The organism is Collimonas sp. GW821-FHT07E08 (assembly GCF_059418905.1).
Window position 1 is genome coordinate 188870 of record NZ_JBWKQR010000004.1, and the last position, 56769, is coordinate 245638.

Annotated in this window: 57 protein-coding genes (1 of these 57 running past the window's edge); 30 read left to right on the forward strand and 27 right to left on the reverse strand. The window is 57.9% G+C overall.

What is annotated here, in order from left to right; translation table 11 throughout:
- The 6 genes from AC07RZ_RS06985 to AC07RZ_RS07010 form a co-directional block, all read left to right on the forward strand.
- Positions 1 to 492: the 3' portion of a DUF3304 domain-containing protein gene (locus tag AC07RZ_RS06985; RefSeq protein WP_494667395.1), read on the forward strand. Its footprint begins 57 nt before the window's first position; 492 of the gene's 549 nt are visible here — the last part of the coding sequence; its start codon lies off the left edge, out of view; it ends in the stop codon at positions 490 to 492.
- A gap of 2 nt (positions 493 to 494) precedes the next feature.
- Positions 495 to 1157: a DUF3304 domain-containing protein gene (locus tag AC07RZ_RS06990; RefSeq protein WP_494667396.1), complete on the forward strand. Its 663-nt coding sequence runs from the start codon at positions 495 to 497 to the stop codon at positions 1155 to 1157.
- Between the two features lie 123 nt (positions 1158 to 1280).
- The gene (locus AC07RZ_RS06995; RefSeq protein WP_494667397.1) at positions 1281 to 1835 is read left to right on the forward strand and encodes a DUF3304 domain-containing protein; all 555 of its coding nucleotides are present in this window, start codon (positions 1281 to 1283) and stop codon (positions 1833 to 1835) included.
- A gap of 118 nt (positions 1836 to 1953) precedes the next feature.
- Positions 1954 to 2496, forward strand: coding sequence for a DUF3304 domain-containing protein (locus AC07RZ_RS07000; protein WP_494667398.1), 543 nt, complete (start codon positions 1954 to 1956; stop codon positions 2494 to 2496).
- A gap of 2 nt (positions 2497 to 2498) precedes the next feature.
- Entirely contained in the window at positions 2499 to 4268 is a 1770-nt protein-coding gene (locus tag AC07RZ_RS07005) for a T6SS phospholipase effector Tle1-like catalytic domain-containing protein (protein ID WP_494667399.1), read from the forward strand.
- A 12-nt stretch (positions 4269 to 4280) separates the two neighbouring features.
- On the forward strand, positions 4281 to 4538 hold the full coding sequence (locus tag AC07RZ_RS07010) for a PAAR domain-containing protein (protein WP_494667400.1): 258 nt from the start codon (positions 4281 to 4283) through the stop codon (positions 4536 to 4538).
- 327 nt (positions 4539 to 4865) lie between these two features.
- Here the strand turns inward: AC07RZ_RS07010 and AC07RZ_RS07015 are convergent, their stop codons facing one another.
- Complete coding sequence (locus tag AC07RZ_RS07015; protein WP_342830243.1) at positions 4866 to 5816, reverse strand: LysR family transcriptional regulator; 951 nt, start codon at positions 5814 to 5816, stop codon at positions 4866 to 4868.
- A 69-nt stretch (positions 5817 to 5885) separates the two neighbouring features.
- Positions 5886 to 6875 (reverse strand): flavin reductase, encoded by a 990-nt coding sequence (locus tag AC07RZ_RS07020; RefSeq protein WP_494667401.1) that lies wholly within the window; start codon positions 6873 to 6875, stop codon positions 5886 to 5888.
- A 150-nt stretch (positions 6876 to 7025) separates the two neighbouring features.
- Here AC07RZ_RS07020 and AC07RZ_RS07025 point away from each other — a divergent pair, with 150 nt between their 5' ends.
- From AC07RZ_RS07025 to AC07RZ_RS07045, 5 genes are all read left to right on the forward strand, one after another.
- Positions 7026 to 7823 carry a TatD family hydrolase gene (locus AC07RZ_RS07025; protein ID WP_494667402.1) on the forward strand — a complete coding sequence of 266 codons (798 nt, stop codon included), beginning with the start codon at positions 7026 to 7028 and terminating at the stop codon, positions 7821 to 7823.
- Between the two features lie 22 nt (positions 7824 to 7845).
- Complete coding sequence (locus AC07RZ_RS07030; RefSeq protein ID WP_494667403.1) at positions 7846 to 10257, forward strand: DNA internalization-related competence protein ComEC/Rec2; 2412 nt, start codon at positions 7846 to 7848, stop codon at positions 10255 to 10257.
- A 320-nt stretch (positions 10258 to 10577) separates the two neighbouring features.
- Positions 10578 to 11936 (forward strand): amidase, encoded by a 1359-nt coding sequence (locus AC07RZ_RS07035; RefSeq protein WP_494667404.1) that lies wholly within the window; start codon positions 10578 to 10580, stop codon positions 11934 to 11936.
- Between the two features lie 92 nt (positions 11937 to 12028).
- Complete coding sequence (locus tag AC07RZ_RS07040; protein ID WP_494667405.1) at positions 12029 to 12868, forward strand: alpha/beta fold hydrolase; 840 nt, start codon at positions 12029 to 12031, stop codon at positions 12866 to 12868.
- A 62-nt stretch (positions 12869 to 12930) separates the two neighbouring features.
- Positions 12931 to 15366 (forward strand): penicillin-binding protein 1A, encoded by a 2436-nt coding sequence (locus AC07RZ_RS07045; protein ID WP_494667406.1) that lies wholly within the window; start codon positions 12931 to 12933, stop codon positions 15364 to 15366.
- 75 nt (positions 15367 to 15441) lie between these two features.
- Here the strand turns inward: AC07RZ_RS07045 and AC07RZ_RS07050 are convergent, their stop codons facing one another.
- The gene (locus AC07RZ_RS07050; RefSeq protein ID WP_494667407.1) at positions 15442 to 17088 is read right to left on the reverse strand and encodes an isovaleryl-CoA dehydrogenase; all 1647 of its coding nucleotides are present in this window, start codon (positions 17086 to 17088) and stop codon (positions 15442 to 15444) included.
- Between the two features lie 210 nt (positions 17089 to 17298).
- Between AC07RZ_RS07050 and AC07RZ_RS07055 the strand changes: the two genes are divergently transcribed.
- The 13 genes from AC07RZ_RS07055 (at position 17299) to AC07RZ_RS07115 (ending at position 31182) form a co-directional block, all read left to right on the forward strand.
- A complete protein-coding gene (locus tag AC07RZ_RS07055; protein WP_494667408.1) occupies positions 17299 to 19386 on the forward strand; it encodes a DNA polymerase III subunit gamma/tau in 2088 nt (695 codons plus the stop codon).
- Positions 19387 to 19472: 86 nt separating this feature from the next.
- On the forward strand, positions 19473 to 19793 hold the full coding sequence (locus tag AC07RZ_RS07060) for a YbaB/EbfC family nucleoid-associated protein (protein WP_014006791.1): 321 nt from the start codon (positions 19473 to 19475) through the stop codon (positions 19791 to 19793).
- Between the two features lie 92 nt (positions 19794 to 19885).
- Positions 19886 to 20482 carry a recombination mediator RecR gene (gene recR / locus AC07RZ_RS07065; RefSeq protein WP_186450506.1) on the forward strand — a complete coding sequence of 199 codons (597 nt, stop codon included), beginning with the start codon at positions 19886 to 19888 and terminating at the stop codon, positions 20480 to 20482.
- A 189-nt stretch (positions 20483 to 20671) separates the two neighbouring features.
- Positions 20672 to 21709 carry an ABC transporter substrate-binding protein gene (locus tag AC07RZ_RS07070; protein WP_494667409.1) on the forward strand — a complete coding sequence of 346 codons (1038 nt, stop codon included), beginning with the start codon at positions 20672 to 20674 and terminating at the stop codon, positions 21707 to 21709.
- A gap of 98 nt (positions 21710 to 21807) precedes the next feature.
- Positions 21808 to 22617: an ABC transporter ATP-binding protein gene (locus AC07RZ_RS07075; RefSeq protein ID WP_494667410.1), complete on the forward strand. Its 810-nt coding sequence runs from the start codon at positions 21808 to 21810 to the stop codon at positions 22615 to 22617.
- Between the two features lie 54 nt (positions 22618 to 22671).
- Complete coding sequence (locus AC07RZ_RS07080) at positions 22672 to 23523, forward strand: ABC transporter permease (RefSeq protein ID WP_092393168.1); 852 nt, start codon at positions 22672 to 22674, stop codon at positions 23521 to 23523.
- Between the two features lie 326 nt (positions 23524 to 23849).
- Positions 23850 to 26678 carry a xanthine dehydrogenase family protein molybdopterin-binding subunit gene (locus tag AC07RZ_RS07085; protein WP_494667411.1) on the forward strand — a complete coding sequence of 943 codons (2829 nt, stop codon included), beginning with the start codon at positions 23850 to 23852 and terminating at the stop codon, positions 26676 to 26678.
- Positions 26675 to 27226, forward strand: coding sequence for a (2Fe-2S)-binding protein (locus AC07RZ_RS07090; protein WP_494667412.1), 552 nt, complete (start codon positions 26675 to 26677; stop codon positions 27224 to 27226). The genes AC07RZ_RS07085 and AC07RZ_RS07090 overlap by 4 nt, the downstream gene beginning before the upstream one ends.
- Positions 27226 to 28494: a c-type cytochrome gene (locus AC07RZ_RS07095; RefSeq protein ID WP_494667413.1), complete on the forward strand. Its 1269-nt coding sequence runs from the start codon at positions 27226 to 27228 to the stop codon at positions 28492 to 28494. Before AC07RZ_RS07090 ends, AC07RZ_RS07095 begins: the two co-directional genes overlap by 1 nt.
- Positions 28495 to 28584: 90 nt before the next feature.
- Complete coding sequence (locus AC07RZ_RS07100; protein ID WP_494667414.1) at positions 28585 to 29586, forward strand: XdhC family protein; 1002 nt, start codon at positions 28585 to 28587, stop codon at positions 29584 to 29586.
- A gap of 19 nt (positions 29587 to 29605) precedes the next feature.
- Positions 29606 to 29935, forward strand: a complete 330-nt coding sequence (locus AC07RZ_RS07105) for a DHCW motif cupin fold protein (protein ID WP_144738489.1) — start codon at positions 29606 to 29608, stop codon at positions 29933 to 29935.
- A 130-nt stretch (positions 29936 to 30065) separates the two neighbouring features.
- Positions 30066 to 30731 (forward strand): energy transducer TonB, encoded by a 666-nt coding sequence (locus AC07RZ_RS07110; protein ID WP_494667415.1) that lies wholly within the window; start codon positions 30066 to 30068, stop codon positions 30729 to 30731.
- A 73-nt stretch (positions 30732 to 30804) separates the two neighbouring features.
- The gene (locus AC07RZ_RS07115; protein WP_494667416.1) at positions 30805 to 31182 is read left to right on the forward strand and encodes a VOC family protein; all 378 of its coding nucleotides are present in this window, start codon (positions 30805 to 30807) and stop codon (positions 31180 to 31182) included.
- Between the two features lie 50 nt (positions 31183 to 31232).
- Here the strand turns inward: AC07RZ_RS07115 and AC07RZ_RS07120 are convergent, their stop codons facing one another.
- Positions 31233 to 32153: a LysR substrate-binding domain-containing protein gene (locus AC07RZ_RS07120; protein WP_494667417.1), complete on the reverse strand. Its 921-nt coding sequence runs from the start codon at positions 32151 to 32153 to the stop codon at positions 31233 to 31235.
- A gap of 156 nt (positions 32154 to 32309) precedes the next feature.
- Between AC07RZ_RS07120 and AC07RZ_RS07125 the strand changes: the two genes are divergently transcribed.
- Together AC07RZ_RS07125 and AC07RZ_RS07130 are read left to right on the forward strand one after the other, a co-directional pair.
- Complete coding sequence (locus AC07RZ_RS07125; RefSeq protein WP_494667418.1) at positions 32310 to 33044, forward strand: isochorismatase family protein; 735 nt, start codon at positions 32310 to 32312, stop codon at positions 33042 to 33044.
- Between the two features lie 35 nt (positions 33045 to 33079).
- Complete coding sequence (locus AC07RZ_RS07130) at positions 33080 to 33976, forward strand: pirin family protein (protein ID WP_494667419.1); 897 nt, start codon at positions 33080 to 33082, stop codon at positions 33974 to 33976.
- A gap of 175 nt (positions 33977 to 34151) precedes the next feature.
- Here the strand turns inward: AC07RZ_RS07130 and AC07RZ_RS07135 are convergent, their stop codons facing one another.
- The 4 genes from AC07RZ_RS07135 to AC07RZ_RS07150 all read right to left on the reverse strand — a co-directional run bounded on the left by AC07RZ_RS07135 (position 34152) and on the right by AC07RZ_RS07150 (position 36515).
- Complete coding sequence (locus AC07RZ_RS07135; RefSeq protein WP_144738484.1) at positions 34152 to 34424, reverse strand: DUF4242 domain-containing protein; 273 nt, start codon at positions 34422 to 34424, stop codon at positions 34152 to 34154.
- A 208-nt stretch (positions 34425 to 34632) separates the two neighbouring features.
- On the reverse strand, positions 34633 to 35226 hold the full coding sequence (locus tag AC07RZ_RS07140; RefSeq protein ID WP_494667420.1) for a GNAT family N-acetyltransferase: 594 nt from the start codon (positions 35224 to 35226) through the stop codon (positions 34633 to 34635).
- A gap of 175 nt (positions 35227 to 35401) precedes the next feature.
- Positions 35402 to 35743 carry an EF-Tu C-terminal domain-related protein gene (locus AC07RZ_RS07145; protein WP_494667421.1) on the reverse strand — a complete coding sequence of 114 codons (342 nt, stop codon included), beginning with the start codon at positions 35741 to 35743 and terminating at the stop codon, positions 35402 to 35404.
- A 151-nt stretch (positions 35744 to 35894) separates the two neighbouring features.
- The gene (locus AC07RZ_RS07150) at positions 35895 to 36515 is read right to left on the reverse strand and encodes a hypothetical protein (RefSeq protein WP_494667422.1); all 621 of its coding nucleotides are present in this window, start codon (positions 36513 to 36515) and stop codon (positions 35895 to 35897) included.
- Positions 36516 to 37053: 538 nt separating this feature from the next.
- On the opposite strand from AC07RZ_RS07150, the gene AC07RZ_RS07155 reads away from it, so the two are divergent.
- A complete protein-coding gene (locus AC07RZ_RS07155) occupies positions 37054 to 37410 on the forward strand; it encodes an energy transducer TonB (protein WP_494667423.1) in 357 nt (118 codons plus the stop codon).
- A gap of 760 nt (positions 37411 to 38170) precedes the next feature.
- On the opposite strand, the gene AC07RZ_RS07160 is transcribed toward AC07RZ_RS07155, so the two are convergent.
- The 8 genes from AC07RZ_RS07160 to AC07RZ_RS07195 all read right to left on the reverse strand — a co-directional run bounded on the left by AC07RZ_RS07160 (position 38171) and on the right by AC07RZ_RS07195 (position 44665).
- Positions 38171 to 38830, reverse strand: coding sequence for a DUF4291 domain-containing protein (locus AC07RZ_RS07160; RefSeq protein ID WP_494667424.1), 660 nt, complete (start codon positions 38828 to 38830; stop codon positions 38171 to 38173).
- Complete coding sequence (locus tag AC07RZ_RS07165; RefSeq protein WP_494667425.1) at positions 38827 to 39375, reverse strand: hypothetical protein; 549 nt, start codon at positions 39373 to 39375, stop codon at positions 38827 to 38829. The genes AC07RZ_RS07160 and AC07RZ_RS07165 overlap by 4 nt, the downstream gene beginning before the upstream one ends.
- A 93-nt stretch (positions 39376 to 39468) precedes the next feature.
- Positions 39469 to 39894: a hypothetical protein gene (locus AC07RZ_RS07170; RefSeq protein WP_494667426.1), complete on the reverse strand. Its 426-nt coding sequence runs from the start codon at positions 39892 to 39894 to the stop codon at positions 39469 to 39471.
- A gap of 499 nt (positions 39895 to 40393) precedes the next feature.
- On the reverse strand, positions 40394 to 40723 hold the full coding sequence (locus tag AC07RZ_RS07175) for a hypothetical protein (protein ID WP_494667427.1): 330 nt from the start codon (positions 40721 to 40723) through the stop codon (positions 40394 to 40396).
- A gap of 87 nt (positions 40724 to 40810) precedes the next feature.
- Positions 40811 to 41638, reverse strand: a complete 828-nt coding sequence (locus tag AC07RZ_RS07180; RefSeq protein ID WP_494667428.1) for a hypothetical protein — start codon at positions 41636 to 41638, stop codon at positions 40811 to 40813.
- A gap of 137 nt (positions 41639 to 41775) precedes the next feature.
- Positions 41776 to 42216 (reverse strand): GCN5 family acetyltransferase, encoded by a 441-nt coding sequence (locus AC07RZ_RS07185; protein WP_494667429.1) that lies wholly within the window; start codon positions 42214 to 42216, stop codon positions 41776 to 41778.
- Positions 42217 to 42939: 723 nt separating this feature from the next.
- Positions 42940 to 43878, reverse strand: a complete 939-nt coding sequence (locus AC07RZ_RS07190; RefSeq protein ID WP_494667430.1) for an ADP-ribosylglycohydrolase family protein — start codon at positions 43876 to 43878, stop codon at positions 42940 to 42942.
- 193 nt (positions 43879 to 44071) lie between these two features.
- The gene (locus AC07RZ_RS07195) at positions 44072 to 44665 is read right to left on the reverse strand and encodes a TetR/AcrR family transcriptional regulator (protein ID WP_494667431.1); all 594 of its coding nucleotides are present in this window, start codon (positions 44663 to 44665) and stop codon (positions 44072 to 44074) included.
- 176 nt (positions 44666 to 44841) lie between these two features.
- Here AC07RZ_RS07195 and AC07RZ_RS07200 point away from each other — a divergent pair, with 176 nt between their 5' ends.
- Entirely contained in the window at positions 44842 to 45231 is a 390-nt protein-coding gene (locus tag AC07RZ_RS07200; protein WP_494667432.1) for a RidA family protein, read from the forward strand.
- An 81-nt stretch (positions 45232 to 45312) separates the two neighbouring features.
- Here AC07RZ_RS07200 and AC07RZ_RS07205 read toward each other — a convergent pair whose 3' ends face one another.
- Together AC07RZ_RS07205 and AC07RZ_RS07210 are read right to left on the reverse strand one after the other, a co-directional pair.
- Entirely contained in the window at positions 45313 to 45609 is a 297-nt protein-coding gene (locus AC07RZ_RS07205; protein ID WP_494667433.1) for a hypothetical protein, read from the reverse strand.
- A 654-nt stretch (positions 45610 to 46263) separates the two neighbouring features.
- Positions 46264 to 47169, reverse strand: a complete 906-nt coding sequence (locus AC07RZ_RS07210; protein ID WP_494667434.1) for a LysR family transcriptional regulator — start codon at positions 47167 to 47169, stop codon at positions 46264 to 46266.
- A gap of 379 nt (positions 47170 to 47548) precedes the next feature.
- Here AC07RZ_RS07210 and AC07RZ_RS07215 point away from each other — a divergent pair, with 379 nt between their 5' ends.
- Positions 47549 to 48253, forward strand: a complete 705-nt coding sequence (locus AC07RZ_RS07215; protein ID WP_494667435.1) for an SDR family oxidoreductase — start codon at positions 47549 to 47551, stop codon at positions 48251 to 48253.
- Positions 48254 to 48626: 373 nt separating this feature from the next.
- On the opposite strand, the gene AC07RZ_RS07220 is transcribed toward AC07RZ_RS07215, so the two are convergent.
- The 8 genes from AC07RZ_RS07220 to AC07RZ_RS07255 form a co-directional block, all read right to left on the reverse strand.
- Complete coding sequence (locus tag AC07RZ_RS07220; RefSeq protein WP_494667436.1) at positions 48627 to 49586, reverse strand: alginate lyase family protein; 960 nt, start codon at positions 49584 to 49586, stop codon at positions 48627 to 48629.
- 52 nt (positions 49587 to 49638) lie between these two features.
- Positions 49639 to 50220 (reverse strand): dihydrofolate reductase family protein, encoded by a 582-nt coding sequence (locus AC07RZ_RS07225; protein ID WP_061534388.1) that lies wholly within the window; start codon positions 50218 to 50220, stop codon positions 49639 to 49641.
- A gap of 14 nt (positions 50221 to 50234) precedes the next feature.
- On the reverse strand, positions 50235 to 50726 hold the full coding sequence (locus tag AC07RZ_RS07230) for an SRPBCC domain-containing protein (protein ID WP_494667437.1): 492 nt from the start codon (positions 50724 to 50726) through the stop codon (positions 50235 to 50237).
- A complete protein-coding gene (locus tag AC07RZ_RS07235; protein WP_494667438.1) occupies positions 50707 to 51060 on the reverse strand; it encodes an ArsR/SmtB family transcription factor in 354 nt (117 codons plus the stop codon). The genes AC07RZ_RS07230 and AC07RZ_RS07235 overlap by 20 nt, the downstream gene beginning before the upstream one ends.
- Positions 51061 to 51333: 273 nt before the next feature.
- A complete protein-coding gene (locus AC07RZ_RS07240; RefSeq protein WP_494667439.1) occupies positions 51334 to 51612 on the reverse strand; it encodes a KTSC domain-containing protein in 279 nt (92 codons plus the stop codon).
- A 41-nt stretch (positions 51613 to 51653) separates the two neighbouring features.
- Positions 51654 to 52952, reverse strand: coding sequence for a TAXI family TRAP transporter solute-binding subunit (locus AC07RZ_RS07245; protein WP_494667440.1), 1299 nt, complete (start codon positions 52950 to 52952; stop codon positions 51654 to 51656).
- A 120-nt stretch (positions 52953 to 53072) separates the two neighbouring features.
- Positions 53073 to 53417, reverse strand: coding sequence for a zinc ribbon domain-containing protein YjdM (locus AC07RZ_RS07250; RefSeq protein WP_494667441.1), 345 nt, complete (start codon positions 53415 to 53417; stop codon positions 53073 to 53075).
- 68 nt (positions 53418 to 53485) lie between these two features.
- Positions 53486 to 54394, reverse strand: a complete 909-nt coding sequence (locus AC07RZ_RS07255) for a LysR family transcriptional regulator (RefSeq protein ID WP_494667442.1) — start codon at positions 54392 to 54394, stop codon at positions 53486 to 53488.
- A 178-nt stretch (positions 54395 to 54572) separates the two neighbouring features.
- Between AC07RZ_RS07255 and AC07RZ_RS07260 the strand changes: the two genes are divergently transcribed.
- Positions 54573 to 55676 carry an alpha/beta fold hydrolase gene (locus AC07RZ_RS07260; RefSeq protein WP_494667443.1) on the forward strand — a complete coding sequence of 368 codons (1104 nt, stop codon included), beginning with the start codon at positions 54573 to 54575 and terminating at the stop codon, positions 55674 to 55676.
- A gap of 26 nt (positions 55677 to 55702) precedes the next feature.
- Here AC07RZ_RS07260 and AC07RZ_RS07265 read toward each other — a convergent pair whose 3' ends face one another.
- Positions 55703 to 56758 carry a permease gene (locus AC07RZ_RS07265; protein ID WP_494667444.1) on the reverse strand — a complete coding sequence of 352 codons (1056 nt, stop codon included), beginning with the start codon at positions 56756 to 56758 and terminating at the stop codon, positions 55703 to 55705.
- Positions 56759 to 56769: the final 11 nt, after the last annotated feature.

Consider the following 56769-nt stretch of genomic DNA (forward strand, 5'->3'; position numbering starts at 1 on the left):
GCAGTGCTGTTGAGCGGCTGTGCAGCTAGGGGCGTTAATGGGCTCGCGCCGGAGGGGAAGACACCGACATCTCTTTCGTCTGTTACCCACTATGGAAAGGGGATCGGCGTTTCCGAATTCTATGTCAACGGTAAATGGGGAGGCGCTCAATATAACGGTTGGGGTGGAGGAGGAGCGACGGTGTGTTGTTTGAACTTGCCAGATAAGCCAAGTATGCCTCTTTTGGTGACGGTAAGATGGAAAACATACCGTATGAATTTTAAAGAGGAGCGTTGGCATGAAGCTACCGTACCGCTACATATTTCAGAAGCGAAACCGGGAACAGGTTATGGTGCGGTTGTGCATTTCCTGCCTGGTCATAAAGTCGAAATTTGGATCGCAGACGAGGGAATTGGAAGCCCCAACTATCCCGGGCCAGCTTATCCGCGCGGCCCGGCCCCAAATTATATTCCTCTCCCCGACGAAAAACTTGAACCGGCAAAGAGGAAATAAACATGGCGAATGCAAAATCCGGCCTTGAACAGGCCCAAATAGTCTGTCCACGTGTGTTGCCAATGGATTGCAAAAAACATTGCGACTTCAATTTGAACACTGACATTTTTCAAAGGAACCAGATGAAAAATAGTTTTTTTCGATCTGTATTTTTGCGTTGGTTGTTTCTGACACTCTTGGCCGTACTGTTGAGCGGCTGTGCTGCTAAAAGTGTTAGTGGCTTAGCGACGGAAGGTCAGACGGTAACTTCTCTTTCATCCGTCACTCACTATGGCAAGGGGATCGGCGTCTCCGAATTTTATGTCAATGGCAAATGGGGCGGTGTCCAATATAACGGGTGGGGCGGTGGAGGCTCGACGGTGTGTTGCCTAGGTTTGCCTGAGAAGCCAAGCTTGCCTCTGATGGTGACGGTGAAATGGAAAACTTACCGCACAAATTTTAAAGAAGAGCGCTGGCATGAGGCGACCGTACCAGTACATTTTTCAGAGAATGAAGTGGGTTATTTATATATTCATTTTTTTCCTGGGCATCGAGTTGAAGTATGGTCGTCAGCAAAATATGGGCCGGGCAATCCAAAATACCAAGGTCCCGCTTATCCAAGTGGCCCGGCTCCTGATTATGTGCCACTTCCCGATGAAAAATCTGAACCGGCCAAGGGCAAATAAACATGACGAATGTAAAGTCCTGTCTCGAACCGGCCCAAGTAGTCTGTCCACGTCCGTTGCCGACCGATTGTGGAAAACATTGCGACTTCAATTTGAATGTCGGTATTTTTTAAGGGAAATTAGATGAAGAATCGTTTCTTTAAATCTGCATTATTACGATGGTTGCTGCCGACGTTCTTAGCCATCCTGCTCAGTGGCTGCGCTGGTGCCGGATCAAACAGATTGATGGCGGAAGGAAAGATTGCCACCTCCATTTCGGCAGTGTCGCACTATGGTAAGGGCATCGGAATTGGAGACTTCTATATCAACGGTAAATGGGGTGGGGTTTTATATGATGGTTGGGGCGGCGGCGGCGCGACGGTGTGTTGTATCAGTCTGCCGCATACGATCAACTCGCCCATCATGGTCACCGTGAAATGGGAGACCTATCGCACGAGAGTCGCAGAGGAGCGCTGGCACGAGGCGACTGTGCCCCTGCATATTTCAGAAGCTAAACCAGGAACTGGTTACGACATGGTTGTACATTTCCTACCAGGTCACAACGTTGAAGTTTGGATCGCAGATGAGGGTACTGGTAGCCCTGATTATCCAGGACCAGCTTATCCGCGCGGCCCCGCCCCAAATTATATTCCTCTCCCCGACGAAAAACCTGAACCGGCAAAGGGAAAATCAATATGACGAATGCAAAGTTCTGCATCGAGCCTGCCCAAGTAGTCTCTCCATATGCGTTGCCAATGGATTGCGAAAAACATTGTGATTTCAATTTAAACATTGGCATTTTTTTAAGGAAAACCAGGTGAAAAACAGTTTCTCTAAATTTGCGTTATTGCGTTGGTTGTTGCCGACGCTCATAGCCGTCTTTTTGAGCGGTTGCGCTGCTAGAGGCGTCAACGGCATGGCGCCGGAGGGGCAGACTCCAGTCTCAATATCTTCAGTCGTGCATTACGGAAAAGGCATCGGCATTGCGGAGTTTTATGTCAATGGCAGACGGAGCGGTTCTCAATATGACGGCTGGGGTAGCAGCGGTAATTCGTGCTGCCTGAATCTGCCAGATAAACCAAACATGCCGCTGATGATGACGGTGAGATGGAAAACCTACCGTACGAACTTCAAAGAAGAACGTTGGCACGAAGCTACCGTACCAGTGCATTTTGCTGTCCCCCTCGGAGATGGCTATGGCTTGAAAGTCCATTTCTTGCCGGGACATCAAGTCGAAGTATGGTACGCGCGCTCCGGAGCAGCGAATCCTGACTACCCTGGCCCCTCGTATCCGCGCGGGCCAGCTCCAAATTATATTCCTCTCCCCGGTGAAAAACCTGAACCAACAAAGGGGAAATAAACATGGCGAATGCAAAATCCGGTCTTGAACAGGCCCAAGTAATCTGTCCACGCGCGTTGCCGATGGATTGTGGAACATATTGCGACTTCAATTTGAATATCGGCATTTTCTTTGATGGTACCGATAACAACAAAGAGCGAGATATTGAGGCCTTGGCTCAGAGCAATATCGCACGCTTGTCTGACGCATATCGTCATCATCCGTTGGAAGGTTTTTTTTCTGTATATATTGAAGGTGTTGGTACAGCCTCTCCTGAGAAATTTGGCACTAATGGTGAAGATGTCCGGGAGGCTGCTGCTGGCAAGGGTGGTCAACCAAGAGTCATTTGGGGGCTGTTGGAGGTACTAAATTCAGTGCACAGCTTCGTGAATCGTGACGATCCAATGTTTGATGATAAGCAAATGAAAGCTTTGTGCAGCGATCACTGGGTAAAGCCTGAAGATCGACGTGAATGGCCAATACCCCTTCCATCCGAGGAAGACAAGATACTCAAAGCGCTCGGCTTGAAATCCGGTCTGGTCGATTACGAAAAGACGCGAGAGGATTTCTTGAAACAATGTGCCCTCAAGCTGAGCATCCAGCTCAAGGCGCCGAAGACCTTGCCGCGTCTGGCAGGCATTTATCTCGATGTATTCGGATTTTCCCGTGGCGCAGCCCAGGCGCGCGTGTTCACCAATTGGCTGCATCAATATTTCCTGATTGACGGCAAACTGTTTGGCATTCCCGCCTATGTCCGGATGTTGGGCCTCATGGATACGGTTGCGTCGGTGGGCGTTACCAATGCAAACAATGGTGAGGGGCATTGGGACTGGGCTACGGCGGAGAATTTGCGCATTCATCCGGAGGTCAGGAACTGCGTTCATTACGTGGCCCTGCATGAGTTTCGCACTGTCTTCCCCCTCGATAGCATATGTCAAGGCGATGTCTTGCCATCAAATTGTTACGAACATTATTATCCTGGCGCACATGCCGATATCGGCGGCGGTTACGCGCCCGGCGCTCAAGGCAAGGCGGTACGAATCGTTGATGGCGTGCCGGTCCCGGACGATAGCAAAAAGCTGTCGCAACTCCCACTCAACGATATGTATCAGGCAGCAAGAAAAGCCTGCGAATATCATTCCGCCGGTCAGCCGTGGCTAGAGGTGACGCCGGAGTCCGAGACTGACGAGAATCCATTGATTGCACAATTCGCGCTGGATCCCGAAGTCCGTAAGGCGGTAGCCGGCTATTTCGCCAACTGCCGCATCGTCAAGGATCTCCCCATTGATCGGCAATTACGTGCGCACGGTTTGATGTATTTGGCCTGGCGCCACATGGTAAATACGGCTGAAGGTTTTGAGCGCCTGTATAGCGTGAGGTATGCACAGGCAGCTGGAATCATTAAATATCGCGACAATTTGGGCAATATGAAAGAGCGAAATAGCCTGTTCTATTATCGAAAGGGGCAAGAAGTGTTCGCCAAGCAGATCGAGCTGGTATCTCGATATCTTCCCATTGTTGATCCAGAGGACCGGTCTGCGCGGCATAACTATAATAAAAATGTCACTGAGATTTATAACGTGATCCAGACGATCAAAGTGCCTCCTGAGGTGGGTGCATTTTACGATGAGATGGTGCATGATTCCTATGCCGGTTTCATCGAAAAATTAGGCGGCGAATTTTTGCGCAAGCAGGTTGAGTTTGAAGGCTACCTGCGCTATCGGGCCGTCTATCTCGGCAATCGGACACGGGAAAATTCCATGCATGTCGCTCCCGAAGCGCGCCGTGCTTGACAAGGAGATTCCATGAAAAATTCTCAAGGCCAAGGCGTCATCCGCCTCCGCGACAAAACCAGCCACGGCGGCGAAGTGACCAGCGCTTTCGCGGGTTTCAACGCACAGGGCATTCCTGTGGCGGGAGAGGGGTGCATGACATACAGCCCACGCTGTCAAGGCGAGTTCGAGATTCTCACGAGAGGCAGCGGCAGGCGGCATGACGGAAAGTGGCTGGCATATGACTCGGATGAAACTGCTTGTGGCGCGCGGCTGATTTCATCTCCCTGAGTTATTGAGAGTTTCATCATTCATGGCATCGCCACGGCACGAGTCATCTGGGGTCAGAGTCAACTTTCGCGGCGCTTCATCGCGAAACTTGACTCTGACCCCACATGACGGATTCGGAGAAAGACAGGGCGCACGGCGCGGTTTTTTTTAACGATGCGGCAGGTGCTTCGTGGCCCGCTAATTGGGGTCAGAGTGAAGTTTCTGCAAAAAGCGCGCAGAAAGTTCACTCCGACCCCAATTAGCTGCGTTTGTTGAACACGCAGAAAAACCGGGCAAGGGCATTGTCATGTTTTATGCAACGCTCAATAGGCGCCGCTGTAGCAATTTTTAGATTGCCGCGAACGGCAATTCCAGTGGTTCAGAAGGCAGCCGGGCGATCTCCGGCCCCCAGTTCAGTGCGAATTCGGAAGCGGTTTCCTGGGCGATGCTGGCAATGGTTTCAGTCAGTGCATTTTCCGGATCGTTGCGGAACGAAGCCATCAGCAGCAAAGCCGGAAAATCGGCATCCACCCGCAGCAGCTGCAGGCTGCCGTCGTTGAGTTCGCGCTGGATGATCGCAGGCGGCACCACGGCGACGCCGAAACCGTCGCTGACCAGCCGTATCATGGTCGCCACCGAGGTGATGCAATTGATGTGCAGCGAACCGCGTTCGCTGTTGGAAAACAGTTGTTCGATGATGGTGTGCGGTCCCGAGTTGCGGGCAAAGCTGACCAGCGGGAAAGCCGCCAGGTCCGACAGGCTCAGCGTTTCGCTGCCGATTTCCAGCTTGCTGCTGCCGACCCAGCGCATCGGCAGTTCGCACAGTTTGAGATTGCGGATATTCGGCGCGATCACCGGTTCCGCCTGCAGCACCAGGTCGAGGTCGCCCTTGCTGAACTGTTCGCGCAGGTGGATGGTGGTGTCGCTGGCGATTTCGATTTCCAGCTGCGGAAACAGCTTGTGGATGCGGCCGATCAGGTCCGGGAACCAGCTGTGCACGATCGATTCGATCACGCCTATGCGCAGCACGCCGGAATAGTTGTCGCGCGCCGACATGTCGTCCTTCATTTCACGCATCAGCTTGACGATGCGCTCGGCATATACCAGCGCCTTGCTGCCGTCGGTGGTCAAGGCCACCTCGCGCGCGCCGCGGTCGAACAGGCGCACGCCGAAATCCTGCTCCAGCGTGGCGATGCGGCTTGATACCGCGGCCTGGGTAGTATGCAGTTTTTCCGCCGTCAGCCGGAAGTTCTTCAACTTCGCCAGCCAGACGAAGGTTTCGAGGAAGCGGATGTTCATCGGTGCTGTCGGCAATCCATCAGTGAGATTCCAGTGTAGCGCATTGGCATGGCCTTGTCGGCGGGCGGCTTATTCGCCCGGCAGCTTGCCGTCGTCGGTCAGCGAGATGAAACGCCGCAGCAGCGTGCGCAGGGCGATGGTGTCGACCGCGCCCAGGCTGCCCAGCAGCGCCAGTTCGGTTTGCTTGCCGGCATTGGCGATTTCTTGCGCCAGGGCCTGGCCCATGGCGGTCAGGTAAAACAGTCCGCGCTCGGTGCGTTCGCCCTGGTCCACTACGACTTGCAGCAGGCCGCGCGCAGTCATGTCGTCCAGCACATTGATCAGCGGCGTGTGGCCGGCATAGACGAACAGGCGGTTCAGTTCCGCCAGGCTGCGGCCGTTGCGCGCCGCCAGCGTATTCAGCACGAAAAACTCGGCGTCGTTCAAGCCCTGCAGGGCGCCGAATTCGCGCAGTTTTCCATACAGGTGGAAATAGGCGCTGCCGAGCAGGTAGCTCATCGAATTCTCGTCGAAGCTGTCGGAGGCGGCGGTAGCCTTGATCAGCGCTTCGGCTTCATCGGCCAGTTCCTTGCGGGTGGCGACGGCGTAGTTGCCGCGCTGGTATACCAGCGGTGCGATGTCGGAATGCTCGAAGTGCATGACTTCGCCGACCATGATGATGTGGTCGCCGCCATCGTAGCGGTAGGCGGTCTTGCACTGCATGCGGGTGGTGCAGCCGTCCAGCAGCGGCGCGCCGCCCATGCCGGTTTCCAGCGCGAGGCCGGCGAACTTGTCGTGCGCGCGTTTGCTGAAATGGGTGGCCAGCTGGTCCTGGTCGTGCGACAGGATGTGCACCGCCCAGTATTCGGCGGCTTCGAAAGCCGCCAGGCTGTTGGACGACTTCGACAGGCTCCACAGCACCAGCGGCGGATCGAGCGAGACCGAGTTGAAGCTGTTGGCGGTCACGCCGACCAGCTTGCCGTCGGCCTGGCAAGCGGTAATGATGGTAACGCCGGTGGTGAAGGTTCCCAGCGCGTTGCGGAATTCGCGCTGGTCGAACGGGGTGGACGGTTTGGACATCTACATTGCTTTCTGACAAATACTTTTTGGCATCATGTTATCAGGCTCTGGCTCGGAGCGAGGGGGATTGTTTATCCAGTTGCTTATATTGGCCAAAGTCAGCCCATGCTAGGATGGCAATCTATCAATTCCTTTTGAAAAGACCTGCCGATGTGGATAGACACCCATTGCCATCTGGACGCCGCTGAATTCGGCGGGGAACAGGCGCAAGCTGCGGCAGCGGCGGCGCAGCAGGGCGTCGATTGGATCGTGATCCCGGCAGTGGAGCGCGCCAACTTCGCCACGGTGGCGACGCTGGCCGCGCAGCTGCCCAATTGCACCTATGCGCTGGGCATCCATCCGCTGTATGTACCGCAGGCCGAGGAGGCCGATCTGCTGGCGCTGCGCACGGCGATCGCCGGGGCAATCGCCGATCCGCGTTTTGTGGCGATAGGCGAAATCGGCCTCGATTTTTTTGTTCCCGGCATGGACAGCGGCCCCTTGCGCGAAAAGCAGGAGCATTTCTACGTCGAGCAATTGAAGATGGCGCGCGATTTCGACTTGCCGGTATTGCTTCATGTGCGGCGCTCGCAAGATATCCTGCTCAAGCATCTGCGCCGGATCAAGGTGCAGGGCGGCATTGCCCATGCATTCAACGGCAGTTTCCAGCAAGCCGAAGCCTTCATCGGGCTCGGCTTCCGGCTCGGTTTCGGCGGCGCCATGACGTTTACGCGCGCGCTGCAGATCCGCCGGCTGGCGGTCCAGCTGCCGCTGGCGGCGCTGGTGCTGGAGACCGACGCGCCCGACATGTCGCCGGCCTGGCTGCACCCGCAACCGAACCAGCCGCAGCAGATCCCGCGCATCGGCGCCGTGCTGGCCGAGTTGCGCGGCATGGCGCTGCCTGACCTGGCGCAGGCGACCGCCGCCAATGCCCGCGCGGCCTTGCCGCGCCTGGCGGCGTTGGCTTAAGTAGCGCAACGGCGCGGCGGGCATGCGCAGCGCCGTGGTCGGCCTTGTCCTCGGTGTTGGCTTTTTGCAAACCCAGGCGGCATTGCTTGCGGTCTGGCTGCTATGCTGCCTGCTGGTCTCAGCGTGGCTGCCGGCTGCAGTCGCCCGTAAAACCTGCAGTCCCTATCTCGGATCGGTTGCTAACCTGCTGGCCGGCATGTTGTTCGGTTTTGCCTGGGCCGGGCTGTTCGCGCAATATCATTTAAGGCATGAGTTGCCGCCGGCGTGGGAAGGGCGCGATATCACCGTGATCGGCACGGTCGACAGCTTGCCTTCCTATTCCGAGAGCGGCGTCCGTTTTACTTTTGCCGTTGAAAAAGTGCTGGATCAGGACGGCGCAGCGCCGCTGGTTCCGCCGCGCCTGGCGCTGGGCTGGCATCAGGAGCAAAACGGCGAAGAGGTCCGGCTCCAGGCCGGTGCGCGCTGGCAGTTGAGCGTGCGCCTGAAACGTCCGCACGGAAATGCAAATCCGCACGGTTTCGACTATGAAGCATGGCTGCTGGAGCGCAAGCTGCGCGCCACCGGCTACGTCCGTTCCGGGCAACAGAACCGGCAGCTGCAGGCATTTGTGTTCAGCCCGGGCAACCTGGTTGAAGTGCTGCGCAGCCGTTTGCGTGAACGGATCCTGCAAGCGTTGCCCGAGCGCCGCTACGCCGGCGTGCTGGTGGCGCTGGCGGTGGGCGACCAGCGCGCCATCGAGCAGTCCGACTGGGAAGTCTTCAACCGCACCGGCGTCAGCCACCTGGTCGCCATTTCCGGTCTTCACATCACGATGATTGCCGGCATGTTCGCCGTCATTGTTTCAGCGCTGTGGCGCCGTTCCTTCTTCACCGGCGCGGCCTTGCCGCTGTTGCTGCCGGCGCAAAAAGCGGCAGCGCTGGGCGGCGCGCTGGCGGCCCTGTGCTACGTCGCGCTGGCCGGCTTCGGCATACCCGCGCAGCGTACCTTGTACATGCTGCTGGTGACTGCGCTGGCTTTATGGAGCGGACGCATCGCCAGCGTGTCGCATGTGCTGTGCGCGGCGCTGGCGCTGGTCTTGCTGGCCGATCCCTGGGCGCTGCTGTGGCCGGGGTTCTGGCTGTCTTTCTGCGCGGTCGGCGTGATCCTTTACACCAGCGTCGGCCGCAGCGCGGCCGTTGCGGCACCCGAACAATCGCTGCTGGCACGCTGGCGGCATGGTTTGAAAGCTGCCGGCTCTACCCAGTACGCGGTGACCATCGGCTTGCTGCCGCTGACGGCCCTGCTGTTTGGCCGCGTCTCGCTGATCGGCCCGCTTGCCAATGCGCTGGCGATCCCGCTGGTCGGCCTGGCCGTGACGCCGCTGACCCTGGTCGCCAGCGTGCTGCCGGCGCCGCTGTCGACCTGGCTGTGGCGCGGCGCGCATGCGCTGGTAGAGCTGCTGGCCGTCTTCCTGGACTGGCTGAGCGGTTTGCCGTTCGCGGTATGGCAGGCGCCGTTGCCGCAGGCATGGACTTTTGCGCTGGCGCTGCTGGCTACCCTGTGGCTGCTGGCGCCGCGCGGCTGGCCGCTGCGCTGGCTGGCGCTGGGCGGTTGGCTGCCGCTGCTGCTGGACCAGGGCAGCCGTCCTGGTCCGGGGGAAATGTGGATCACTGCGCTCGATGTCGGCCAGGGCATGGCGGTGCTGGTGGAGACCGCCGGGCATCGCCTGCTGTACGACAGCGGCCCGTATTATTCGCCGGCGTCGGATGCCGGCAGCCGTGTCGTCGTGCCTTACCTGAGGGCGCGCGGCATCGCGGCGCTGGATGCGCTGCTGGTGTCGCATGCCGACAATGACCATTCCGGCGGCGCATTGTCGCTCATGGGCAGCATCAAGGTGGGCAAGGTATATTCGTCGCTGGCGCAAGATCATCCGATCGCCAGGACAGCGGCGGTCCACCAGCGCTGCCACAGCGGCCAGGCGTGGCAGTGGGGCGGCGCCAGCTTCGACATGCTGTACCCGGACCAGGAGCATTATCCGGCGCCGGAGAAGGCAGCAAAAACCAAGGCGAATACGCTCAGCTGCGTCCTCAAGATCAGCCACGGAAGGCATGCCATCCTGCTGCCGGGCGATATCGAAGCAGCCCAGGAAAAGCAGCTGGCCGCCAGCCACGCGGGGCAGCTGAAATCGACGGTGCTGCTGGCGCCCCACCATGGCAGCGGCACGTCATCGACAGCCGCGTTCCTGGCAGAGGTCGAACCGCAAATCGCCTTGTTCCAGGTCGGCTACCGCAACCGTTTCCGTCATCCGAAACAGCAGGTGCTGGAGCGCTACCGGGATCTGGGCATCGCCGTCTTGCGTAATGATGCCGACGGCGCAATCATGCTGAAATTCGGCGAAACCGTGATTGCCGATACCTATCGTGAGCAGCACCGCCGCTATTGGTACGGCCGTTAGCCCGGCGCGCCGTTACTTTTTCCAGACAGCCGCCCCGATCGTGTGCGGATTTCCATCCGTTTCGATCCATGCCTCGGTTTGCCAAGCCATGGAAAAACGCTATTTTTCATGTGCTTACCGTTTTATGCCGGGATGGCACAGCATGTGCTTGATGATCAAAGACGAGAATCTTCGCATCTCGTTCAATAAATTTAAAAAGGGGGAGACAAATGGACAATCAGCGCCGCAATTTCTTACAGAAGGCCGGTGGCTATGCAGCCCTTGCAGGACTCGGCACCGTAGCGCCACAGGTTTTTGCGCGGACTAGCGGCGGAGTTTCCATGGGGAAATTATCCATGGTGGAAATGTCGCATCGGCTGGCGGCCGGCTCGCTGAGCAGCCGCCAGCTGGTGGAGGAAGCGCTTGCCGCGATCGGCGATCCACAAGGCGAGGGCGCACGCGCTTTCATGACGGTGTATGCCGAACAGGCGCGCGCGGCAGCTGCAGAGATCGACGCCCAACGCCGCAAGGGAGTGATTGCCTCGCCGATTGCGGGCATCCCGATTTCGATCAAGGATCTGTTCGACGAAGCGGGCCAGACCACCTTGGGAGGCTCCACGGTCCTGGTCGGCCAGCCCGCCGCGCTCCGCGATTCGGTTGTCGTGGCAAGGCTGCGCAAGGCCGGCGCGGTCATCATCGGACGGACCAATACGGTCGAATTTGCCTATACAGGCCTTGGCATCAATCCGCACTACGGCACGCCGAAGAACGTCTACGACCGCGCCACCGGCCGCATCCCCGGCGGCTCGACATCGGGCGGCGGCATTTCGGTAGCCGACGGCATGGCTGCCGGCGCCATCGGCACCGATACCGGCGGCTCGCTGCGCATCCCGGCGGCGCTTAACGGCCTGGTCGGCTTCAAGCCGACGCAACGCCGCGTGCCGCTCGACGGCGTGATGCCGCTGTCGACCTCTTTGGATTCCGCCGGTCCGATCGCCTGGAGCGTCGCGGACTGTGCATTGCTTGATGCTGTGCTTGCCGCGGAAACCGTGCGCGCGCCGGATGCGCCGCCACTGCGCGGATTGCGTTTTGCGGTGCCCAAGACTTTCTTCCAGAACGATTTGTCCGAGCCTGTGGCGCGCGCGTTCTCGAGCGCTCTGGAGCGGCTGTCGGCGGCAGGAGCGACCATCGTTGAATTGCCGATGGCCGAATTTGCGCAGGCTCCGAACATCAACCCGCGCGGCATGATCACCGCGTCCGAGGCGTATGCCTGGCACCGGAAATATATCAAAGACGGCGCGGACAAATACGATCCGCGGGTACTGGCGCGCATCAAGACCGGGGAGGCCATCAGTGCGCCCGACTATGTGCAACTGCTGGCGCTCCGGCGCGACTTCATCCGCTCGATCAACCAGGCCGCGGCAGGCTATGACGCGATGCTGATGCCGACCACTCCCGACATCGCGCCGCCGATCGCCGATGTGCTGAAAGACGATGAAAGTTACTACCGCATAAACGGACGGATGCTGCGCAACCCGTCGGTGGTCAACCTGTTCGACGGCTGCGCGCTCTCGGTGCCATGCCACCAGGCGGGAGACGCGCCGGTCGGCCTCATGATTGCGGGCATCCAGAATACGGACCACCGCATTCTCGCGGTAGGACGCTCGATAGAGGCGGTTGTCGCGCCGCGCCGCAGCTGACTCCTGAGCGCCGGCTCTAATATTCCCTTTGGAGCACGGCTGCTTTCGGTTTTAAATGAGACCCCATTGAAACAGGTTTTTTTGTCTTATTTATGATTGACGCTATTCGTCCGATTTTGCATTTCATTCACGGCAACAGTTTTCCGGCAGGGACTTACCGCCAGTTCCTTGACTTCCTGGGGTACGACTACGATGTTCGTTCGCTCGACATCCACGCCCATAATCCCAAATACCCGGTCACCGACGGCTGGCCGGCGCTGGTGCAGGAACTGATCGACGAGCTGGCGGCGCGTTACGAACAGCCGGTGATCCTGGTCGGCCACTCCATGGGCGGCGGCCTGGCCCTGCTGGCGGCGCAACAGCGGCCGGACCTGGCCAGCTGCGTGGTGATGCTGGATACGCCGGTAGTGGTCGGCTGGCGCGCCAGCCTGCTGCGCGGCGCCAAGGCGCTGGGGCTGGACAAGCGGGTGTCGCAAGCCCGGTTTTCCGTCAAGCGGCGCAACCTGTGGCCGAGCGCGGAAGCCGCCTACCAGCATTTCGCCGGCAAGCAGGTGTTCGCCAACTGGGCGCCCGAAGTGCTGCGCGACTACATCACCTACGGACTGGAAAAGGAGCAGGGCAATGTGGTCCTGCGTTTCCGGCGCGATATCGAAACCGCCGTTTACCGCACTCTGCCGCACGACATGGGCAATGTGCTGAAACACGGTTTCCCGGTGCCAATCGGTTTTGTCGGCGGCGTCGATTCGGTCGAATGCCGGCAGGCCGGGCTGGATGCCACCAGGCGCCTGGTGGGCAGATATTTCCGGCAAATCCCCGGCGGCCACCTGTTCCCGATGGAAACGCCGGAGCTGGCGGCGGCCACCACGCGTCAGATGATCCAGTCCCTGTTGGGGCAGCGGGATCCCGGGCCGTCGATTCGTAACAATTCGTAGCCATTCGAGGTCCGATCCCCGGCATGTTGTAGGATACAGGGCTATTTCCATCGAATATTGCTATGTCATCAACAAAGAAAACCCAGCAAGACACAAACAAGTCCCGCTCCAGCCCGGCCGGGAAAAACGGCAAGGGCAGCGTGGTCCATGCGCTGCTGCTCACCATCGGCGGCCTGGTGCTGGCGGGCGTGGTGATAGCCGGTTTGCTGGTGACATATGCGCTGGTGGTCATGACGCCGCAGCTGCCGGCGCTGGACGCAATCACCGACTACCGGCCCAAAGTGCCGTTGCGCATCTACACCGCCGACCACGTCCTGATCGGCGAGTTCGGCGAAGAACGGCGCAGCCTGGTCAAGCTGGACGACATCCCGGCCGACATGAAGAATGCGGTGCTGGCGATTGAAGATGCGCGCTTCTACCAGCACGGCGGCATCGACGTCATCGGCATCCTGCGCGCAGGCGTGGCCGACATCTTGCATGGCGGCGCTTCGCAAGGCGCCAGCACCATCACCATGCAGGTCGCGCGCAATGTTTTCCTGTCCAGCGAAAAAACCTACTCGCGCAAGATCTATGAAATCCTGCTGGCCTACAAGATCGAGACAGCGCTGAGCAAGGACCAGATCCTTGAGGTTTACATGAACCAGATCTACCTGGGCCAGCGCTCATTTGGTTTCGCCGCCGCTGCGCGCACCTATTTCGGCAAGGACCTGAAGGACATCACGCTGGCGCAGGCGGCGATGCTGGCCGGCCTGCCGAAAGCGCCGTCCGCCTACAACCCGGTGGTGAATCCGAAGCGCGCCAGGATCCGCCAGGAATACATCCTGAAACGCATGCGCGACCTGGAATTCATCACCCAGCAACAGTACGACCAGGCGCTGGCGGAAGATATCCAGGTCAAGACCAAGGGCAACAACTACAGCGTGCATGCCGAGTACGCCATCGAAATGGTGCGCCAGATGCTGTACGCGCAATTCAAGGAAGACACGTATACCCGCGGCCTGAGCGTAATTACCACCCTCAACGCCGCCGACCAGCAGGCAGCCTATGACGCGGTACGCAAAGGCGTGATGGATTACGACCGCCGCCACGGCTACCGCGGACCGGAAGCCGCCATCGAGCTGCCGGCCGGCGGCGATGAGCGCGACCAGGCGATCGAAGACGCGCTGCAGGACAAGCCCGACAATGACGACATCCTGCCCGCCGTGGTGCTGAGCGCCGATCCCAAGCAGGTGCAGGCGATGCTGCGCAACGATACCGTGGTCACCATCGGCGGCGAGGGCTTGCGTCTTGCCGCTTCGGCGTTGAGTACGAAAGCCGGCAAGAACCTGAAGATCCAGAAGGGCTCGGTGATCCGCGTCATCAATACCGCCAAAGGCTGGCAGATCACGCAGCTGCCGCAAGTCGAGGCCACCATGGTGTCGCTGACGCCGCAAACCGGCGCCATCCGTTCCCTGGTCGGCGGTTTCGATTTCAACCAGAACAAATTCAACCACGTCACCCAGGCCTGGCGCCAGCCTGGTTCGACCTTCAAGCCGTTCATTTATTCGGCTGCGCTGGAAAAGGGTTTCGGACCGGCCTCCATCATCAACGATGCACCGGTGTCTTTCCCCGGCGCGCCTGGCCAGGGGCCGTGGGAGCCGAAGGACGACGACCAGCCTGACGGCCCGATGCCGCTGCGCACCGCCTTGCAGCGTTCAAAGAACCTGGTGTCGATCCGCCTGCTGGATGCGGTCGGCGTCAAGTACGCGCAGGAATTCGTCACCAGCCATTTCGGTTTCGATCTCGACAAGACCCCGCCTTACCTGCCTTTGGCCCTGGGTGCAGGGCAGGTCACGCCGCTGCAGCTGGTCGGCGCCTATGCAGTGCTGGCGAACGGCGGCTACCGCGTCAATCCCTACCTGATTTCGCAGGTGACCGATTCGCGCGGCGCCGTATTGACCAAGGTTGAACCGCAGGTAGCAGGCCAGAACGCCACGCGCGTGCTGGACGCGCGCAACAGCTACATCATGACCAGCCTGCTGCAGTCGGTGGCGCAGCGCGGCACCGGCGCCGGCACCAATGTACTGCGCCGCAGCGACCTGGCCGGCAAGACCGGTACTACCAACGATGCCTTCGACGGCTGGTTCGCCGGTTACCAGAACAGCCTGGTGGCGGTGGCCTGGATGGGCTACGACCAGCCGAAGAGCCTGGGCAGCCGCGAGTTCGGCGCGCAGCTGGCGCTGCCGATCTGGACCGAGTACATGGGCCGCGCCCTGCGTGGCGTACCTGAATACCAGATGCCTGTGCCGGCCGGGGTCACTACCATCAACAATGAGTTTTACTTCGACAATTTCACGCCGGGCAACGGCTTCATCGCCTCGCTGGGGCTGGGCGCCGGCGCGAGCGGAGCGCCGGTCGAAATCGGCCCGGACGGGACGCCTTTGCCTGCCCCTGCGCCGCAAACCAATCCGCAGGAAGACGAGAAGCAGAATATCCTGAAGCTGTTCGGCGGCCATTGACCGCCTGGCGGCGGCCGAAAAAAAACCGTCAATGCCCGGCAAGGGCATTGACGGTTTTTCTTTTGCGGACGGCGCCTACTGCAGCCAGGTCCGCTGCAGAATCTGCTGCTGCAGGTGCGGCGCCGCCAAGGTCCCGTAAACACGTCCGCCCATCGCCTCGCCGCGGCTGGCGATGAAGGCTTCGGCGATGATGGCCGGCGCGTGCTGCAGCATCAGTGCGCCCTGGACCGTCAGCACCAGGCGCTGCACGAAGCGGCGTCCCAGCATTTCGCGCTGCTCGGCCGGGGTCGCCAGGTCCTTTTGCAGCTCGTCCAGCATGCTGCGCAAACCGGGATGCTGGTTTGCCGTTTCGGCCAGCTGCGCCAGCAGCAAGCCGAAACCGGCCGGCTCGCGTTCGATCGCGCGCAGCACGTCCAGGCACATCACGTTGCCCGAACCTTCCCAGATCGAATTGACCGGTGCTTCCCGGTAAAAGCGCGCCATCGGGCCGGTTTCGACGTAGCCGTTGCCGCCCCAGATTTCCATGCATTCGCCGGTGAATTCCAGCGCCCGCTTGCAGATCCAGAATTTGGCGGCGGGCGTGACGATGCGGCGCCAGGCGCGCTGCAACGGATCGTCCGGCTGCTCGAAAGCGCTCGCCAGCTGCAGCATCAGCAGCGTCGCCGCTTCGCTTTCCAGGGCCAGGTCGGACAGCACGTTCTGCATCAGCGGCTGCTCCGCCAGGCGGCGGCCGAAAGCGCTGCGGTGGCGCGCGTGGTGCAGCGCCTGCACCAGCGCCTGGCGCATCAGGCCGGCGGAACCGATGACGCAGTCGAGGCGGGTGTGGTTGGCCATTTCGATGATGGTCGGGATGCCGCGGCCTTCGTCGCCGACCATGATGCCGAAGGCGTCCCGGAACTCCACCTCGCTGCTGGAATTGGAGCGGTTGCCGAGCTTGTCTTTCAGGCGCTGTATCTGTACCGGGTTCTTGCTGCCGTCGGGGCGCCAGCGCGGCACAAAAAAGCAGCTCAGGCCCATCTCGGTGCGCGCCAGCACCATATGGGCGTCGCACATGGGCGCCGAAAAAAACCATTTGTGGCCGGTCAGCAGGTAACCGGCGCCGCGTCCGCCGCCGCCTTCCAGCGGGACGGCGGCGGTGGTGTTGCTGCGGACGTCGGAGCCGCCTTGTTTTTCCGTCATGCCCATGCCGACCAGGATGGAATTCTTGTGCTCCAGCGCCAGGTCGCGGCTGTCATGTTCGCACGACAACAGTTTTGCCTGCAGCGCGGCAAACAGGGCCGGTTCCTGCTGCAGGACCGGGATCGAGGCGAACGTCATGGTGGTCGGGCAGAGCGATCCGGCTTCCAGCTGGGCATGCAGGAAATAACCGGCGGCCCGCGCCACGTGGCCGCCGCCTTGCGGCTTGATCCAGGGCAGGGCGTGCAAGCCTTCGCGGCGCAGCATGCCTAGCAAGGCATGCCAGGCCGGATGGAATTCGACGGCGTCGATGCGGTTGCCGAGGCGGTCGAAGGTAGCCAGTTCCGGCTGGTGGCGGTTGGCCAGTTCGGCCAGCTGCCAGCTTTCCTTGCTGCCGAGTTCGGCGCCGTAGCGCGCCAGCTGGCCGGCATGCCATTGACCGTGCAGGCGCTGCACGCCGGCCTGCAGGATAGTATCGTCCAGGTACAGGTTGTTGCCATACAGTTCAGGCGCCTGGTTGGTGACTTCGTGGGTTTGCCCTTGCATGAGCGGTCTCCTGGTTTTATGGGGCTGTCCCATCTGACTTTACCCCTTGTCTCCGCTCTCTGGAAGGTGTTGTCGAGCAATTATCTAGAGGCTGCCTTCAATCGGTTTGCCATGCGCCGGAATGACGCCGAGTTTAAAAACTGTGCGGGCTTCGTCTGTCAGGTAAAATGCTGTTTGTATTTCACAACCTGCCGCCCCTATCCGCTGCCTATGTCCTACCAAGTTCTCGCCCGTAAATATCGCCCCAGAAGCTTCGATACGCTGGTCGGCCAGGAACACGTCGTAAGGGCCTTGACGCACGCTTTGGAGCAACAGCGCCTGCACCACGCCTACCTGTTCACCGGCACCCGCGGCGTCGGCAAGACCACGTTGTCGCGGATCCTGGCGAAATCGCTCAATTGCATCGGCGCCGACGGCAACGGCGGCATCACCGCGACCCCGTGCGGCGTGTGCGAAGCTTGCGTGGCGATCGACGCCGGGCGCTTTGTCGACTATATCGAAATGGATGCGGCCTCGAACCGCGGCGTCGACGAAATGGCGCAGCTGCTGGAACAGGCTGTGTATGCGCCGTCCAACGCGCGCTTCAAGGTCTACATGATCGACGAAGTGCACATGCTGACCAACCACGCCTTCAACTCGATGCTGAAGACGCTGGAAGAGCCGCCAGAACATGTCAAGTTCATCCTGGCCACCACCGATCCGCAGAAAATCCCGGTAACGGTGCTGTCGCGCTGCCTGCAGTTCAACCTGAAGCAGATGCCGCCCGGCCATATCATCAGCCACCTTGACAATATCCTGGGCCAGGAACAGATCGAATTCGAGACCCCGGCCTTGCGCCTGCTGGCGCAGGGCGCCCACGGTTCGATGCGCGACGCGCTGTCGCTGACCGACCAGGCGATCGCCTATGCCGCCGGCAAGGTGACGCTGGAAGCGGTGCAAGGCATGCTGGGCGCGCTTGACCAGTCCTACCTGATCCGCGTGCTGGATGCGCTGGCGCTGAAAGACGGCCCCGGCTTGCTGGCGGTGGCCGACGACATGGCCAGCCGCAGCTTGTCATATAGCGCGGCGCTGCAGGACCTGGGCACCTTGCTGCACCGGGTCGCGCTGGCGCAAAGCGTTCCCGCGGCCTTGGCCGAGGATTTGCCGGAACGGGAAGAAGTGATCCGCCTGGCAGCCTTGTTCGATGCCGAAGAAGTACAGCTGTTCTACCAGATCGCCGTGCACGGCCGCAATGAACTGGGCCTGGCGCCGGACGAATACGCCGGTTTCTCGATGACGCTGCTGCGCATGCTGGCCTTCCGCCCGCAAGCCGACGGCAGCACCGTGACGCCGCCGCTGGCCAGCCGCCCGCGGCCGCAGGCCAGCGTGGCGCCAGCGGCAGCGGCGCCTGTATCGAGGCCGGCGCCGCCAGCCCAGGCGGCGCCGGCCGCCGCCCGCTTGAGCAGCGCTCCGCCCACGCTCAGCACCAGCGCGCCGGCAGCGCCTCCCGCCGGCAGCGGCGCCATGAGCCCGGCCAGGGCTGCGTTGGAAGCAGCGCGCGCGGCGTCGTCCCGCAAGGGCGGCGCGCCGGTGCGGCCGCAGCCTGGCCAGGCGCCGGCCGGCCAGCCGGCCGTGGTGGCCGTAGCGGACGCCAAACCGGCAGCGCCGGTCTACGTTCCGCAAAATTCGCCGGTGCCGCCTTGGGAAGAAGAGATTCCGCTGCCCATGGATTTGCCGGATACCGAATTCTCCAGTTCGGCGGCTGAAAAAAAAACTGAATCGTACGCACCATCCGCTCCGCAGCGCCCATCTCCCGCCAACGGCGTAGCGGGCAACGGCCGCCAGGCTGTGCGTCCCGAAGCCGTGGCGCCGCAACCGGCGGCTCCGGCGGAACCGCTGCCGCCGCTGGTGCTGCAACCCGATCCGAACCTGAACTGGGATGGCAACTGGCCGTTGCTGGCCGCCACCCTGGCGGTGCGCGGCGTAGCGCACCAGCTGGCGCAGCAGAGCGAACTGATCAAGTCCGACAGCAGCGGCCCGGCGGCCCAGTTCTATCTGCGGATTCCGTTCGATACCTTGCGTTCGGCCGGCAGTGTTGATAAGTTGGAGGCTGCGCTGGCTGAGCATTTCGGCCGGCCGGTCAAGGTGGAAACGGAGCTTGGCCAGGTCCGCCATACGGCAAATGCGCAGGCCATGGCGGCGCAGGCCGAACGGCAGCGCCTGGCAGAGCAGACCGCAAAAAACGATCCTTTCATCCAGAGCATGGTGCGCGAATTCGGCGCTTCCATCGTACCGGGATCGGTCAAGCCCCTGGGCTGAAACGGCAAGCAGCAGGGCGCGCCGGCATGACGCCGGGCGCCATTTGAAACACCGGTTAAATTATCTGTTTTTATAGGAGAAGCACCATGATGAAGGGCCAACTGGCAGGGCTGATGAAACAAGCCCAGGCAATGCAGGACAACATGAAGAAGATGCAAGACCAACTGGCCTTGATCGAAGTCGAAGGCGAGTCGGGCGCGGGCCTGGTGAAAGTCGTGATGACGTGCAAGAACGCGGTCAAGCGCGTGGCGATCGACGCTTCGCTGTTGGCTGACGACAAGGACATGCTGGAAGACCTGGTAGCCGCAGCGTTCAACGATGCGGTGCGCAAGGCGGAAGCGCTGTCGGCTGAAAAGATGTCGGGCCTGACCGCCGGCATGCCTGCCGGCTTCAAACTGCCATTCTGACCAGACGCCGTGGTCGATCGGATCAATAAGCGCTGCACGACTCAAGGTTCGTGCGGTGTTTCGCAGGTAATGAAACTTAATAACTACATTCTGTGAAAATTCCTTCCAGTCTTACCTTGCTCACCGAAGCCTTGCGTCATCTGCCCGGCGTCGGTCCGAAGTCGGCTCAGCGCATGGCTTACCACTTGCTGCAGCACGACCGCGACGGCGCAGCGCTGCTGGGGCGGGCGCTGACCCAGGCGGTCGAGCAGATCCGCCACTGCGCGCTGTGCAATACCTTCACCGAGAACGAGGTGTGCGAAACCTGCCTCGACCCCGAGCGCGATCCGACCTTGCTGTGCGTGGTGGAAACGCCGACCGACCAGCTGATGATCGAGCAGACCCTGACTTTCAAGGGGTTGTATTTTGTCCTGATGGGGCGCTTGTCGCCGCTGGATGGCATCGGTCCAAAGGATATCCAGCTGGAGAAACTGATCAGCCGCGCTACCGACGGCGTGGTCACCGAAGTGGTGCTGGCCACCAATTTCACCAACGAAGGCGAGGCCACCGCCCACTACATCAGCGAAACCATGAAAGCGCGCGGCCTGCAGGTCAGCCGCCTGGCGCGCGGCGTGCCGGTGGGCGGCGAACTGGAGTATGTCGACGCCGGCACCATCGCGCGCGCCATGCTGGACCGGCGCGCGACCTGACAGGCCGGAGCGCCATGCCAAAAAAACATAGCGGTAGTCCGAATTAATTCCGCTCGGGCAGTATTATCATCGTTATCATAGCTCGTAGAAGGCGTAACCAGTTTCGAGACAGCCGCGCCAAGACGGCAAAGAAAACAACCATTGCACACAAACAGCAGTGAAATAACCCTGGATATACGAGGAGACAATATGAAATTCAGCTGGAAGCAGTTCGGCATCGCCCTTTGCCTGTTCTTGGCGGGGTACTTTACCTTCAACGGCAAACTGTTTGCGCAGACCCCCGAGAAAACCAAGGTGGCGATCGCGGTGGGCGGCAAGAACCTGTTTTATTACCTGCCGCTGACGATCGCCGAGCAGCTCGGTTATTTCAAGGATGAAGGACTGGACGTCACGATTTCCGATTTCGCCGGCGGCGCCAAGGCTTTGCAGGCGCTGGTCGGCGGCAGCGCCGATGTGGTTTCCGGCGCGTTCGAGCACACCATCAGCATGCAGGCCAAGAACCAGCATATCGTCGCCTTCGTGTTGCAGGGCAGGGCGCCGCAAATCGTCATGGGCGTGTCCAACAAGACCATGCCTAACTACAAGTCGATCGCCGACCTGAAGGGCAAGAAGATCGGCGTCACCGCGCCGGGTTCGTCGACCAGCATGATGTCCAATTTCGTGCTGGCCAAGGGCGGCCTGAAACCGACCGATGTTTCCTATATCGGCGTCGGCGCTTCGGCCGGCGCCTTGTCGGCGCTGCGTTCCGGCGCCATCGACGTGATCGCCAACCTCGATCCGCTGATCACCATGATGCAGCAGAATAACGAGATCAGGATCATCGCCGACACCCGCACCCTGAAAGACACCAACGCCGTGTTCGGCGGCCCGATGCCGGCCGCGACCCTGTACGCCTCGGCCGACTTCATCAAGAAATATCCGAACACCACGCAAGCCTTGACCAACGCCATGGTGCGCGCGCTGAAATGGCTGCAGAAAGCCGGGCCGTCGGACATCGTCAAGGCGGTGCCGGAAAGCTACCAGCTGGGCGACCGCGCGCTGTACATCGAAGCCTTCATGAAAGTGCGCGAGGCGATTTCGCCGGACGGCACCATCCCTGAGGCCGGACCGCAAGTCGCGCTGCGCACCTTGCAGGCATTCGATCCTGACCTGGCCGGCAAGAATATCGACCTGTCGCAAACTTACACCAACGAGTTTGTAAAGAAGGCCAACGCCAAGTACAAATAATCGACGGGACGGCGCGCATGGGTCGCCCTGTGCGCGTCGTCCGCGGTTTTCCAGGACGGCGCCGAGGCTGCTGCCGTCACAAGCCCATCCATATTCCCATGACTCCAGCCCTCTTTCTCGACAACGTCAGTTGCACCTTCATCTCCAAGGATGACCGTTCCCAGCGCTACACCGCGGTAGCGGACACCAGCCTGTCGATCGCGCCGGGCGAATTCGTGTCCGTGGTGGGCCCGACCGGCTGCGGCAAATCGACCCTGCTCAACGTCGGCGCCGGGTTGCTGCAGCCCTCGTCCGGCACCGTCCAGGTATTTGGCGAGCCGCTGCTCGGCATCAACCGCCGCGCCGGCTACATGTTCCAGGCGGAAGCGCTGATGCCGTGGCGCAGCGCGCTGCAAAACGTCATCGCCGGCCTGCAGTACCGCGAAACCGATGAAGCCAAGGCGCGCCAGCTGGGCGAGGAATGGCTGGCGCGGGTCGGCCTGCAAGGCTTCGGCGACCGCTATCCGCACCAGCTGTCGGGCGGCATGCGCAAGCGCGTGGCGCTGGCCCAGACCTTGATCCTCGATCCCGACATCATCCTGATGGATGAGCCGTTTTCAGCGCTGGATATACAGACCCGGCAATTGATGGAAAACGAAGTGCTGGAACTGTGGAGCGCCAAGCGCAAGGCGGTGCTGTTCATTACCCACGACCTGGACGAGGCGATCGCCATGTCGGACCGGGTGGTGGTGCTGTCGGCCGGGCCCGGCACCCATCCGATAGGCGAATTCGTGATCGACCTGCCGCGGCCGCGCGACGTGGCGGAAATCCGCAACGAACCGCGCTTTGTCGAATTGCACCAGCAGATCTGGAGCGTGCTGCGCGATGAGGTGCTCAAGGGTTACCAGCAACAGAAGAAAGTCGCCTAGCAGCAAGCCGGCAAGCAATTCGTGGAACCAGGAAAACAGGGATAAAACAGGATCATGTGGAAAGCCATCAAGCCCAATTATAAAAATCTGCGCGTCTATCAAGTGCTGGTGCTGCTGATATTTTTCTGCATCTGGCACCTGGCCACGCGCAATCCGCAGACCGCGTTTTTCTTTGGCGAGCCGCTCAAGGTGCTGCTGCGCATCTGGCAATGGTTTACAGTCGGCAGCGGTTCGGTGGAAGTCGGTTTCGGCGACCATACCTGGTTCACCCTGGTTTTCCCGGCGGAGATTTATTCGCACCTGCTGGTGACGCTGACCGAAACCATGCTGGCGTTTGGCATCGGCACGGTGTTCGGCCTCGGCGTCGGCCTGTGGCTGGCCTTGTCGCCGTTGACCTCGGCTATCCTCGATCCCTACATCAAGGCCTCGAACGCCATGCCGCGCGTGATCCTGGCGCCGATTTTTGCCATGTGGTTCGGGCTCGGCATCTGGTCCAAGGTGGCGCTGGCGGTGACGCTGGTGTTTTTCATCGTGTTTTTCAACGTCTACCAGGGCGTGAAGGAAGTCAGCCCGGTGGTGCTGGCGAACGCCCGCATGCTGGGCGCCAACCAGCGCCAGCTGCTGCGCACGGTGTACCTGCCGTCGGCCACTTCCTGGGTGTTTTCCAGCCTGCACACGTCGGTCGGCCTGGCTTTCGTCGGCGTCATTGTCGGCGAATACCTCGGTTCGGCGCGCGGCGTCGGCTACCTGATCCTGCAGGCCGAGGGCAGCTTTGACATCAACACCGTGTTTGCCGGCATCCTGGTGCTGACGGCGTTTGCGCTGGTGCTCGATACCGTGGTGGGGATGATCGAAAAACGCCTGATGAAGTGGCAGCCGAAGAGCGGCGAAACAGAGCGCTTGTAAAGACTGCTGCAGCGCGTCTAGCCGCCATGGCAAGACCGGGCCTGCTGATTGCAAAAGGAGCTTGCCAGAGAAAATGGCATTCTCTCAAGCAAGCAGGCGGCTATCTCCATGCATTTGCCGCGATTAGCTGCAAATCCGGTTGCGTATGCCATCCAATCGCCTATTCTCATCATGTCATAGTGCTTATGTTGCCAGTTCTCCAATGTAATAAAATGCCGACCCCCAGATGAATGCCCGGCAGGGGCTTTTGATGGATCCGATGAGCATCTGCAACAACCGCTAGCGAACGACGGTTGGGGTGCTCCTTGGCTTTTGAGGAGAAATACATGACAAAACTCGACCTTTCGCGTCGCAGTTTTCTGAAGGCCAGCGTAGTGGCCGGGGTCTCGGTATACGTGGCGCCCATGGGCGGCAAGGCGTTCGCCGCCCTGTTTGAAGAAAAAATCCTGACGCCCGTCCAGTGGGACAGCGGCAACGGCCAGGTCAAGTTTCGTATCGATGGCATCGCCAAGGTCACCGGCGCCAAGGTGTTCGCGCGCGACGTACGCGCCCGCGACATGCCGCACTGGCCGGACCAGCAGGCGCACGCCTTCATCCTGCGCGCCACCAAGGCTGACCGCAGTTTCCTCGGTGTCGACCTCGGCTTGCTGGGCGACGAACTGAAGCCGGACCGCGTGGTCACCGCCGCCGACCTGGCGCGCGACGGCGTCGCGTTCCCAGCGTTTTACGGCGAAGACATGCTGCTGCCGGCCGGCAAGACCGCGGCCTACCTGGGGCATGCCGTGGCGATCCTGATCTACAACGATTTCGCCAGCTTCCGCTTTGCCAAGGACAAATTGCAGTTCAAGGATGAAGTGATCCAGTACGGCCCCGTCACCGGGCCGCTGGAACGCGATCCCTGGGGCACATTCCGTTTCGTGCGCGTCGGCGGCGCGACATCGTTCGACGACGATGTCTTTTCCAGCCTGAAGAACGCACCGGTGTTCCCGAGCATGATGCGCAAGCACCAGCCGGTATGGCCGGACGGCCAGGAACACGGCAAGCTGGGCGAGCAGGGCATGTTCCATGCGGCCCAGATCCAGCAGCAGCTGGACCACCCGCCGGCAAGCTGGCTGGTCATGGAGCGCGACTACGGCACGCAGTCGGTAGACACCGCCGCGCTGGAGCCGGACAACGCCAACTGCTGGTACGACAGCGTCAATCAGGCCCTGCACATGGTAGTGCCGACGCAGTCGCCGGGCGAAGTGGTGGACAGCGCCATCGAGATGATGAAAAAGGGCAAGTTCCCGCTCAAGCAGCTGTTCCTCCATCCTTGCTATACCGTCGGCTACGGCTCCAAGGACCACTACAATTTCCCGTTCTACGGCCTGCTGACTTCCCTGTATGCGGATGGCAAGCCGGTGCGCCTGGCCAACGACCGCTACGAGCAGTTCCAGACCGCGATCAAGCGCCACGCCTTCAAGATGCACTACCGCATCGCGGTCGACCGCGAGACCGGCCTGCTGCAATCGTTCAAGGGCGAGTTCGAAGCCAACGGCGGCGGCCGCGCCAACTTCTCGCCGTCGGTAGCGATGGTGGGCGCCACCGCCGCGCAATCGATTTATTATTTCCCGAAAACCGACCTGGCTGCGGTCGCCATCGCCACCCGCGCGATCGATGCCGGCTCCGCGCGCGGCTACGGCACGCTGCAAAGCATGGCGGCGACCGAGATGATGATCGACGAAATGGCGGAAAAACTCGGCCTCGACGCCATCGATTTCCGCCTCAAGAATGCGCTGCGCTCGGGCATGAAAAACACCCAGGGCGCGATTCCCGCCGGCGCGATCCGGGTCGACGAAGTGCTGCAGAAAGCCAAGAACCATCCTCTGTGGATCAACCGCGGCAAGAAAAAAACCGAATACGAAGCCGGCCATCCGGGCTATCGTTATGGCGTGGGATTTGCCTGCGTGCAGAAGGACTTCGGCACCGGCGCCGAGACCTCGTTCGCCAAGGTCGAAATCAGCGCCGACGGCCAGATCCACCTGTCGCACAGCGCGGCAGAGATCGGCACCGGCATGTCGACCTCGCAAGCGATCGCCTGCGCCAAATGGCTGGGCAAGCCGGCCCATGAAGTGCGCACCTCGGTCACCGACTGGAGCGACCTGCCGGTGGTCACCAGCGGCGATCCTTACATCATGAGCCAGGCCGAGCAAGACAAGCTGGCCGCCAATCCGCGCTGGTCGCCGGGTTATTCCTCGCCGTCCAGCGCCACCAACTCAGCCTTCTACTTTACCCACAGCACGCGCGAAGCCGCGCGCGTAATCTTCATGCACGGCCTGTGGCCGGCGGCGATGGCGATCTGGAGCCAGGGCATAGGCGGCGGCCAGGCCGCGCCGCTGGTGGTGCGGGTCGAGGATGCGCGCTGGGTCGACGGCAAGCTGTCGGCCGCCGGGCTGGAAGCGCTGCTCTATGAACGGCTGGTGAAGAAAGCCCACGAGCTGGGGCTGGTGACCGGCGCCACCGTGCACGTGTTCAACCGCTGGCAATGGACGGAAGCCGAGTTCGAGATCCTCGGCAGCCTGGTCAGGATCCCGCTCGACGGCCTGTCGCTGCGTTACGGCGAGGGCGCCGACAAGACGCGCAAGGCCAGGATGAACACCGCCGGCGGTTACGAAGTGCTGAACCGCAAGAAGGTTTTCATCCCGCCGACCCAGCGCAACAACGCCGCCGTGACATACTACAGCGCGGTCGGCACGCTGGTCGAACTGGCGGTGCACGAAGCCAGCGGCAAGGTCGAGTTGCTGACCCATCACTCGATCATGGAATGCGGCAACCAGATTTCGCCGCAGCTGGTTTCCGGCCAGCTGCAGGGCGGCTTGGCGATGGGCATCGGCCATGCCTTGCATGAGTATCTGCCGCTGTACGAGGACGGCCCCGGCAACGGCAGCTGGAATTTCAACCGCTACCACCTGCCGCGCGCCAAGGATGTCGCGGTCTGGACCCAGACCAGCGAAGTGCTGCCGCCGCTGACCGAAACCGACCCGCCCAAGGGCATCGCCGAAGTGGTGATGATCCCGGTGGTCGGCGCCATCGTCAACGGCATCGCCCACGCTATCGGCCATCGTTTCACCGACCTGCCGGTAACCCCACAAAATATCCAGGAGGCTCTGGCATGAGCATGACTATCCATCCCATCACCATGCATATCAACGGCAAGCCGGTCGGACCGGTGCCGGTACCGGAAGGCATCATGATGATCGATTTCCTGCATGAATACCTGGACCTGACCGGTTCGCGCCTGGGTTGCGGCCAGGGCGTCTGCCGCGCTTGCGTGGTGATCCTCGACAAGCCCGACGGCACTAGCGAAGAAGTGCGTTCCTGCATCACCGGCGCCCATTTTTTCGAGGGCAAGAAAGTGCGCACCGTCGAAGGCCACGCCCAGCGCAACGAAAAGGGCGAAGTGGTGGCGCTGTCGCCGATCCAGCAGAAATTCCTGGAACACTACAGTTTCCAGTGCGGCTACTGCACGCCCGGTTTCGTCAACGCGGCGACGGTGCTGCTGGAGAAACTGAAACGCCAGCCGGTTGGCAAGGAGCAGCTCGACCAGGCCATCACCGATGGATTGAACGACCATATCTGCCGCTGCACCGGCTACGTCCGCTACTTCGAGGCGGTCAAGGAAGTGGCGCTGGCGACCCCGGGACTGGTAAAGGATGGCAAGTGATGACCAAGCTCCGGTACCTGCGCAAGGTTTTGCATATGGCGGCCGCGCCGCTGCTGGCGACGGCCTTGCTGGCCGCCTGCGATAGCGGCAGCAGTCCGGCTGCGCCAGCCGCCGGCAATGCGGTCAAGCCGGGCAGCGCCGACCAGCTGGCGCTTGGCCGCTACCTGGCCAAAGCCGCCGATTGCGCCGCCTGCCACACCACCGCCAGCGGCGCGCCGTTTGCCGGCGGCGTCGAGCTGGCTTCGCCGTTCGGCAAATTCTACGGCTCCAACATCACGCCGGACAAACAGCACGGCATCGGCAAATGGAGCGCCGACCAGTTCTACAAGGCCCTGCATGACGGCGTGACGCCGGACAAGCACTTGTACCCAGCCATGCCGTACACCTCGTACCGCTCGATGACGCGCGCCGACAGCGACGCCATCTATGCCTACCTGATGCAGCAGAAGCCGGTCGCCGTGTCGAGCAAGGAGGCGGACCTGAAATTCCCGTACAACATGCGCTTCGGCATGATGTTCTGGAATGTGCCGTTCCTGAAGAATTCGCTGAGCGACGCTTCCGCCGGCCAGTCTCCTGCCTGGCTGCGCGGCCAGTACCTGAGCAATGCGCTCGGCCATTGCGCGGAATGCCATTCGCCGCGCGGCGCATTCGGCCAGCTCGATTTGTCGAAACCGCTGGCCGGCGCCGCGCTGGGCCGCGTCGCCGCGCCGGATATCACGCCCGCCGGCCTGGCTGCGGTGGGCTGGACGGCGGCCGGCCTGCAGACCTTCTTCGCCACCGGTATCGCGCCTCAGGGTTCGGCCTACGGCGAAATGTTCCCGGTGGTGCACCTGAGTACGCAATACCTGAGCAAGGAGGACCTGAGCGCCGTCGTCACTTACCTGCTGGGCGACAAGCCGTTGCCGCCTGAACCAGTCAAGGCCATCAACGCCGAACTGGATGCCGGCAAGCGTTTGTATACGGCGGTCTGCGCCGGTTGCCATGGTTTCCAGGGCGAAGGCAAGCCGCATGTGGCGGTGGCGATGAAGGGTAATTCGACGGTGCGCAACGCCGATCCGCATAACCTGATCGTGGCGATGCTGGACGGGATCGAAGCGCAGAAATTTCCCGGCACGGAAAGCCTGCAGGACATGCCGGGTTTCGCCGGCCAGCTGAGCGACAAGGAGCTGGCGCAACTGTCCAACTTCCTGCGCGCTGCCTGGGGCGGCCAGCCAGCGGACATCACCCCGGACCGCATCAAAGGCATGCGGCTGACGGCAGCGCACTGAAGCCCGGCCTCAGGAACAGGATCGGCCGTGCAAGCGGCCGGTCCTGTTTTTCATTACACTGGTAAAAACCTAAAAAAGATCAGGCACGCCATGAATGCAGTCGATTATCAAGTATTGAAAAGCGCCGTCAGCTGGCTCCAGCAGGGCAAGCGGGTGGCGCTGGTGACGGTAGTGCGCAACTGGGGTTCGGCCCCGCGGCCGCTCGGTTCGCTGTTTGCGATCACCGACGATGGCGACTTCACCGGTTCGGTCTCGGGCGGCTGTATCGAAGACGACCTGATGCAGCGTTTTGCCGCGGCATTCCCGGAGCGCATAGAGCTGGTGCGCTACGGCATCAGCGCCGAACAGATGCAGCGTTTCGGCTTGCCTTGCGGCGGCACGCTGGAACTGGTGATCGAACCCTTGTCCGACGCTGCCTCGCTGACGCCTTTGCTGGACGCCGTCGCCGGCCGCAAGCTGGTGCAGCGCCGCCTGGACATGCGCAGCGGCGCGGCCAGCATCGAAGCCAGCGACGCCGATTTCGCCCTGCATTTCGACGAACAGGAATTGCTGCAGGTGTTCGGCCCGCGCTGGCGCTTGCTGATCATCGGCTGCGGCCAGGTGTCGGAATACCTGGCGCAGATGGCGCCGGCGCTGGATTTCTCGGTGTACCTGAACGATCCGCGCGAAGAACAGCGCCGCAACTGGCAGGTCGACGACGTGGTCTGGCTGGACGGCATGCCGGACGACGCCGTGCTGGCTTTCAAGCCGGACCGCCGCACCGTGATCGTCACCCTCAGCCATGACCCGAAAATCGACGACATGGCGCTGATGGAAGCGCTCAAGACGGATGCTTTCTACGTCGGCGCCATCGGCTCGATGGCAAGCACCGAGGCGCGCAAGGAAAGATTGCTGATGCTGGACCTGAGCCCGGAACAGATTAGCGACCTGCATGCACCCATCGGCTTGTCGATCCTGAGCCGCTCACCGGCCGAAATCGCGGTATCGGTGCTGGCCGAGCTGGTCATGCTGCGCAACCGCGGAAGGGTAGCGGTGTCGGCGTCCAGCTGTGCCGTCAATACCGACGGCCTGCGGATGGTAGAGCGGCCGTGAAACACGTGAAGGCAAATACATGAAGATGACGGATATTCCGTTTGGCACGACCGACTGGGAAACCGTCGAACGCACCGAACACAAGGGCGAGACCGGGATCGCCTATTGGCGCACCCGCCACTTCGGCGGCATTCGCGTGCGCATGGTCGAATACACGCCGGGCTACCTGGCCGACCACTGGTGCAGCAAAGGGCATATCCTGTTTTGCCTGGAAGGCGAACTGCACACCGAACTCGAAGACGGCCGCAGGTTCTTGCTGGCGGCCGGCATGAGTTACCAGGTTGCGGACGGCGCCGAACCGCACAAGTCGTTTACCGCGGTCGGGGCCAAGCTGTTCATCGTCGACTGAACGCAGTTCCAGGCAGGAAGTTTTGGCCTTGGCTCCTTTACTGTTGCCGCTAAGCTGCTAATATGAAAGTAGGCAATCCGCCAAGTAAACGGGCAGGATTGCCGTCGGGCGGGCAGACAGGAGTCCTTCAATGGATTTCGCACTGGATGGGAGCAAACCCACCAGGAAACTGGTTGGTTTCACGGTAGTCTTGGTTTTGCATATAGCGGTCGTATATGCACTGGTGACAGGTTTGGCGCGCAAAGTCGTCGAGGTCGTCCAGGAGCCGGTGATCACCAAGCTCATTGCAGAAATCAAGCCGCCGCCACCCCCGCCGCCGCCCGACAAGCCGGTGCCGCCACCGCCAAAATCGGCTGCGCCGCCGCCTCCCTACGTGCCGCCGCCAGAGGTCAAGGTCCAGCCGCAGCCGCAGGAAAACACGATTGCCGCGGTCACCAATGTCAAGCCGCCGAGCAACGAGCTGCCCACTTCCGTCGCGCAACCGGCGCCAGCCGCCACGGCCCAGGCCGCCGGCCCGCCGGCGCATACCAGCGCGAAAGTCGCAGGGCATTGCGAAAAACCGGAGTATCCCAGGACTTCCTTGCGCAATGAAGAGCAGGGCACGGTGAACGTGAAGCTGGTCATCGGCACCGATGGCAGCGTGGTGGACGCCGCGATTGAAAAGAGCAGCGGCTACAAGGACCTGGACCGGGCCACGCTGAAAGCCTGGAGCCTGTGTCATTTCACGCCGGCCATGGCGGACGGGCAGCCGGTACAATCGGCTACGCGCATGCAGTATGTCTGGAAGCTGGAGTGAGTGAATTGGCTGACCCTGGATCCGGGCATGTTGCGTCCGGCCTCGCGCGGGCCCACACACTTCAGGAGAATTCATGTTTGACCACGTCAAATTCGGCGTCAGCGACTATGCAGAGAGTAAAACGTTCTTCCTCAAGGCGCTCGAACCGCTCGGCGTAGTTGTCGCCGGGGAGGGGCAGCCTTCGTACGGCGTCGAGCTTATCGGCCCAAAGAGCAAGGCTTCATTGTGCCTGCACCAAACCGACGAAAGGCCGGCGCATCTTCACTTGGCGTTCGTGGCCGAAAATCGCGGGCAGGTCGACGCCTTCCATCGCGCGGCCCTGGAGGCGGGCGGCAAAGACAATGGTGCGCCTGGCCTGCGCCCGCGCTACCACGCGAACTACTATGCGGCTTTTGTCATTGGCCCGGACGGGCACAACATCGAAGTGGTTTGCCACGAACCCGAGGCCTGACCCTGCCATCGAGGGGATGTCCGCAAGCTCGGCTTGTGCGCCGGGCGGCCCTAGGCAAGGACCGCCGGCAATGCGCTTTTCAGGAAATCGACGAATGCCCTGACCGCCGGCGCCAGGCCGCGGCGCGATGGAAACAGCACCACAAGGTTGCCGGCCTTGGGCCGCCATTCCGGCAGCACCGTTTGCAACGTGCCGGCAGCCAGTTCGGCGCTGCACGCATAGCGCGGCAGGGTGGCGACGCCCATGCCGGCCAACGCCGCCTGCATCAGGATGGATAGATTGTCGCTCTGCAGCCGGAGTTTGCCGATTGCCGCCTGATGCTGCGTATCGCCCGGCCCCAGCAATCGCCAAGCGATGTCGCCGTCGCTCAGCGGTGCGTAATATAAGGCGTCGGCAGCAGCCAGCGCGGGCAGCTGGTCGATCGGGCCGTTATGCGCGAGATATTGCGGGCTGGCTACCAGCACCCAGTGCACCGAGCAAAGGCTGCTCTGCACCAGGCTCGACGATTCCAGCTGGGCGCCGATGCCGCGCACCACCACATCAATGTTTTCTTCGATCAGGTCGATCTGGCGATTGCTGGCCTGGACCATCAGGCGCACCTTGGGGAACTGCTGCATGAAGCGCGGCAGCAGGCGCGGCAAGGCAATGTCGGCAATCGCCATCGGCAGGCTGACGCGCACGGTGCCGACGGGTTCGTCCAGGCGTTTGCGAACCGCATCTTCCCCGGCGTGGGCCTCGGCGATCATGGCGGCGCAATGGCGGTAGAGCTCCTCGCCGGCCTCGGTCAGGCTCATGCGGCGCGAAGTGCGTTGCAGCAGGCGCGCACCCAGGCGCGCTTCCAGTTGCGAAATGCGGCGCGAGATGCGCGATTTCGGGATCCCCAGCGCATCGCCGGCCGCGGTAAAGCCGCGCCGCTCCACTACTTGGGCAAACAGATAAAGGTCATTCAGGTCGATTGCTAGAGGATTCATGGAAGTGGGCGCCTTGCAGTTTTATCGTTCCGCCAGTGAAACGATAAGTTGTTATTTTGCACCTTTAAGAACTATCGTTGCAAGCGCATTATGGATTCCAGGCGAGGAAAGTAACCCGCCGCTTACCAAAACCGTTTCCATCCTCAGGAGAATCACATGAAACACAGCAAACTTATCCAGGCTGGCGCCGTCGCTGCCTTGGCTTTCTCGCTCTTCGCCGCTAACGCTGCCGCAGCCGCCCCAGTTGCTGCGGCCGCCACCCGTATCCAGGGCGCCAACGCCTATCTCGCCCCGCAATCGCGCGACGACACCGTGCTGCTGCTGGTCGATCACCAGGTCGGCTTGTTCACCGGCGTGCGTGACATGCCAGTTGCCGAGCTCAGGCACAATGTGGTGGCGCTGGCCAAGGCGGCGCAGGCATTGGGCGTGCCCGTGATCATGACGGCCACCATGCCGGACGGCATGTGGGGGCCGACCATTCCGGAACTGCGCGCAGCCTTGCCTGGCGTGCCGGTGATCAACCGCACGGTGGTCAATGCCTGGGAAGATCCGCAGGTGCAAGCTGCGATCCGTAAAACCGGACGCAAGCAAATCCTGATCGCCGGCGTATCGCTGGAAGTCTGCGCAACCTTCCCAGCCTTGTCGGCCAAGGCCGCCGGCTACGATGCGCGCGTGGTGCTGGATGCGTCAGGCACATTCAACGACGCCAAGCGCACGGTCGGTCTGCAACGGCTGGCTGGCGCCGGCGTGCCGGTGACCGACTATGCGGCGGCGGCGGTCGAAATGCTGAGGGATAACACCGATCCCAAGGCGCAGGATGTCTACGCAGCGCTGGACATGCCGTTCGCCGGCCTGGTCTGGCAATTGCACAGTGCGTTCAGCAAGCCATAAGGCAGCGATCCTTGATCCGGAACAGGAGAATTCACATGAACCAGAGAGCATCTGTCTCACCGGCCGTGGCCGGGCACGAAATGCGCATCGGCCAGGGTTTCAACGCCAGGCATTTTGCGGAGAACGATTTCCAGGGGAGGATCGATCCGGTCGTCATGCTGGATCACTTCCACATGACAGCCCCTACCTTCGAACCGCATCCGCACGCCGGCATCTCGGCGGTGACTTATGTGTTTGAAGATTCCGCCAGCCCGCACCACAACTACGATTCGCTCGGCAACCGGGGACCGATCCATGCCGGCGACCTGCACTGGTTCGTCGCCGGGCGCGGCGCAGTGCATACCGAGCGGCCGGAAGGTGAAAACCCGCATGTGCATGCCTTGCAGATTTTCGTGAACCTGCCTGCCGCCCAGAAAATGATCGATCCGCTCGCAGTGCATGTGGATGCGGCCGATGTGCCCGTGTTCCAGGCCCCGGGCGTACGGGTGAGGGTGGTGGCAGGAGAATCGCAGGGTTTGCGCTCACCGGCGCAGTTGCCACAGCCGTTCACGCTGCTGGATGGTTTTCTTGAAGCCGGCGGAACCTTTGAACATGCGGTTCCAGCCGGCTGGAACGCCATGATCTATGCAGTGCAGGGAACGCTCAGCCTGAGCATGGACGCTTTCGCCTGCGCCCGGCAGTTGGCGGAGGGCCACGCGCTAGGGGCAACCGAGGCAAGCGCCGTCAGGTTGGCAGCGGCAGATTCCGTCCACTTCGTGATCCTGTCGGGCCCGGCGCTGAGAGAGCCCATGGTTAAGCATGGGCCGCTGGTGATGAACAGCGTTGAACAGATGGATGATCGCTTGCTGGCATATCGACGTGGCGAGTTCGGCCAATTGGCAATGGCTGCCGGCCGAGCTGACAATCCCTCTGCGGCTGACGATGCACCGTGAGATGCATTGCAGAAGGATCGACGAAGGAAGGGACCTTGGCCAGCTGGTTGAGATGTTCCGGGAAGGCCGCGTAAATGCGGCCCAGGCGCCCGCCGGTTAACGCACAAGCTCAACCGCGTCCCTGCCAGCGCGAAGCTGAGGCAGGGACGTCGGCGAAGCACCTGCTTGGGCTGTACTACTCTGCCGTGGTCGGATCAATTACCGAGGTGACTTCGGAGACACGGTTTGCAGGAAAGCCCCCTTGCTGGGCATGTTCCCGAACCAGCTCTTCATTCGCCGCGATATAGACGCAGTAGATCTTGTCGCCGGTAACATAACTCTGGAGCCATTGAATCTGCGGCCCCATCTTGTTCAGCACGCCGCACGACTTTTGCGAAATGGCTTGGAGCTCTTGTGATGACAACTTCCCGGCCCCAGGAATTTCACGCTCAATTACGTACTTTGGCATAGCATTCTCCTCAGGATGATTTCCGAGTGAGTACCACACTCCCGGGCCCCACTCGTCACGCACGCCATGACACCTTATATTTATACACCACGCCGCCGGTCAGGATCGTTAAAATTTTCAGAACATGCCAATGAGCAATAACTGTTTGGTTCGTTGTGGAACCATTGGATTAAATGTATCGCGCGGGCATGAGTATGCGTTGGTCTGCTTATGGTTCCGGCTGATCGCGAGCGACCAAGCTCAAGTACTCTTCCAAGCCTGGCGTGCGAAGCGGTTTGACGAGCACCCGAATCGTATGAGTCATGCTACCAAATTGCACGTCGGTGCGGCGGCGGACCTCCTTGTACCCGACCTTCTCCCAGAAGCGTTCTGCCTTCAAGTTGCCGGCCACGGCGCCCAGGCGCAACCAGGACGCACCTTCTTCTTTTGCCCATTCCTCAAGCCGCTCGTACAGGAATCCGGCTGTGCCCGTCCCATGCAGCGAAGTAGCGACGATGAACGTGCCTATGTGCCAAACGTGCGGAGCGAAGAGATTTGAAAGCACCGTCGCCATTCCCACGAAGCGGTCTGCTCTGTCCACGAAGCCGATCACATATGCCTCATCAAAGGACATGTCAGCGGGCGGCCGATCTTCGAACTCCTGCCTGGCTTCGTCAGGTCGAGGCAACATGCCGTTGACTGCAAGGAAGTACTCGGGATTGGCAACGAAGAAATCCTGCAACGCGGGCAGGTCGTCTTCGGTTAACTTCCTGGCTTCAAAGCCTGTGGCGTCGAATAGGATTTCCGGGACTTGTGTGGACATATGCTGACGCCTGTTGTTGTATGTAATCCGGATCCTCGAACAATTAATATTGACATGCCCGATTGGCTGATTGATCGGATGGCCGCTCTTGGGCGATAACATTCGCTGGCGATAGGCAGTTAACGACCCCAAGCGGCCTATCGGATTTCTCCGAAGCGGACATTCATATCGGACGTCACGGGTTCTTTTGATTAAAACGAGTTGCCGACTCTTCTAGCTCAATAACTCGAGTCACTCTTCCTCTACCTACGGTTCGTGCGCCCTCTCGAATTTCGAACGTCATATCTGGATAAATCTTCCCAAGGTGTTCTGCCGGACTCAGGAATCCCAAAAAAGCTCTGACGGTATCTCCGGGATTGGCTTGTTTGACATCAGGGTAAACGTGTCTTGCATCCCAATCATGTCCATCGTAGTAAAACTGTGGCCGATAGTCATCAAATGCAGGAGAACGCCTGCCGCCTTCGGCAGGCGTTAGAAAGTAAATTTCCGCTTCGATATCGTGTGGAATTTTCATCATAATTTGAGCCAATTATCATGCATTGGTGAATGTGTTATTGCTATTCAATGCCGTAGCTGGCCCGACCGACAGGAATTGGCCTTTTTTGAGGCGGCCACGACAAGTTGATTTCGACCCTAAGCGGTCATTTTCTCTTCCGTTAAGCGGTCAGTTACTGCGGGTTGTTATCGTCGGCTTTTGCCAATGAACCAAAAATCGACCAATACTTTTGCATGTATTCAGGCAAATGACGCTGACTTAGGAGAGAAAGATTTACCGTAAATTTTTCTTGTTTTCCATCATTCTTTAGTGCGTGCTGAACAACAAGAAATGGAGTCCTTAATCCAGTTGTGTTTATGTTTTGTATCGAAGCCCAAGGGTAAATCCGTTTGTCGTATCGACAGCCTGTTCGACAAATTTTCACAGCCGGGTCTTCAATATTCACCAATATCGCCGCTGCGTTCTTCGCTTTCAGTCCAAAAAATATTGTGAACGGTAGAAATATTACGCCTAACAGAATTCCTGCCGACAACTCACCGGATTGCTTTACGGGAAACCAAAGCCACAGAAAATTAAGTGCTAGCATGACGACCGTTACGGAGGTGTACATCACGATGTCCCATAACACGCTCCATTTCGAATAAAAAAAATCCATACTCTCAGGTAAATCCATCTGCGCTTCTATTCCCGCGATGGCCTTCGACCAGTCTGAAGCACTTTTCCCCATCCGGTTTCCTGCGTAGGCAAGAACAATCGGAAGACTAAACAAGAGTACGAGGAAGAGAATATACATGTAGTTGCCAATAAAATATTATTTGAATGTTCGCTGTTTTGGTATTAGCTTGCGAAGAAAACAGTATGCTTATCTCTAGCGCGATGACATACCCTATGAGGACCGCTGAGAGATTTCTTTCGGAGAAAAATTCTCAGTGGCCGGCTCTGGCCGATTACAGTCCTTCAAAAGTATCTTAGTCAAGACTAACTCTGCGTTAGTAGCGCACGGTGTCCTAGCTTGAGTAACCGTAGCGTGTTATGTATATCGCAATTATTTTTAATTTTTATTGCCCCTAATAAATACATGCTAATTTAGCACAAAGCTTTTAGCTATATTATTCTCTTCCAGCACGACACCTTTGGAGGTCCAAGCCACATGGGTGGGGTCGTCTTGTCCGTAGGCATTATGAGTGACCGCTTATGTATACATACACGACTGGCTGCTCTTGGCTGACTGCGGGCTAACGACGCCACATTTCGAATTCACCGTTTTTACCGATGGATAGAGCCATACAGCACCTGTTCAATCGGCATTCTTACTCTGTCTTGAAAATTCTATGCACCTGAAATTAATTTCAATTTCCATCATTGCATGCTTGTTCACTGCGGCTTGTAGTACGCCATCGAACAACGTGATAACAACAAGAGCTAAAACGAAGCCATCAACATGTGGACACCCCCGCTATCCACGAGCATCTCTGGCTGCTAACGAAACTGGAGTTGTAGATGTGAGTCTGCATATCTCCAAAGAAGGACGAGTTATAGAAACAAAAATAGCGAGCTCTAGTGGATATCAAAGATTAGATTCGACAGCCGCTCAAGCAATGAGAGCGTGCGAATTTGTACCTGCTACAGTGAATGGTGTAGCAGTAGATTCGTGGGAAACGTTGAGATGGATCTGGCACACTAAATAGTGATGGAGGATATCAAAAGAAATAATTGCTCCCAGCTGGACAGCTTGGACCGTGATGTCGGCTTCTGGCCGTTTCGAGCCGGTCGCAACAGGTTGATTTCGACCCACCTTGCTCTGGTCAAAAATTATGATCGGACGATTATATCGTTAGCTTTAGTGAGTGCGGTTTTGCAATATCGACAAAGTTCATCTTCATGAAAATTGGAACCGCCACACGCGGTGCACGTAATTGGGTCCGGGTCGTTGGAACGATCCTCAAGAAAGAAATAGATCATAAGTGCGATGAGACTTAGCGGTATCAAGAGCAACCATCCACCAGATCGTTTCTTCGCCTTCAAATAAAACCAGCAAGCTGCTAGAAGACTGATTGCGGTGATCCAGGCAAGAACCTCGACAAACCATTCAAGGTTTCCGTCCTCAATCAAAAATCGCGTAGCAATAAGTCCGCCCATACCCGAAATATATACGGCTGCAGAAATGTTTCGCTTCTTCAAATAGCTGGGGATCATTGCGAACCTTAAAATTGTGGGAATAGAAAGGCCATTCGTAAAATATTGACCTCAGCATCTCAATTTAACACGACATTTTGCCAAAAATATTGGCGCAATGACCGGTATGGAGAACAAATTCGAAAGTCCGGTTTTGGCCGTTTTGAGCCGGCCGCAACAGGTCGATTTCGACCCAAAGGCGTCATTGGCGATGCTCTAAAGCGGACACTCACATTCCTTCAAACATCATCTGCTGGAACATCTGAAGACGACCTATCGGGCAGTAGCCTCTTCTGTTGAGGGAATGTATGGAAACTCCTCAGGAACTTCGAGCCCGCGGAAATCCCCGACGGCGTTCGAGCGCTGCTTTACGACAAACGATGTGATGTCTTCGATTGACAGCAATTCCTGCTCTCCGTATCGCCGCAGCAAGCTTCCTCGTAGGCCAAGTTGAATGGCGCGACGTTCGACGGGGCATCCTGTCGGATCATGATCTGGATCCCATTGGAGTCTTGCTTCCGATCGCGCCAATCTTTCTCCCCATTCTTGCGGAGTTGCGTAATGGGACGCAGCAAAAGTCGAAGTAACGGAGGAACTTAGCAGCTCGTCAAAAAAATGTCTCGGAAGTCGGATAGCAAGAATACGCTCTTGCCCTTCCTTGGTGGCCCAACCTGACCGGAACATCATCCAAAGAAAGTTCGGTTTTATCCAACTCATGCGACCGAAGCTAAATTCGCCACCAAATCGTTGGTGGGCGATCGCGTACTCGGCGATTGCCGGACTATAGGCTTGATAGACGTAGATCGAATCGGCATCATACTGCGCCATCACATGCTGACCCGACGAAGGCCATAGCTTAACCTGATCCAGGTATGGCAGATAACGCATCGTCCCGCCGACAGTGGACGCAGGTCCGAGTGATTTCTGGTTCACGCCCAAAACTTCCACCAAGGCGCGTCCGTTCGAGGCGCGGGGGGCTGTTCGGCTCGGTACCCATGCAGCAACTCGTCTCGCGTATGGTACTTCCCGTATTCATTGACACCGATAATGTCAAAACCGAATCCCTGCACTAGAGCCATAAGTGCCCCTATTCCACCGTACGGATAGCAATCAGGGTTGATTTGAAGCTCAGCGATGTTCTCCCCCGCTTGCTCAAGGCCAAGTACCGTGTATTCCGCGGTGTTGATTGAATCAACCACGCTGTAGAAGTCCCATCTCCCAATCAAATGGTCTTCCGGTTCAGAGATTACAACTGGTGACGATGCTCGCCGTTGTGCGAGCTCATTCAAAGCGTCTTCGTCAGGCCAATCGAAATTATCCCGTAGCTGTGTGGGAACCAATGGCGCCCAGCTCGAGAATGTGCGGAATGAGCCAGAATCCTTGTCCTGTTTTATCTCACCATACAATCGGCCAAGTGCTTCTAGGTGCTCAGCGTTGTCAAAGGTAAAGCGGACACCAAATTTTTCCATCTCGTTCATGTTGGCAATCCTTCTAGTACGTGGTTCGGTATCGACCGTCCACAATTGGCCGATAACGGATGGTCGGCTTACCGACGGTCGCATTGCGGAGCTTCACCATTCTTTTGTTATATCAACCGATTGTTCGTCAATGTACAGGTGGTACGATTCATAGCCCTGGTCATCAACAGTCAATATCAAGGTTCCTGTCTCTCCGAATTGGAGGCTCAATTCATTGTTGGGAAGGCGCCCTACAGCAGTGATTGATTGTCCCAGAAGCGGGATTAGATTAGTCGCTGGCGTCGCCAAGTCCGAGCTTTCGGCTTTAATACTTTGGCCGAGTCCCCCTTTGTACTCAAAACCTGATTCGATTTCGACACGAGCTCCACTACCATATTTCGGTTCCGATGAAACCGCCGTCTTTATCTGGATAAAACTGAGCATTAGATAGTGACGGCCAATAGACAAATTGCTTAGCTCCTGTCCCACTAATTCGTCGAGCGGAAAATCCGCAGGAATTGAAAGTCCAGCCACTTTCAAGCCTTTCTTATTGGAGGGAATATCTATTTAGTGATGCGGCCATACATATCCTCACCTGTCAGTAAGCTTATTTTTCGCAGAAGATTTTCCTTTGATATGTATGGCTCTCCGCTATCTGCCTTCCGAGCGGCGAGGTCCATACATTCAGACCTCAGCTTTGCGGTTAGCTCATAAAGAATCGACACAATTGTCAGATTTTCAGATTCACTAGACATCATCTCTGCACCAAGACGGTATGCTTTTTCGTATTCGCCATTGCGAACATGTGTCGCAAGCTGGTCATCAGTATTTGATAGCAATTATCCTCCCGCACCAAAATTGGCAAAGCAATATTAAATAGCAGACTTGGTCGAATGACTGCAGTTGGCCGTTTTGAGCCGGCCGCAACAAGTCGATTTCGACCCTAAGCGGTCTAACAGACTTCTCCAAAGCGGACGTTCGAGCCACAGCTAACGATTCATTTTTTTCTCGTATAAAACTACGGCGGGGATTGAGTAAATTAATCGAGCGGGTGAGCTGCCAAATATGCCGTTAAATCGGAATTAACAATTCCCAAACACCCAGACTCTAACCATTTCTCAAAATATTCGGGATATGCTGAGTAGTAGTGCGTACCTTCTTTCATTTTTTCTTCATTTAGGCCGAGCTTAGCAACAAACAGAACATGCTCCAAGGCCATTCTGTAAATATGAAGTTCATTTTTCGACTTCGGAACATTTTCTGGCGTCTCCGTGCAATATTTTGACTCCCCCTCCATCAAGTCTGCCAAGTCCTTAGCTCGGCCATTTTCAATCAACATCTTCACCAAATTTGTGTTTATTTTTGACATAATATTTCGACTTTATAGCGTAGGTATCACCGACTGCTTTTGGCCGGAAGCAGACCCGCCTATTAAGTTGAATGACAACACGGTGCCTCACTGAACCCAACAAAACTGCTCGGGCACATGATTTTCTTTTCGTTTCCTGTTAAATTCGTCCAGATTTTTGGGGTCATCAAAATACTGTGCCTCCTTCCGAGCGCGTGCTTTGATATCCGCAATGGATTTCTTAAGATTTTCTGCGCGATCACCAGGCAGCGCAGGTAATTGCGCCATATACATGGCCTCGTATGGATGTTGCTCAATCCAAGTAATCGAATTCAAATTCGCTTCTCGTTGTTTCGACAAATCACAAAAAGCATAGCTATTGAAGAATGGCCCCGCAAGTATTGCAAAATTTCTGATGGTATCTTCAACTTGAGCAAGAGATGGGGACTTGACGTCTAAAACTCCCGCCATCGCAAGATAACGATTCTTTGCAACGTAAAACCAAAAAACGGCGTCATCGCGGAACCCAACGTCGTACAGCCTGATCGCCAGTACCATAAGTGTCATCGGCGTAACAAGTTGCGGTTGTGCCTGAATGGCATCTCGGACCGCCAGAATGTCTTCCCGCTTGTTGGAAGCCAATTGATTATCGAAAGCCTTTGCGACGTTCACTACCGGATAGCCTTCCGGTGTTTGAGCCGATTGATAGTATGGAGAGACAAAGATGCCGATATGCCTGATCGGCTTCATCTGATCTGTTCTATCGCCAGGATTTTGTTGCGAAGTCTGAGCCTCTGCCCACATGCAAATTGAGAAAATAGCCAGTGCGAAAAGAATTCTCTTAAACATAAATGCTCTTACCTTTAATGGTGAAAAAGTATCAACTGGATAGAGATGATGTGGGTTTTTTGGGATGACCACATTTTCCCTTTGCAATTACTGTCCTGCGTCGGTTCTCACATTATGATTTACACGCCAACTATATTGGGCGCTTTTTTTTAGAATTTTCGAACGTTATGGGAGGCTTCTGGAAGTCGCCTTTTGGCCGTTTCCAGACCATTTTTCCACATACACTAGATTTCATGACTCTTTCTCGGAGAGAGTCCTCGAAGAATCTCTAAACGATTCGCAGGAGCATTAGAAGCAAAGAACTCTGGAATAGTCATTGCGTCGCGCTGCGGTCTGGATAGAAACTCCACAGGCCATTCAGTAATTCGCTGTTCCTGGACATGTACATATTGTCCGGGAATTGATTCGTCAATGTACTCACGTTGCAAGACTAACGCCAGCGGCTCTTCTGTTCCGTCATTAGCTCTGGAAAATGCATCAGCATCTTCGTAACTGGCGAAGGCGTAATAGTAATCAGATCCATCCTCTTCATCGGGCGCCCCCCGTTCCGGGTGACACCACACTCGGTATTCGAGAACAGCATCCCAAACAAAACCACCACCAGCCTTTGCAACGGCTGGGTACGTACCTACTTTGGAAGGTTCGAGTACGGGAGGATATTGCACAATTAGGCCCTTTCGTAATTTTAAATTTTAAAGTAATGCTAGCGAAGGGGCGTTTTTAATGCCTGCTATTGGCCGATAACGGAATATGGACCCGCACCTGGTCTCGTTAGGACTCTCGATGCCAATGAATGTAGTAGCAATCACGTTGAGACTGAAGGAGCAGGACGCGTCCGCAACAATATCGACACCCATCAATTAGGGTAAAGCACTCGACCACGTCAGTGGGGAAGTTGGCCCGCTCCAAGCCAGAAACTCGCGTCAAGTCTGACCGAATGACTTCAAGGATGTTTTCAAGTGGGCCTGAAGTACCCGGTTCTATTCGGGCGGTGAGCGTATCTATTAAAGAGTCTGCTGCGATGCAGCTCGACCAGAAAGCATCTGGAGTTACTTGTGGCCCAAGCTTCACGCGTGTTATGTACACAAATCCAAACGGTACATAGGAACAAGAAGTATCAATTTCTATGCTTTCGCTTTTTCCCTCGATATTTGTCCCGTTAGGGAGAGTGGCATAAAGCAGAATATTGTCTCCGCGATTTCTGTTGCGCATTTTCAATCTCTAACGATTAGTTATGAATGAGCGCCCACTGGCAGCTATTGGCCGTTTTGAGCCGGCCGCAACAGGTCGATTTCGACCCAAAGGCGGCATAGCGTTTTCTCCAAACCGTTCACTCGACTTTTGAATTTTTGAAAATTGCCTCTTGTCCGCGTATCAAAGGCATGCAATCAAGGTGGCGTAGCCGCTTTCAAACGACTAAGCAGGCCCTCGACAATAGGGGGTCCTTTCAAAGTCTCTCTCCAACGGACCGGAATACCTTGTTCTCCATAGAGTATGCCGGCGAGGCCGCCCGCGATGCAGGCCGTAGTATCCGTGTCGTTTCCAAGAGCGATTGCATTGCGGACGCAGTTTTCATAGTCCGACGTCGCCAAGACACATCGAATTGCCGACCATAGGCTGTCCACCACATATCCCGAGCCTTTCGAGGGCTCAAGGCGACCATCCAATAGGATAGTTAACTCCTGTTTCTCAGTGGGGTGAATCAGATGCTCAAGCGTCTCCTGTGCGTAATCCAATGCTTCGACAGGCGCATTCCCCTCCACCATCTGCCAAGCCATTAACGAATAAAACGCGCAGGCCAATTGAGACCGCGGGTGCCCGTGCGTTGGAATGCTCTGCTTTCTTGCTCGTCCGATGATATCAATTGGCGCTGATGCCGCAATAAAAGCACAAGGCAGCGTGCGCATCAAAGAGCCATTTCCATTATTCCAATCGTCGGTTGGGCTGCAGGTGAGTGGATTACCGTTTTTCGCGTAGTTTTCGAGTGCATGCGTGGTCTGAATGCCGACATCGAAGACATGATCATCTGGCGTCATAAAGCCAGTGCGGTACCATGTCAGCAGTCCGTTCGTAAACTCTTTGAGGTCGAGCTCAGGATTTTTTACCAATGCATCTAGAAGCACAAGGGCTTGAGCGCCGTCGTCGCTCCAAGTCCCTGCCAGAACCGTCGAGTGTGCCCTTGAAAAATTCGACGGCGGGGACATTTCAATGAGGTGTCGCGCAGGAATCTCGCCAAGAGACGAAAATTCGTAGGGGACACCCAGCGCATCTCCGATTAATAAGCCATACAGACCGCCGCGGATTCGCTCCCATCTATCAAATGTCATTCGGGTCCTTCATTCCTGTAACAATTGCGGACATGTGAATTTCATATTCTATGTTGATGGTGTCGTTCATTGAGGCTTCTCGGTAAATATTCCCTTGTCGTTTATCGTGGCACGAAATGATTGGCAAAACAATAGCATTTAGAAGGCACCCGCGAAAGACCGCTACTGGCCGTTTACGGACTTTCGCTATTTGCTACGAATTCGTCTTTAGCAGTCCCGACGCAAGCTGGCGAAATGCGTCAACAGCTTTAACCAAGACTGCCGCCGGCTCATCTGAGGCAGCAATCCAGAGCGCGGCATTGAGAGCGGCGCCATTGATAAGCCGCGCCATTGCTTCGGCATCAACTGGCTTGATTATCTCGCTATCTACGAGTGCTTGAATTGTCTGCGTCGTTCTGAGAAGGCATTCGTTTTGACTAGGCCATTGTGACGGATCTCCCAAGACCGCAGGGCCATCTTTCAGTACGATTCTCTGAACCTCTGGCTCCAACGCCATCTCAATGTAGGCCACTCCCTCCGCCAGCAATCCTAACCAGGCGTTTGGTGCCAACTCTTGCTCAGCGCGGGCCCGCATTGCCATTTCACTGTCAATCTGGTCGACGACAGCTTGAAGCAGCCCCTTTTTATCGCCGAAGTTATGGTAGAGCGCTCCGCGTGTAAGACCCACCGTTGCAGTCAATTCGTCCATAGACGCATCCGCATAGCCTTTTGCGGCAAACGCCGCCCGCGCTGCCTGAATGAGTTTCGCTCTGGTCTCCTCGACCATTTCTGTTCGTTTTTTTGCCACTGAGAGTCCTTGCCATGCAAAGGCATACGAAACGTAGGGATTTAACATACGCAACGTATGTTAATATAAAAATACATACGTAGCGTATGTTAACCCGTATTCGAGAATCTTTCATTGTTTCAATTGCATAGGGCCTCTCTTTCTGAGTCCAGCGCTGCAAATCTACAGGAGTAAAAATGTCAAAACGCGACGTAATCTTCCCTGCCGGCCGTCAGGCCCTCTACGAAATAAACAGTTATTCAGCGGCAGTGCGTTCGGGGGAGCTGCTATTTGTCTCTGGCCAGGTTGGCAGCCGAGAGGATGGCTCTCCTGAGCCAGTATTCGAAAAACAGGTTCAGCTTGCATTCCATAATCTCGCCGCCATACTGAGTGCAGCCGGCTGCACCTTCGACGATATCGTCGACATCACTACATTCCATACCGACCCGGTTTCACAATGGGAAGCGGTAAGCACAGAGCGATTGAAGGTATTCAGCGAAAAACCGTATCCGAACTGGACGGCGGTAGGAGTCAATTGGCTGGCAGGCTTCGATTTCGAAATCAAAGTCATTGCCCGGATTCCTTGACGTAAAAGCGCCCGCTTTAAGCGGGCGTTTTCTTGGGGCTGAACGTCTCTTTTTGGCCGAACGCGGCCTCATATCGCATTATCAGATAAAAAATTCCTCTCTTGGATTGTCTTCTTCGAGCTCGCCGAAAACTAAAGTGACTTTTGCTCCCTTCATAAACGGCAAAGCGCACAGGTCTTGCCTAATGAACGCAAATAGCTTCTTCGAAGATGGGCCAGCAAAGACGCCTTCAGCATCACCGCCATCAATCGCCATATCATCGCCGAGGTACTCTCCTATTCCACATTCAGCCATCGAAATGCGATACTTGGAGATGAACTCAGAATACGGAATGATGTCGCGCATTCCATGCCCAAAGTAGATAACGAGATGTTCCATAGCCAATCTTTCTTATGTAAGTGAGAGGCAGCTATTGGCCGATTGCGGGCATTTGTATTCATTTTTACCTTGGGGCGTCCCAAAAGAACTCGAAGTTGTCCTTGTGATGAATGGCATATAAGCGCCCCTTTTCAGAAGTCTTCCGCCCGTCGAACGAGGATGTTCGTTGACTGATGTCATATACATTCATGAGCAAGCCTTGTCAGCATAGTTATCATTGAAAAATGAGCTTTCTTCCCATAGGATGGCACGTCTTCCAAAACCACCAGCCAAGCACACAAGAATTTGTAATCCGTTTTTAAAACCTCTTTATTTTCAGCCCACTCTTCTTGAAACTGCTTCTCCTTATTACGGAGCAACTCTAGATTCAAGTAACAATCGGAACACAACGTCTTTCTCCTCCAGATGTATTCCTTCCTAATTTCATGCGCTATTTTTTGCTCTTCTGCGGTAAAAACAGAAGGCTGAGAGCATTTCCTGCATCGATATGAAATGTTTTCATAGCATGTCATTGACGAGCCGCTATATGCAAACGAACGCTTGCTCGATTCAGACCATTTTTCTCTATCCATTAAGACATGCATGCAGATGGGCGACGATCTCGTCCATCACGGCGTCCGTCCCTGAACGATGGATGATTTAGCGCCATCGTTTTCAAACACATTGGGCAAGCATCGTCGCGAAAAAATCAGTTACTCGTCGTACCCGGGTCGATACAAATTTGCGCTTTGGCCAGATGAGGCTGACGTCTCTTGGTTCATCCATAAATTGGTCGAGGACAGTAATGATGTCTGGATGTTGGAGTTCACCCCTCAATGAAGCTCTGGAAAACATACCGATGCCTACGCCACCAAGTACACCGGAAAGAATGGTATCCATGGCGTTGGACGAAAGATTGCCGCTCACTGGCACGTGGAATTTTCCTTTAGAGCCAAGAAAAATCCACTTCGTCATCTCTCCATAGATAAGACAATTGTGATTGACAAGGTCCTCCGGGACAGCCGGGATCCCATGCAGATCAAAATAACTGCGAGATCCGGCGCATACCAGCGAGGTGCCTGCTACGCGCTTTACCACTGCATCAGGATCGTGCACCGAGCTGACCCTGATCGCTAAATCAATTCCATCCGCAAGCAAATCTTCGATACTGTCGGAAAGGCGAAGATCTAACTTGATCTTCGGATAAAGCGACAACAATTGCGGGATGAGTGGAAGGACATGCAGTCGGCCGAATGTAGAGGGTGTCGCGACTCTGACCAGGCCGGATACATCAACAGCGCTGCTGGTAAGCTCTCCGTCCGCTTTATCCATTTCCTCAAGAAGCGGCTTGATGCGGTCATAGTATTTTCGCCCCTGATCCGTCAGCGTCACACTGCGAGTGCTTCTGTTGAACAGCAGCACACCGAGTCGCGTTTCCAAGGCACCGATAGATTTGCTGATTCCCGATTGCGAATCGCCAAGTCGACGTGCGGCAGCGGAAAAGCCGCCTGCTTCCACGACCGTGATGAAAGCAGTCAATTCATAAAATCGATCCATTGCGGTCCCTTGACGATCATTCATTCTCCCTAGGAGTGGGGCGTACGAATTTTGTCATAAATCAGATATGCACGCTTCTCCTGAGTGAACCAACCGATTCTTTTAAAGAATGGCATTTATGACAAATCTGCTGATTATCAATTCTGTTTCGCCAATTTATTATGAGTGCGTTACCGAACAGCAGATCAGACGGCGGCAACAGCGAGCGGGTAGTGGCATGTTGACTTGCTGTTTCTTCGCCCAACCTGAAACGCGACTCACCGATGAGGATTGGCCGTTCTGCAGTGGTAATCCCTGCAGCAATATCGAACGAATGATTAGTTAGGACTAAATTTATGAACACAGCATTGAATGATCGAGAGCCGTCGTCGCCGGCCGTACTGAGCCTTGCAGGAAAAAAGTAGTGGTAGTCGGAGGCAAAACGGGAATTGGACTTGGCATTGCGCACGCGGCGTATGCAGCAGGGGCGTCAGTGACGGTCGCCAGTCGTCGCATTACCTCTCTGGAGGAACGTCCGGATCTGGCGAACTACGAACAAATAATCCTGGATGTCCGCGATGAAGCTGCGGTGCGAAAGGCATTTGACGCCATTGGACCATTTGACCATCTCGCCGTCACGGCGGGCCCCGAATTTGGATCATGGGGAAATTTCATGGATGCAGATATGCGCGGCGTTCGCAGCTATCTCGATGGCAAGTTCTTCGGTAGCTGGGCCTGCGCCCGTTATGCGGCCCCCCACCTTAGGAAAGGCGGATCGATCACTCTTCTTACCGGCGGTTTGGCGGTGCGGCCGAAAATCGGCTTCAGCGCCGTCCTGGCTGCGTTTAGCGCGGTGGAATCTTTATCTGGCTCACTTGCGCTGGAACTGGCTCCTACCCGTGTCAACACGATACGCCCAGGCTTCGTCGACACGGATTTGTGGAAAGATTTTTCCGATGACGAACGAGATGCGCTGAAAGAAAAAGTACGTAGCAGTTTTCCAGCACGGCATGCGGGCACAATAGATGATATTGGACATGCCGCGTTGTTTCTGATGACAAACCCTTATGTAACCGGCATCGTGGTCGAAGTATCCGGTGGCGAGAATTTGGTTCCCAGCGTTTTCTAAACGTATAGAGAACTGCCAGAATCAAGGAAAAAATTTGTACATAAGCGGGAGAACTCAGCTCCGGAATTTTTCTTTGAATAAAAATCCATCAGGGCTTACACGTGCTGAATTTATTGATTGCGAAGCAAAAACCGCTTAGGTTCTTGATTTGTCTCAATACCACGCCAGAATTGCAATGATGAGGTACGCATATTAAAAAAAGCCCGCACGTGAACTGACCCCTGAGGTTGGACTTTCGTCCAACTCTTTGGGGTCAATTCATGGATGTCCGTTTCTGGCCGTTTCGAGTCGGTCGCAATAGGTCGATGTCGACCCATTGCAGTCATAACGCTTTACCGATAGCAGATATTAGTAACAGCTATCCACGCAACGCTCACTGGGGCAGCGCAACTCCCCACGCAACGGTGACATTGCCACCAAGACGCCATTCGCGGAACAAACGGCGCGGAGCAATGAGCGCAGGGAGGCGCGAGTCGCGCGTACGAGCGTAATACGGTTCCATCCACGAAAGTTCGTCCTGAAATGTCCAGGGGAAAAGATTTTGTTTGATCGGCGTGATCTCGGTGAAGCTGTCGGGATTCTGCACCGCCTTGATCACCAAATTCGCCAGCCGGCCGATTGCGCCGTGATTCTCCTGATAGAGATTTGCACCTTGCCGCTCGGCCAGTTCCGCCGTGAAGACCAGCGGAATCAGGGCGAACGTGTGGTAATGGAGAGCCCGAACGCCGCGCTTGATCTCCCGTTCCAGTTCCCCGTGCAGACCTATATCGTGAATGCCCTCTCGGGCACGTGCGAGTCCGGCATCGATCAACTCCTGCCGCTGCGCAAGCGTGCCGATAGCGACAAGATTCAGCCCCGCCCAATAGACCAGATTGTTGTGCAAATGGTTGATCGCATCCGCGTCCCGCGTGGCGATGGCGATACGGGTCAGCCACGGCGTAATGACGCGCAGCTGATCTGCATTAGCCTCGCTGACTTCCCGGGGCAGCCGCAGCAACACGAGCGCGAAATCTGTCCCGGCCCAGGAACGCTCGTAGTAGCCCTGGTATCCGCTGATCGGACCCAGCAAGGAATCTGCGCGAGCCCAACCTTCCAAAAGCGCGAGAACACAGGTCCATTGATTCGATTCCGCAGCCTTGTTGAGCTGGTAGATATAGTCACGCATCGGCTTGACCGCCTGCGCATAAGCGGCCGGATCGTCGTAAAACCCCGCTGGATCGATTGATTTCAACGGCTCGGGTACGGTACACGCAGCGACGGCATGGTTAATGCCAAGCCCCATGAGCATCGCCACAGAGACAGCGCTCAGCAATTGAATGATTCGATTATGCATAACTACTCCTGTTAGCCATTACACCGCCACGGAATATCACAACTTTGCACTATTAATTTCGTTTCACCTCGTATTGCAGGCATACGACGCCCGACGGAAAAATTTTACTATTTACCAGCATGAGTGCGGTTTTGTCCTTGATATTTTTGAACAAGGGAATACCTTGCCCCAGCAGTATCGGATTGACGAATAGCCAGTACTCGTCGATGAGGTTTTCCGCCATCAGCGCGTGAGTGGCGGAGGGGCTGCCAAACATCAAGATCTCGCTGCCCGAGCCGTGCTTGAGCTTGTTGATTTCATCGCTCAAATTGCTACTGATGATTTGCGTATTAACGTGATTTTTTTCCGACAAAGTTTTCGACAACACCACTTTGCGTGCGGATTTATACCAGCGTGAATGTTCATGGTCATGCGGGCTGGCGTCAGGCTTATCGGCAGCGGTTGGCCAGTACGACTCCATCATCTCGAAGGTGGTACGCCCGTATAAAGCTGTGTCGGTCTGCTGAATCCGCTGCTCCACGTATTCAAACAAATCGGTGCTTATACTTATCCAGCCGAGGCCCGCCGGGCCCTTCGCAGTGGAAGCAACAAAACCATCCAGTGACACATGTACAAACGAAACGATTTTCCTCATGATTTTCTCCGTGTTCAAGTTTTGATTACATAGCCGGCAAGCCGCGCCAGAGTTTGGTTGCCGCCTTCAATCGCACCAATTCTTTCTACCGCCATATTGCGTGCCTGCGCAGTAGGAAAAAACAGACGGATCGTCACTTTGGTTTGTCCGCCCACTGCCTCGAACGTCCACATCGCCTCAAACATGGCCTTCGGGTCGCCCTTGTATGTGCCGCCGGTGCAAAACTCGATGTGGTGAGGTTTGTCGATCGCGGTATAGACGCTGCGGCTGGGATAATCTCGTCCATCCGGCCCGTGCATGACATGGTGCCACTCGCCCCCCACGCGAAAATCCAGTTTCTCCAGCGTGTTGGTAAACCCATTCGGGCCCCACCAATGCACGACATGTTCAGGTTTGGTCATCGCCTCCCATACCAATTCGCGCGGCGCGTCTATCAAACGCGACATGATGATTTCGCGGTCGCTGGCATCAGCATTGTTCGCCGCGTTATTTTTTCTTTCCTGCACTTTTCGTCTCCACAGATTGAAGGTTTTTAAGATACACATCCAGACGATCGAGACTCTGCTCCCAGTGCTGGCGATATTGGCCGATAAAATCGGCAGCCTCGTGCAACGGTGCGGCATTGAGCTGGCAGGGGCGCCATTGCGCCTGGCGACCTTGTGTGATCAGTCTGGCCTGCTGCAACACCTTGAGGTGCTTCGTTACGGCTGACGGGCTTATCGAAAACGGCTTGGCAAGCTCGCTAACCGATGTCTCGCCCAGTGCTAGTCGCGCAAGAATGGCGCGACGCGTTGGATCAGCGAGCGCGGCGAAGGTGATGCTGAGCGAATCAGTATTCATATCTATTACACCAATTAGTTAATTAACCTATTGGTGTAATTTAGGCGATTTTAAAATCGGCGTCAATGAAATTCGCCGATTGGCTGCTTCACATGCGTTGGACCAACCATGGGGAAATCGCCGATGGCCACATAGAGGGTTGAACCGCCGATGGCGGAAGTAGCGGCTACGTCGGCTCATCTAGCAAAGCGGCCGTTGGCAAGGGGATTTATTTTAAGTGTGAAGGACTGCTCATGGCCGAACTGAGCCAGTCACAATAGACTCAATTCGCCCCTATTCCGCATCATCACCGGGCGCTTTGAACAGATCGTCAAGGGGATTCGGTTTCTTTTCGGTGCGCGCGACACCGCGGCGGCCTGTGAATTCTTCTTCTATGTTGTCGCGGTAATAGCTCCACGCCGAACCCGATGTCGACAGCCGGCGCCAGACCTCGTTCCCGACGCCCGAATAATCTATCGCGCTTCCATCCTCGAACTCAACCCGCAGCGTACGCTCTCGCGGGTCATATCCGACAGCACGCAGCTTGCCGGCATTGATGCGTTTCATCTCCATGATTGCCTCCTGTACATAGCGGTTGTTTTTAGCGGTTAAATTCACTGCTCAACTTTCTGGGCCACCTGGACAATCCGTTCCCGCACCACCCGGATCGCCTGCTTGAGGGCATACACATCCTGGAAATACCGCTGCGGAATCCGTATCTGGCTGGCGTTCGCATCGATGTTTTCGATATCGTCGCGCCATTGCGCGATCTGCTCCTTGCCGGGTTGCCTGGTGCTCCAGATTTCATCTTCCAGCGACTTGATTTCGCGGTACCAGACCACCAGCCGGTTTTTCATGCGCGCTTCGACCATGCGCGGCAGTGCTTGCAGCAGGCCGAACAGCAGCGCCATGAAAGGCAGCAGGATCAGCAGGCGCCGCTCGATGAAGCTGGCCAGCCAGAACGGCAGGTAGCGCTGCAGGAAGGGGCGGCCGGATTTGAAGTAGCGCGTGCTTTCGTCGGAAATGGGGAAATCGTCGGTATTCAGGTTGGGAAAGGTGCCGCGCGGGGTGAAATAGTCTTCGCGGGCGTGGGCCGTATTGGCAGCTTCCAGCAGCAGGTAGACCAGCGCCGGATGCAGGGTGTCCTTGGACACCAGCAGCGCGGTCGCGGCCAGCAAGGTGACGTCGGCCTGCGGCAGGTCGTTGGCGACGCTGGTCGAGGCGCGCGGGAAGATGATCTTGGAGAGCGACGGGAATTTCAGCACCAGCGCGTCGGCCTGGGCGAAGCTCATCAGCTTCAGGTCGCTGTTGAGCAGCATCTGCTGCATGGCTGCATCGGGCCTGCCGATAAAGAAGGCGGCGTCCAGCTGGCCGTTTTCAAGGTTCTGGTAAGCCTGGTAGGCGTCCATTTCCAGCAGCTTGGCGTTGTCGGCCGTGATGCCGCTGTGGCCGAGCAGGGTGCGCGAGACTTTCAGCAGGCCGCTGCCGGGAACGCCGATGGAAATCCGCTTGCCCTTCAATTGCGCCAGGCGGTTGACGATGGCGTCGCCGCGGTAAAACACCCAGATCGGTTCGTACGAGATGGCGGCGATGGTTTGCAGCTGGTCATTCTCGGACGGGGTGGTGGTGCCGGACTGGATGAAGCCGACTTCGTATTCGCTCTCGGGATCTTTCAGCCGCTGGTAGTTTTCCACCGAGCCGGAAGAACTGCGGATATCCAGCGTGATGCCTTCGCGCTTCAGGAGCGGCGCATAGCGTTCGGCGAAGCCGTTGTAGATGCCTTTGTCGGCGCCGGCGGTGATGACAATCGTGCGCTGGGTGGCCGGCTTGAGGATGGTCACCAGGGCCCAGCCCAGCACGGCGATCGCCACGACCGCGCCGGTGATCAGGAGCCGCAGGCGTTGTGCGGTCATCGGCGCTTTTTGTATGCGGTGCAGTGCTGGATTGTGTCTCGGCATGGTGTCTATATGGGACGCACTTGGTCGGGCAACTCGGAAACCGCATTTTTACAGGAGCTTGCGCCCCCGCACACATTACACCTTCTTGACGAACTCCGATTTCAGGCTCATGGCGCCGAAGCCGTCGATCTTGCAGTCGATGTCATGGTCGCTGTCCACCAGGCGGATATTCTTCACCTTGGTGCCGACCTTGACCACGCCGCCCGAGCCTTTCAGTTTCAGGTCCTTGATCACCGTCACCGTGTCGCCGTCCTGCAGGACGTTGCCGACCGCGTCGCGGTACACCTTGGCGCCGTCTCCGCCGGACTCGGCCGCAGCCTGCGCCGACCATTCATGGGCGCATTCAGGGCAGATGTAGAGGCCGCCGTCTTCGTAGGTGAATTCGGAACTGCATTGGGGACATGCGGGCAAGGTGCTCATGGTGTTGTCTTTCAGGTAAGGCAAAATGATAAAAGTGAGACAGTATACTGCCTGCCGGTTATCAGGCCCTAAGCCTGGCCGGCAAAATAGTCGGCATACACCTGCACCACCCAATCGACAAACACCTTGACCCGGGGCGACAGCTGGTGATGGGACGGATACAGCGCCAGCACCGGCAGCTCGGGACAGGTTTGGTCGCTCAGCACCGCCACCAGCCGGCCGCTCCGCAGGTATTGCTCGACCCGGAAGCGCGGCACCTGGATCAGGCCGAATCCCAGCAGCGCGCACTGGGCGTAGCTATCGGCGCTGTCGACCGCTATCCAGCTGCCGGCCTTGTATTCTTCTACCTGGCCGTCGCGCATGAGAGTGAATGGGTACTGGATATTGTGGTTGCGCGTGAAAAAGCCGACCGCCTGGTGTGCCGCCAGGTCCTCCGGCGCCAGGGGAGTGCCCCAGCGCTCCAGGTATTCCGGGCTGGCGCAGATGACCTCCGGCAGCGAAGCCAGCCGCCTTGCGATCAGCGAGGAATCCTTGGGCACGCCGACCCGCACCACGCAGTCGATCCCTTCGCCCACCAGGTCGACCAGCCGGTCGCCGCTGCTGATCGCTATGTTCAGGCGCGGATAACGTGCGCGAAATTCTGCCAGCCGCGGCAGGATGATCTGGGTAGCGTGGGTGCCGTGCAGGCCCAGGCGCAGCACGCCGCCGGGATTGGCCGCGCTGGTGTCGAGCGAGGCTTCCGCATCTTCGACGTCGGCCAGGATCCGGCAGCAGCGCTCATAGAATGCGCGGCCGTCCAGGGTCGGCTTGACGTTGCGCGTGGTGCGCTCCAGCAGCCGCGCTCCCAGCCGCCGTTCCAGTTCCTTCATGGCGTGGGTGGCGGTGGCGCGAGGGATTTCCAGCACACCGGCTGCCTTGGTAAAACTGCCCAGGTCGACGATATGGGTGAAGAGACGCAACGCTTCAAGTCTGTCCATGGAGGCAATTGTTGTCTTTGGTTGGATGATGTAGGCAATTTTTACTTATTTGTCTAACTTTGTCCAAGGTCAACAGCATATTCAATGGCCTCGGCGACAATAATCCGCCAGTTTGACACTGCGCTGTTGCTTGATTAACGTAACAACCATTCCATTAACCAAGACATCGAGACCAGCCATGACCCGTTTTCTTTCTAAATCTGCGGCCGCCTGCGCTTTTACCTTGGTCCTCTGTACTAGCGGCTCCGCGGCGCTAGCGCAATCCGCGCCGGCGCCGGCGACCAAGGAAGGGGATTTTGTCATACGCGATTTCAAGTTCCGTTCCGGCGAAACGCTGCCCGCTCTGAAGCTGCACTACACCACGCTGGGGACGCCAAAACGCGATGCGCACGGCCATGTGAGCAATGCGGTGATCGTCATGCACGGCACCGGCGGCGACGGCCACCAATTCTTGCGGCCGCAGTTCGCCGACGTCTTGTTTGCGCCGGGCGGCCTGCTCGATCCGGCCAAGATGTACGTTATCCTGCCCGACGGCATCGGCCACGGAAAATCCTCAAAACCCAGCGACGGCTTGCATGCGCGTTTTCCCAAATACGATTATGACGACATGGTCGCCGCGCAATATGCCTTGGTCACGCAGGGCCTGGGCGTGGATCATTTGCGGCTGGTGATGGGAACCTCGATGGGTTGCATGCATTCTTTTGTGTGGGGCGAAACCTATCCAGCGTCCATGGATGCGCTGATGCCGCTGGCTTGCCAGCCGGTGCCGATCGCCGGCCGCAACCGCGCGTGGCGCAAGATGCTGATCGATGGCATCACCAGCGATCCGGCGTGGCAGGGCGGCGATTACAAGACCCAGCCGCAGCAGGGCTTGCGTACCGCGGCAGACTTGCTGCTGATCGCCGGCAGCGCGCCGCACCAGCAGCAAAAAGATTATCCGACGCGCGACGCCGCCGACGCCTACGTCACCGAGCATGTGAAAAAAGACCTGGCCACGCTCGACGCCAACGACCTGCTGTACCAGGTCAGCGCATCGCGCAACTACGATCCGTCCGCCAGCCTGGACAAGATCACGGCGCCGCTCATGTGGATCAACTCCGCTGACGATTTCATCAACCCGCCGGAAACCAACATCGCCGAAGCGCAGGTCAAAAAAATCAAGAACGGGCGTTACGTATTGATCCCGATCAGCGATCAAACCTATGGCCATGGCACCCATACCCGCGCAGCTGTGTGGCAATCCTATCTGGCTGAGCTATTGAAAGAATCGGCTAGAAAATAGATGCCAGCGCCAGGAAGATTGGTACCTTACAGCAGAGCAGCTCCAACCAGTCCGCTGATCACACCGACCAGCATGGTCAGCGAGGCTACCGCCACCAGCACCCTGGTATCGAAATCCTTGCGCAGCATCAGCAGCGACGGCAGGCTGATGCTCGGCAGGGTCATCAGCAGCGCCACTGCCGGCGCGGTGCCGAGGCCCAGCGACATCATGGTCTGCACGATAGGGATTTCAGCCGCGGTGGGGATCACGAACAGGGTGCCGGCGATGGCCAGCGGCACCAGCCACAGCAAGCTGTTGCCCATCGCGCCGTCGACATGCGGAAACAGCCAGACCCGCGCCGCGCCCAGCACCAGCACCGCCAGCACATACACCGGGATGGTGCTCCAGAACAGTTGCCAGATGGTGCGGGCCCAGCGTCCCAGGAAGTCTGCGCGTGCGGGCGCGCTGGCTTCGACTACGGCCTCTGCCGCCGCCGCCGGGATTTCTTCGGGGCGGGAAATGCGCTGCGCGATCATCGACACGCCCAGCACCAGCACCAGGCCGGCCACCAGGCGCAGGGCGGTAAAGCCCCAGCCCAGCACAAAACCCATGAACACCAGGGTCGCCGGGTTCAGCACCGGATTGGCGATCCAGAAGGCTAGCGCCGCGCCCACCGAGACTTGCTGGCGGCGCATGCCGGCCACTACCGGGGCGGCGCAGCAGGAACACATCATGCCGGGCAAGGCGAACAGGCCGCCGCGCAGCACCGAGCCGAAGCCGGCGCGGCCGAACAGGCGCAGCAGCCAGTCGCGCGGGATCAGCACCTGCAGCAGCGAACCCAGGATCACCGCCAATACCGCGGCTTTCCAGATCGCCAGGAAATACACCTTGGCGTAGGCCAGCGCGGCGGCGACGGGTGTGCCTTGCTGATCGTCGAGGATCGAGGCGCCGATGCTGTGCTTGTCGGCAGCCAGGAACGATTTGAGGTAGTAGGGCGACCATTTGACGTAGTACAGGCCGACCACGGCCACCAGTATGAACAGCGCCGGTTTCCACCAGAACGACCAGCCCCTGGCGCTGGATGGGGGGGATAGAGTGTGCATGGAAATACATC

Coding starts and splice junctions, on each gene's coding strand:
- AC07RZ_RS06990 (WP_494667396.1), top strand. CDS start 495: ATGGCGAATGCAAAATCCGGCCTTGAACAGGCCCAAATAGTCTGTCCA.
- AC07RZ_RS06995 (WP_494667397.1), top strand. CDS start 1,281: ATGAAGAATCGTTTCTTTAAATCTGCATTATTACGATGGTTGCTGCCG.
- AC07RZ_RS07005 (WP_494667399.1), top strand. CDS start 2,499: ATGGCGAATGCAAAATCCGGTCTTGAACAGGCCCAAGTAATCTGTCCA.
- AC07RZ_RS07010 (WP_494667400.1), top strand. CDS start 4,281: ATGAAAAATTCTCAAGGCCAAGGCGTCATCCGCCTCCGCGACAAAACC.
- AC07RZ_RS07015 (WP_342830243.1), bottom strand. CDS start 5,816: ATGAACATCCGCTTCCTCGAAACCTTCGTCTGGCTGGCGAAGTTGAAG.
- AC07RZ_RS07020 (WP_494667401.1), bottom strand. CDS start 6,875: ATGTCCAAACCGTCCACCCCGTTCGACCAGCGCGAATTCCGCAACGCG.
- AC07RZ_RS07025 (WP_494667402.1), top strand. CDS start 7,026: ATGTGGATAGACACCCATTGCCATCTGGACGCCGCTGAATTCGGCGGG.
- AC07RZ_RS07030 (WP_494667403.1), top strand. CDS start 7,846: ATGCGCAGCGCCGTGGTCGGCCTTGTCCTCGGTGTTGGCTTTTTGCAA.
- AC07RZ_RS07035 (WP_494667404.1), top strand. CDS start 10,578: ATGGGGAAATTATCCATGGTGGAAATGTCGCATCGGCTGGCGGCCGGC.
- AC07RZ_RS07040 (WP_494667405.1), top strand. CDS start 12,029: ATGATTGACGCTATTCGTCCGATTTTGCATTTCATTCACGGCAACAGT.
- AC07RZ_RS07045 (WP_494667406.1), top strand. CDS start 12,931: ATGTCATCAACAAAGAAAACCCAGCAAGACACAAACAAGTCCCGCTCC.
- AC07RZ_RS07050 (WP_494667407.1), bottom strand. CDS start 17,088: ATGCAAGGGCAAACCCACGAAGTCACCAACCAGGCGCCTGAACTGTAT.
- AC07RZ_RS07055 (WP_494667408.1), top strand. CDS start 17,299: ATGTCCTACCAAGTTCTCGCCCGTAAATATCGCCCCAGAAGCTTCGAT.
- AC07RZ_RS07060 (WP_014006791.1), top strand. CDS start 19,473: ATGATGAAGGGCCAACTGGCAGGGCTGATGAAACAAGCCCAGGCAATG.
- AC07RZ_RS07070 (WP_494667409.1), top strand. CDS start 20,672: ATGAAATTCAGCTGGAAGCAGTTCGGCATCGCCCTTTGCCTGTTCTTG.
- AC07RZ_RS07075 (WP_494667410.1), top strand. CDS start 21,808: ATGACTCCAGCCCTCTTTCTCGACAACGTCAGTTGCACCTTCATCTCC.
- AC07RZ_RS07080 (WP_092393168.1), top strand. CDS start 22,672: ATGTGGAAAGCCATCAAGCCCAATTATAAAAATCTGCGCGTCTATCAA.
- AC07RZ_RS07085 (WP_494667411.1), top strand. CDS start 23,850: ATGACAAAACTCGACCTTTCGCGTCGCAGTTTTCTGAAGGCCAGCGTA.
- AC07RZ_RS07090 (WP_494667412.1), top strand. CDS start 26,675: ATGAGCATGACTATCCATCCCATCACCATGCATATCAACGGCAAGCCG.
- AC07RZ_RS07095 (WP_494667413.1), top strand. CDS start 27,226: ATGACCAAGCTCCGGTACCTGCGCAAGGTTTTGCATATGGCGGCCGCG.
- AC07RZ_RS07100 (WP_494667414.1), top strand. CDS start 28,585: ATGAATGCAGTCGATTATCAAGTATTGAAAAGCGCCGTCAGCTGGCTC.
- AC07RZ_RS07105 (WP_144738489.1), top strand. CDS start 29,606: ATGAAGATGACGGATATTCCGTTTGGCACGACCGACTGGGAAACCGTC.
- AC07RZ_RS07110 (WP_494667415.1), top strand. CDS start 30,066: ATGGATTTCGCACTGGATGGGAGCAAACCCACCAGGAAACTGGTTGGT.
- AC07RZ_RS07115 (WP_494667416.1), top strand. CDS start 30,805: ATGTTTGACCACGTCAAATTCGGCGTCAGCGACTATGCAGAGAGTAAA.
- AC07RZ_RS07120 (WP_494667417.1), bottom strand. CDS start 32,153: ATGAATCCTCTAGCAATCGACCTGAATGACCTTTATCTGTTTGCCCAA.
- AC07RZ_RS07125 (WP_494667418.1), top strand. CDS start 32,310: ATGAAACACAGCAAACTTATCCAGGCTGGCGCCGTCGCTGCCTTGGCT.
- AC07RZ_RS07130 (WP_494667419.1), top strand. CDS start 33,080: ATGAACCAGAGAGCATCTGTCTCACCGGCCGTGGCCGGGCACGAAATG.
- AC07RZ_RS07135 (WP_144738484.1), bottom strand. CDS start 34,424: ATGCCAAAGTACGTAATTGAGCGTGAAATTCCTGGGGCCGGGAAGTTG.
- AC07RZ_RS07140 (WP_494667420.1), bottom strand. CDS start 35,226: ATGTCCACACAAGTCCCGGAAATCCTATTCGACGCCACAGGCTTTGAA.
- AC07RZ_RS07145 (WP_494667421.1), bottom strand. CDS start 35,743: ATGATGAAAATTCCACACGATATCGAAGCGGAAATTTACTTTCTAACG.
- AC07RZ_RS07150 (WP_494667422.1), bottom strand. CDS start 36,515: ATGTATATTCTCTTCCTCGTACTCTTGTTTAGTCTTCCGATTGTTCTT.
- AC07RZ_RS07155 (WP_494667423.1), top strand. CDS start 37,054: ATGCACCTGAAATTAATTTCAATTTCCATCATTGCATGCTTGTTCACT.
- AC07RZ_RS07165 (WP_494667425.1), bottom strand. CDS start 39,375: ATGAACGAGATGGAAAAATTTGGTGTCCGCTTTACCTTTGACAACGCT.
- AC07RZ_RS07175 (WP_494667427.1), bottom strand. CDS start 40,723: ATGTCAAAAATAAACACAAATTTGGTGAAGATGTTGATTGAAAATGGC.
- AC07RZ_RS07190 (WP_494667430.1), bottom strand. CDS start 43,878: ATGACATTTGATAGATGGGAGCGAATCCGCGGCGGTCTGTATGGCTTA.
- AC07RZ_RS07200 (WP_494667432.1), top strand. CDS start 44,842: ATGTCAAAACGCGACGTAATCTTCCCTGCCGGCCGTCAGGCCCTCTAC.
- AC07RZ_RS07205 (WP_494667433.1), bottom strand. CDS start 45,609: ATGGAACATCTCGTTATCTACTTTGGGCATGGAATGCGCGACATCATT.
- AC07RZ_RS07210 (WP_494667434.1), bottom strand. CDS start 47,169: ATGAATGATCGTCAAGGGACCGCAATGGATCGATTTTATGAATTGACT.
- AC07RZ_RS07220 (WP_494667436.1), bottom strand. CDS start 49,586: ATGCATAATCGAATCATTCAATTGCTGAGCGCTGTCTCTGTGGCGATG.
- AC07RZ_RS07225 (WP_061534388.1), bottom strand. CDS start 50,220: ATGAGGAAAATCGTTTCGTTTGTACATGTGTCACTGGATGGTTTTGTT.
- AC07RZ_RS07235 (WP_494667438.1), bottom strand. CDS start 51,060: ATGAATACTGATTCGCTCAGCATCACCTTCGCCGCGCTCGCTGATCCA.
- AC07RZ_RS07240 (WP_494667439.1), bottom strand. CDS start 51,612: ATGGAGATGAAACGCATCAATGCCGGCAAGCTGCGTGCTGTCGGATAT.
- AC07RZ_RS07245 (WP_494667440.1), bottom strand. CDS start 52,952: ATGACCGCACAACGCCTGCGGCTCCTGATCACCGGCGCGGTCGTGGCG.
- AC07RZ_RS07250 (WP_494667441.1), bottom strand. CDS start 53,417: ATGAGCACCTTGCCCGCATGTCCCCAATGCAGTTCCGAATTCACCTAC.
- AC07RZ_RS07255 (WP_494667442.1), bottom strand. CDS start 54,394: ATGGACAGACTTGAAGCGTTGCGTCTCTTCACCCATATCGTCGACCTG.
- AC07RZ_RS07260 (WP_494667443.1), top strand. CDS start 54,573: ATGACCCGTTTTCTTTCTAAATCTGCGGCCGCCTGCGCTTTTACCTTG.
- AC07RZ_RS07265 (WP_494667444.1), bottom strand. CDS start 56,758: ATGCACACTCTATCCCCCCCATCCAGCGCCAGGGGCTGGTCGTTCTGG.